Consider the following 57,671-nt stretch of genomic DNA (forward strand, 5'->3'; position numbering starts at 1 on the left):
TATTCTGTGGCATATTGTGCTAGGAGAAAAGGGAAAAGAGTATCCCCATCTCCTTTCTCATACACGGAGTTGGCTAGAGCACCTCATTGGAGCAAGTAAAGGATATACTCTTAATCTGCCTGACAATCCTCAAGATCGGGTTCGGGATGAAGCTTCATCCATCGAGGCTACTTTTCGGCGCCTCTGGCAAGAAGCTTTGCAAAAGGAGCAGAGTATACTCACCCAGTTGTGTCGCCACGCTCCCCAGGGAGCAGCGCTCTCTGAAACCGAGGGCATCGGTCATCTTTTTACTTTTGTAATGGCTGGATATGAAACAGTCGCCTCCTCCATCCTTTGGACACTCTTTCTCCTGGCAAGTCACCCTAACCAGATGGCTCAATTAACTGAGGAAATCGAAGGTCACCTTAATGGGGGGGATCCATCAGCGGAAACGATCAGACACATGACCTATCTGGATCATGTTATTAAAGAAAGCCTCCGTGTTCTCCCCGCTGCACCTATTTGCTGGAGAATCGCGCAACAAGGTGCTCACCTTGGTCCTTGGGAAATACCTGCTGGCACCGAGGTAATTTACAGCCCCTTTCATATCCATCACCTAGCAGGGTTCTACGATCAACCAAACACCTTTAGTCCGGACCGCTGGGCAACTCTGCGTCCATCGGCCTTTGAGTATCTACCCTTTTCAGCAGGACCTCGCAAGTGTATCGGTGCCTCCCTCGCTACTCACATTATTAAGGGAGTATTGATCTATCTCTTACCCCGCTACCACTTTCAACTCCCTGATCGAATCAAAGTCAATCTACAAGTAGGGATCACTCTCCAGCCTGCCGCAGAGCTACCCATGAAGATCATTCCCCGTCATCTCGCCTCTCCAACACCTAGTGAAATAGAAGGCAACATTCGTCATCATCTAAAGTTTCAATAGATACAACCCAAAAAGCAACCTTGGTCTGATTGTATAGACCAAGGTTGCTTTTTTTGATATTGCTTCAGTTAGCATGAAAAGGTCGTGTGTCTAGAATAGACTGAACCTGTTCACGAGCGGTTTCCGCTGCTACTTGCATCATCGTCCGTACTTCCACTTTCCCATGCTCGGAGACCAAATGCCTTGTCAATGCATCTGGAATCCGGTCGCACAAGGTAAGAATATGTTCCCGTAGCAAGCGAAGCATAGCCACTTCCCCATGGATGGGGCGAGAAGCATAATCTAATGCCTGCGCCCACTCCTCTACCTCATACAGTGGTAATGGATAAGAGCGACCAGGCTCAGCCAAGGCCCATTTAATCCGTTGAGCCATCTCCATATCGAAATCGACTAGCTGTAAAATTGTGTGGCGAATGGTCGTCCCCTCACGAGTAACCCTGTCAAGTTCTTCCTCTGTCATGCCAATGATCACACCATCAAGAAGATCAACGCCTTTTTCATACAGAGAAAATAATTCCTCTTGATCAAGACGACGATCTTCACAGAATGCTATCTCATATCCATCGGGATCCTTTAGGATTAGTAACTGCTCCACACCAGGGTACTCTTCCAAATAGAGATCTATCACACCTAAATGCGTCAATCGTTCTTGATGAAACAGTAGGTTTTCCCCTGGGAATACCATCCTCTCTCCCCGACTAACTTCTTCAATCTGAGGGGACTTTTCGGATATTGTAGCTTCCTCAGCAGGTCCATTTGGGGAATCCTCTGTGATTTCACCGATCAGATCCTCTGTATACATCTTTTCATCTAGCTCTTTTTCTAGCTGCGTCTCAGTTTCGGCTTGCTCTTCTTTTGGTTCCGATTCCACCTCTGGTGTAGCTTCCTCGGATTGCGTCTCTCCCTTATTATGCTCATCAGGAGGTGTTTGCTGAAATAGCTCTACTTCCTCAGAGCGAGTCTCTTCCTGGTCTTCCTGAAAGGAACCTCCAAAGGGTTGAGGCCGATTCTCGTTAACAAAAGCCTCAACGTCCAATTCCCGATTAGCCGTTACAATTAAACGGTCACCCGGAGTGCTAAAGAGCACGGTTTCTCTCTCTACATCATACCGCTCCATCGTAAAACCAATCTTGTCTCTGTAAAAGAGCAAAGATGTATGGAAATCGTTTACTCGTAATAGTTTAAAAGGAGTTTCCTCATTCACCCTAAAACCTCTCCTTATATCAAAATCGACGGTTCCGGGTGTTCACACGATTGGGGTCCCCACCCCGCCAATTCGTTCCGGACGCCGGAAATAAGCAAAAGCGCCATAACTTGACGCGTTTCAGAATTAATGTATCAGAGCCAATCCAACCCATCAACTAATATGATAAAGATTTAAAGAGTCCACCACAGGTAATTGATGGGAAAAGGCGCCGACTCTGATTACGGCGCCCTCAATCATTCTAGCCGTTCCCTACCCATCCATAACAGAACAGAAATGAGAACAAATGCGACCAATGCTAACAAGGGTATCGTGATAAATCCTAGCCAATTAATATAATCTTGGGAGCAAGGAACTCCCTCCGTACAAGGGGCCATAGCTGCTAATCCAGGAACTTTCTGCTCCAAATAATGGAAGAGGGAGACGAACCCACCGATGATACTCATGGGCAAAGTATAGGAGATAATCCCTCGATCTCCCCGATAGGATGCTATACCCAGAATCAGAGCAAGCGGATACATAAAAATTCGCTGGATCCAGCACAATTTACAAGGTACAAAACTAGCTACTTCGCTAAAGTACAAACTCCCACCAAGAGCGATCAACGCTACCAACCAAGCCAGGTAAAGGCAATATTGCCGCCACTCCTTCACTGGACGCGTTTCCCTTCTTTCTCGATCATTTTTTTCAGTTTAGGATAATCGAAAATCACCTTGATATCCACGGGTTTACCATTGATAAAGAGGGCAGGGGCACCTGTCACTTTAGCTTTATCCGCTATCTCCTTATCTGCCTGCACTTCATCTTCATATTTTCGTTCTTTAATATCCTTGGCCAATCGCTTATAATCCAGCCCGGGTACATTTTCCTTCGTCATTTCTACCATATATTCAGGAGTAGCCCATGTCTGACTTTCATCCCCCTGATTATCATAGATAGCATTGTAAAATTTCCAAAATTTATCCTTATCCTGTGCATACACCGCTTCTCCAGCGATCCCCGCTGTTACGGAATCTTCACCAATAAATTGATTGTTGATAAAGTACAGGGAGGCTTTGTCTGTATCTAAAAAATCTTTTTTCAATTGCGGATAAATTTCCTGCTTAAATCTTTTACATACTGGACATTTATAGTCCCCCAGTTCAGCAATCTTCACCTTCGCTTTAGGGTTTCCCTCTACAGGTTGCTTATCATAGCGAAAAGCGGAGGCAGCTACACGATTCGTATCTGCGTCACTGGAACTGGAACTAGACAGTACTAGAGATAAAATTCCCGCTCCTAAAGCAAGCACAATGACAGTAATTAATGTAAGATCACGTATCCGGCGAGATCGCTCTTGCTCACGTTTTTGAGCTACTTTTTTCTTGGAATTTTTGTTATTCTTACCCTTTCCCATTCTTCTCCCCCCATTCCGCAATATCAAAGAGTCCCCTACTATCCACCATCATACTCTTGTCTCCGATCCTTTTCAACGATGGGAAAACTTCTCTTAACTCCTTTGCATTGATTGACAAAAATCACCATGCTATTTACGAGTTTTTCTATTGATATAAATCCGATGAGAAGCTTTTACCTTCTCCTCTAGTTAAGATACCATGGAAGTATACTGAATACACGGAGGAAATACCAGATGAAATCCCACTCAAAATGGATCACGTATACTATTCCAACCGAATGGAACAATCACAGCGTTACCGATGTCTTAAAAGGCCCCCTTCTGCTATCTAATCGGATGATTAACCGATTAACCCATATGAAGGGGTTGCGTCTAAATGGTAAAAAAACATGGCTTAATAAGAAGTTAAAAGAAGGGGACCGACTCCAAGTAGCTGTACGTCCCCACGAAACAACAGAGCTAGTCGGAGAGCCTGTGCCCTTTACTACGGTTTGGGAAGATCCAGATCTCTTGATTGTAGATAAACCGGCAGGTATTCAAGTTCATCCAGTAAAAAAAGGGGAAACAGGTACTCTCGCCCACGGAATCACCCAGCGTTGGCAAGAAGAAGGTTTGGAGGCAAAAGTACGACCTGTCCACCGACTGGATCGGCACACCTCAGGCCTCTTACTTGTGGCAAAGTCAGCCTATGCCCATCAGCTCATGGATCGAGAATTACGTGAAAAACGGATAAAGCGCCACTATCTAGCCATTCTCTCTGAACGTTTTGACAAGGAAGTGGGCGAAAAAGGCACAATCCAAGCACCTATTGACCGAGAAGGAAATCATCCCTTACGTCGCTGTGTAAAAGATAGTGGTGAGCGAGCGGTTACCCATTATCAAATCATCGCCCATGCCGCTGATGCTACCCTTGTACACGCAGAGCTAGAGACAGGGCGAACTCATCAAATCCGGGTTCATTTTGCTCATCTTGGGCATCCCCTCTATGGTGATACCTTATATTATGGATCAAAAAACTATATTCGCCGCCAAGCTCTACATGCTTGTCAACTCTCCTTCACCCATCCCTTGACTCATGAAGATATCGCAGTAAGTACTCCTCTTCCTAAGGACCTTTCTCAACTGGCTAACACTCTTGGTCTACAAATACCTACAGAATTTCTTGATAAAGCAAATAAAGCCCATCCATAACATGGACGGGCTTTAGACGGGTTTTTATGTCATGGTTTATACTCGCCACTCGATTCCAACTAACGATCTTTTTTGTGCGTCGAGGACGAGTTTTCCTCCCATATCTCTTCCCGCGACATCCGCTACGTAGACAACCCTACCATCTCTAATCTCACGTTGTAGCTTTTTTATTTGACTTTTAGGGTGTAATTTCCCAACGATCACACGTTGGGCTTCCGACATGGTTATTTCCGAAGGAGCATCATGTTTTTTTGGGGTGGGAGCCATTGTTTTTGAACTGATCTGGCTTCGATCCATCTCTGAACGGCTTTCTTCCTGATCGGGGTCCAACCTACTATCTCTTGACTGAATTACATTATAAGTACCCATAATTGTGGATGAACTGAGTACTATGACAACAGCCATCCCCAGCCATTTTAGTATCATATCGTTCCTCCCCTCATCATTGTGACCAAGGGAATTCCCATCATCAGACGAGGTAATGGCAACCCTGTGAAGAAACATCCATGATTCCTCCAATCTCTGTTACTCTTACAACGAATACGAGGGCTCCTTCGTTTCATTTATTTTTTAAATAAAAAAAGGCACCTCTTCAGGTGTCCTCCACAAGGGTCTTCATCAATGATATCGTGCAGAATTGGACGAATCATCCCAATCCCTTAACTTTCCATCCTGGGCCATTTTCATCTTTAGCATCTCTACTAAATACATACCTACCATTTGTATTACTTCATCGTCTTCCATCTCTTTAATCAGCTTCATCATATCATTACGATACTGATCTTCAAGAATACTGATGACCACAGATATTGCGTTATCTTCATCTTCACCCAGTTGATCTCTATATAAAGAGTAAATGTCTTCAACGAATCGCATGGATAAGTACCCCCTTCTTCAGATATTGTAACGCAAACATCTTTCCCATGCGAGAATAACCTTGTGCGTTTGTTAAACTGTACTGGGGTAAGGAAAAGATTCCGGAACCCAGGTTATACTTATGAAGGAAGAGGAGGACTTCTATGCCCATCCGACACCTTACTGGGATCGCATTAATTGCTGCCATCTATGCAGCACTCACTTTAGCTGTAGCACCTTTCTCCTATAGCCTTGTCCAGTTCCGCATTTCAGAGTGCTTAACTGTACTCCCTTGGTTTACCCCGTTAGCCATCCCTGGCTTGTTTCTCGGGGCACTCATCGCCAACTTATTTAGTCCTGTGGGGTTTTATGATATGATCTTCGGCAGCCTTGCTACCTTCCTTGCTGCGTGGTTAACAGCGAAAATGCCTCGTCCCTGGCTAGCTCCCCTCCCCCCAGTACTCGTCAATGCATTGATCATTGGCATCCTTCTTGGCACAGTAAGCGGCCTCGGTGTAGTCATTCCCGCTGCCATGCTCTACGTAGGAGCGGGACAACTTGTCGTCTGTTATGGATTAGGTCTTCCCCTTTTGCATGTTCTTGAACGATACCGGGATAGAATCCCTGGAGCCGATCCTAGCGACAGAGCGGAAAAGTAGGTTAGACGGCCCTCATCATTTCATTGGATGCCAGCGACGCTTCCAGGAATGCTGTATCGCTCCTTTTTGTTGCAATTGATGCGCCAGCACATCTCGTAAGAACTCGGGGAGGAAATATTCGATTTCCTCCCCTTTTTCCATTTCTAAATACCCCACACCAAAGGTAAACATATCAATCGTCGCCACCTGATACCGCTTCTTATCCTCTAAGGGTACACCCTTGATCATCACCTCACGTAAACGCTCCATGGGTGGGGCTGATAAATCATAGGTCGCCTCGATTCCAGCCATATTGATCGTGCCTAATTGTTCGCCGCGAAAACCAAATCCCTTAATTCGCCGATTCTTAAACTCCTTTACCAGTGCTTGCTCCAATGTCAACCGAATGCTTTGCCCTGAGAGCCTCATCCGACACGGATTGATGGGGTGAGGACAAATTTCGTGCAACCGACCTCGCGAAACATCCCCCATCTCTAGTCCTCCGAGGAGTTGTCCCGCATTAACCAAGGAACAGTCTGCATCCATCCATGCTAAAAGACCATCTGCAAGTAAATTGCCTAAGGCAGACTCTTCATTCCAGTCAATCGGAAGGGGTTCTTGCAACTGTAGGATGGGCTTAGCTAAAGCATACTGAGCACTCTTACCATATTGAAGAATCTTTTGTTCAATCCCTCGATCCGCCTTGATCTTTTCAACAGGCAGGCACCGCGCCGACATGCCCATGATTCGTCTCGTTCCCTGCTCCATTTCAACAGTTACATGCCCCACATGTTCACCAAATTTCCCGGCTGCAGCGATCATTGTCGAACCTACCCATTCAGGGGTTTCCAAGAGATGATGGGTATGACTACCCAATATCACATCAATTTCCGGTACAAGCTCTGCTAACCGTCGATCATGACCCAGACCAAGGTGAGAGAGGACCACGATGAGATCCACTTCTTGGCGTAGTTTAACAACTTCCTTTGCCAATACCTCGAAGGGATCTTCCACATCCCAACCAAGTAATTCATAGACCGTTGGGAAGGAAATGGTCACCCCGAGAAAGCCGATACGACATCCCTCAACTTCTCGTACGGATTTCCTTTTGATCCATGAAGGGGTCTTGCCTCCTAAATCCTTTACATTGGTCGCTAATACTGTAAAGGGGGCATCCTGGTACAAGGAAGTTAGCTCTTCCTTAGAAAATGTAAGAAGTTCATTGTTCCCCAAAGTCACCATTTGATAACCAGTAGCACTCATGATTGCTCGGTTAGCCAATCCATTGGTACCTTCCGTCTCTATGCGAACCCGGTCCATATAATCCCCAACATCTATGGTGAAAAAGGGTTCATCCGAACCTTGGAGATATTTTCGCAACGTCTCCAAAACCGTATGAATGCGAGGCATCTGATCAAAATGACTGTGGATATCATTCGTATGTAGGATATGTACTCGGATTCGTCGGTGCAAAAAACTACCTCCCTTCATTTAGAAAATCCTTCTACAATCATTTTCAGTGCTACACAGACAATCATGATCCTTAAAGCAATTAGAATCCCCTGACTGCTCATTCGATTGGAAAGCCACGCTCCAAGATTCCCGCCCAAGTATGCACCTGGTGCGATCCAAAGCACAGCCCACCAATCCACATTTCCCTGGGTAAGATGAACACTGGAGCCAACCAATGACGACAAAAAGATAAGAAACATGGATGTAGCGGTAGCTACATGGGCTGGAAAACGAAACACGAGCAACATCACCGGCATCATCAATGCTCCGCCGCCGATTCCAAATAAACTAGAGATAATACCTACTACAAAAGAAACAGTAAGGGCAATAGGAAGATGGTATCCGTATCGGTTTATATTCCCGTCTGGGTCTATGAATTCCCGCTGTACACTCCATTGGATCTGTTTGAGATTCAGTCGATTGCGGAAAGTTAACAACCCGGCGACCACAATCATGAGAACTCCAAAGCCAATATTAAACTCCTTTGGGCTGAAAAAATTGGTTAAGTACGCACCTAGGATCGAACCTGGACCACTACCTAAAAAAAATATCCATCCACTTCGGAAGTCTACCCGATTTTGCCTAGCATACGAAAAAACAGAAGATAAGGCCGTAATAATGATCAGGACCAGTGATGTGCCGACAGCAATTTGTGGGGTAATCTCACTATAACTGGGGTAGATGGTTGCCAAAAACAAGAGTGCAGGGACTGTAATGATTCCACCACCCAGTCCCACTAAGCTACCAATCGTTCCCGAGATCAATCCGATCAGGACCAGGACCAACCATTCCATTCATATCGTTCCCTTCCATCATCGAGGCTGTTTCTTTTCTCTAGAGTAGTCTAACTAAGGGATCATGGTCTATACGGCTAATCCGATCCAGTTTGGCTATTTATTAACCATGATAACGATTTTCCCTGTTCCTCTGTTTTCAATCAAAAAGTGCCTAAGTAGAAAATCATTCACCCTTTGATTACAGCTCTTAATTGAAGAATACCACAAGAAAAGTCCGCCCCATAGTAGAAAGGGCGGACTCATCCATCGTTTTCTATCTGACCTGGGTCTCTTGGCTTTAACCAGGTCGATTCTCAAGTTTGATCCTCCGATAGATCGATTGTAATAAAGCTTGTTTTTTATCCCATAAACTGCCAGATAGATCTACATGATACTCCTCAGGATTGAGTAAACGAGTATGCTCTTCCCAAAATAGCTCACGTTGTTCACTATGATAGTTACGGATCTCTTCGACTGAGGGTAAGTCATACACACGTTTCCCATCTTTGAAGATGGGCCGAAGTAACTCCACTACCCGAAATTGATCAACCTCTTTTTTACGATAGGTATGAACTGGATGAAAAAGAGTAAGCGGTTGTTCCTCATCGATTGAATGCCCTTCTTCCATAATGAGGTCTCCCCTGGCCTTTTCCGTTTGACGATCAATCAAGCGAACCACTTTCTTTAATCCTGGTGTCGTCACTTTCTCAGGGTTGGATGATATCTTGATCCTCGGTTGCCATTCGCCATCCTTCTCTCGAGCAACTAGTTTATATACAGCTCCAAGTGCCGGCTGATCATAGGTGGTAATCAGCTTCGTTCCAATACCCCATGCATCAATCTCGGCTCCCTGATTTTTTAAACTTTGAATCGTATATTCATCAAGATCGCTGGATGCAACAATTTTGGTCTGCTTAAATCCTGCCTCATCCAGCATCTGGCGAGCGGCTTTGGAGAGAAAGGCTAAATCTCCACTATCTAGACGGACTCCCTTTAATTCATACCCTTGTTCACGTAACTCTTTCCCTACTTGAATAGCATGGGGAATCCCGCTCTTAAGCGTATCGTAGGTATCTACCAACAGGATACAATCATTTGGGAATGCATGCGCAAAGGTGCGAAAGGCCTCTAACTCACTATCAAAGTCCTGTACCCAAGAATGAGAGTGTGTTCCACTTGTCGGTATCCCAAACAACTGTCCTGCCCTTACATTACTCGTTGAATGAAAACCCGCCAGATAAGCCGCACGCGTTCCCCATAAAGCCGCATCTGACTCCTGTGCTCGACGGGTGCCAAATTCCATCAGGAAATTCTCCCTAGCAACAGTACGAATACGAGCCGCCTTCGTCGCAATTAACGTCTGATAACCAATAAAGTTAAGGAGAGCCGTCTCTACAAACTGTATCTCCATGGCACTGCCTTCCAGACGAAGGAGTGGCTCATTTGGGAAAACAATCGTCCCCTCTCGCATCCCATAGATATCTCCAGTAAAACGAAACTCGCGAAGCATCTCTAAAAATTCAGGTTCATAATTCTCTGGTTGTTGAGAGAGATAGTGAATCTCCTCATCGCTAAAGTGGAGGTTCTCTAGATAATCGACGGCTCGTTCTAATCCTGCAAACACAGTATATCCGTTTCCAAATGGAAGGGTACGAAAATATAGATCAAAGGCCTTTCGATCACGGTGGCTACCATTTTTCCAATGAGCATACATCATCGTCAGTTGATATTTATCAGTATGTAAAGCTGGGATCTTTGGTATATGCATATCGTTCACTCCAGTCAGCTACGGTGGATGATACCACCCTAAGGCACTATTTGATAAGACACTGGGGTAAACGTTCCCCCACGTATAAGAAAAGCAGACAACTTCGGATCTTCTTTAATAGAAAGAATCCAACACATTAACTCTGGATGATGCCATTCCTGGATATCCCTTGAGGATGGAACCGCTGCGGTATTTGGGTGAGAATGAACGATTCCCAACCAATCCAATTTAGAATCTCTCATCTCCTTCAGTGCATGGATGTAGGAACGAGGTTCAAAGGAGTAGGATTGACTACTTTCATCCTGGTTAACCACCGGATAAAATCGGCTGATTTCTGGCCCCATCCCCGCTAGGATTCCACAACCTTCCTGCGGTAGTTGTTGAGTGCAGTATTCTTGTAATGCCTGAACAACTCCACGCTTTATCGTTATCCTATCGAGCACACTAGTGATCGGAGGAAAATGCACGCTCATATTCATAGTAGGTTTATTCATTTCCCCATTGTATTCCATTAAAATCCCCTCAGCAAAATGCGCAAATTTGACACCAACTTTCGACACTTCCCTATGATACAATGACGGCACGAGCAAGAGGGGGACGACCTATGAACAATCCAATCCAAATCGGCCTTTGTGGTTGGGGGGATCATGATATCTATTCCCCTAAAACTACAAGTAAAGACAAATTATCGAGTTATGCGGGTCATTTCCCCGTTGTTGAAGTGGACAGCACCTACTATGCGATTCCAAGCCAAGAGCGAATGGCTCAATGGACGGCAGATACTCCCGCTAATTTTCGTTTTATAGTAAAGGCTTATCGTGAATTAACAGGCCATGGTCGCGGCAAAAATGCTCCGGAAAAAAGCAGTAAAGAATGGTTTGCTGATTTTCGCGACAGTCTTATGCCCATGGTGAAAGCCAATAAGTTGACGGCTGTCCTTATGCAATTTCCGCCATGGTTTGACTGTAAAAAAGAGCATGTCCATTATATTCGTCGCTGTCGGCAAGAGCTCTCTGATCTACCACTCGCGGTTGAGTTTAGAAACCGAACATGGTTTTTGCCTGAATACTATGATCGCACGCTGGAATTTCTCACAAAGGAACGAATGATCCATGTCATCTGTGATGAACCCCAGGCTGGCATCAGTAGCGTTCCCATCGTCCCAGCAGTCACTCATCCTGAGCAAGCCTTGCTACGATTTCATGGCCGCAATGCGGATGGTTGGAATCAATCCGGCCGCTCCAATGAAGAGTGGCGGGAGGTGCGTTACGCCTACCGTTACTCCGACGATGAATTGGCGGAATGGAAGGTAAGGATCGACCACTTAAAAAAAGAGGCGAAACAAATTACCCTCCTTTTTAACAATAACTCCCGTGGTGACGCGCAAACAGATGCCAAGCGTATGACCCAATTGTTAGACATCGAACCAGCAGGTCTCGCGCCGAGACAGCTGGATATGTTTTAAAGGATTGTAACAAAAAACGCCGACATCTGTAACCATCTTGTCGGCGGTTCTCCATTTATTATACCCCGGAATCAAGGCTTGTATGGACTGGATTTTCTTCATAACTGATCCAATCACTCCAACTACCGAGATAGAGGCGAGCATGATGAATCCCAGCTCGTTGCAAAGCTAACATATTCGCACAGGCAGTAACACCTGAACCACAATAGACAATGGGTGCATCTTGAGAAGAGATAAACGACCACTCTCTTTTTAAGGTTTGGGAAGATTTCCAGTGCTGTCCCTCAGTCAGATTCTCTTTCCAAAAACGATTCAAAGCTCCAGGAATATGCCCAGCTTTCTTGTCAATCGGCTCTACCTTTCCATGATAACGATCTGGCTCCCGGGAATCGATTAAGGGATTTTCTCCTTTTTGAATCTCTTCCATCTGTACAAGCTGCTTCGGCTTTCGGATGTGGATGTCAAATTGAGTTGGTAGGATCGTGGTTTTCTCACTCGTCACTGAATAACCTGCTTCTCGCCAACCCGTAAAACCACCATCCAGCACGGCTACTCGCTCATGACCAAGGTACTGAAGCATCCACCAAAGACGAGCCGCCATCGCACCCCCTTGATCATCATAGACAATGACGGTCTTCTCATGATCAATTCCCTTATCACCTAAAAGGGCCGCAAAGGTGGTTAGATCAGGGAGAGGGTGCCGCCCTCCATGCTTCTCTACAGGGCCTGATAACTCTTCATCTAAGTGAAAATAGACCGCACCTGGAATATGACTTTCCTCATAGGCATTTTTCCCTGCTGAAGGGTTTGTCAAATCAAAACGACAATCAGCAATGACAAGGGATGGATCGTTCAAATGTTCATTTAACCACATGGCTTTCACTAAAACATCCTGCATGAAAAAACCCCCTAGCATGATAGATATCCTGATTAGGACTGTGGATGAGAAACAGAGTTATATAACAATATTTGCTTATCCATAACCCTAATCATGATTGTATAGATCCTGAACAGTACCTAATTGTCTGATCACAACATTTTGGAGGTGCACATGTTGAAAACTCCACTCAGTCGCTTTCACGTAATTGGTTTGTTAGAGGGAATCTCTTATCTTCTCCTCCTCGCAATCGCTATGCCACTGAAGTATATTTTAGGATATGATCTTGCTGTTCTGATCGTTGGTTGGATTCATGGCATTTTATTTATCGCTTATTTTATCACTCTTGCCCATGTTTGGTATGTTCATCGTTGGCCTTTCGGTCGAGTATCCGGTGCCGCAATCGCATCGATTCTCCCCTTTGGTACCTTTGTCCTCTCAGCAAAGTTACGACTGAATGAAGAAATAAGTAAGACTAACAATCTTCCAGATTAAGCGAAGCGATCACCAATTTTTACTATTGGAATTCAACTAATCTTGGCCTTGATTCTTACAAGATATCCTGATATGATCGTACTACTCCATTGTGAGAAGCACTTATTTATCTACCACTAAGGAAGAGTCCGTTGGGAAAAACGTCCAGCGGGTTTTTTCTTTTTTATGGTCAAAATTAAGCGTATTGCTTAACCAGAAATATCCCTGGGAAAGCAAGTGAAGCCACAGAAGACAAGAAGAATCCCAGCTAATATCTTTAGACTGGAATTCTTCATTTTACTTATTCTTTTTGATATAGATCGATAGCGCTTTGATGCTAAAAATCAGAAAGCAAATGACTAATGTAATAATGCCTAATCCAAAGATACAAACTAAAATTTGAAGTAATACATTACCAAAGTTGATATCTATCATTTTAATAACCTACTATTAGCATATAATTTATTAGTCTCTTTTTTAAATACACTATTTCGGAGCGATCTCCTTCAACTTGCATAAAAAATAGCCCCTTTTATTTTTGGATGATCGGCCCATGTTCCAAAAACGTATCCAGTTGGTGACCCAGAGGGTCGCTTGTTTGAATTGTTTAGCAAAACCGAACGAAAAAAAGAGCTACTACGTTCGCAAATTGCGTTTTACCCTGAAAAGTGTTGGCCTGTTTTGCGACGTTCGTATTCGACATTTTGCGACCTTACACTCTAGTACGAAGGTCTTATTAAAAATAGTAGTACAGAGAATAGTTACAACATCCCTGATTTGGTATTATAATTGGCTACCCCGGCCGGGCTAAACACCATAAATAGGAGATGATCGCATTGGAACTAGTGTTAAAACTGGCAGGTCTAAATTCTCCTTTCCCATAATATAATCTACTTTATCAAGAGGTGTTGCCCTTAGCACCCTCTAAAAAGTGTAGCTCTTCATAATGGTTCACACTTACTTTTCACTTAATTAATTACCTCTTTCGTAGCGACTTCATTTTCAACATTAACATCCTTAATAGACTCTTCTCTCAAATGATCAGGAAGCTCTTTCTCTACATTGAGTAAGCGGGGGTTAAACATAGCGACAAATACGATGAGTAGCATACAAATACCTAAACAAATCATCAAAAAAGCGATCCCTCTTCCTGGACCAATTCCAATAAAGGCTCCCACACTCGTGGCTAATAATCCGTTATGAGAGAGCATCGGTTCAAACACCTTATCTGCAAATGGCCCAGCCAAACTATAAGAAATCGGTAAAGAGGCCCAGGCAATCGTTCCTCTAAAGGCAAATACCCTTCCCTGTACATCGGATGCTACTTTCACTTGCCAAATAGACTGACTACAACCCGCCATAATTGGTGAACAAAACAGTACCATAAAAAAAACAATAGTAATTGATATAACATTCGGGAATAAACCTTGCCAGATGATACAGATTCCCACTAGCACAGTAGATAAAAGAATTCCCCTAATCTTTTTTTGAGGACCGCCCCAAATACTTTGAACGATTCCGCCTAATAGCATGCCAATACCAGCCGTAGTCATGACGATTCCAAGTACATCCTTAGAATTTTCCAATTTCATTATTAAAGGAGTCATTAATACTTCATTCATGCCAAAAGCAATATTATAAAAAAAGAAAAATATCAGTAAATAAAACAAACCCAACCTAGAAGTAATATATTTCCATCCAAAAACTAATTCTTCCTTTACTGAGGTTTTTACCATTTGTTTTTTCTCCTGTGGCATTTTTACCACGCTTAGTGTCAACACTCCAATCAAATAAGTAATAAAGGTAATGGTAACGGTCCAAAACAAACCAAACTGACCATAGAAGGAAGCGCCTAAAATCGGTGAGAGAACTTTTGTTGCGGCTTCTGCCATAGATATCATCCCACTAGACCGGCCAATATGTTTTTTAGGAACCAAAACGGAAATAGAAGAATAATACGCTAACCATTGAAAAGCTTTAAAGATCGAGTGTAATGCCACAGCGATATAAATAAAAACCAGTTCCATCGATCCAAAATATATGGTAAGAGCTAATATCAGCGTGATTAATCCTCCGGCTAAATCGCTAGCAATCATTATATATTTTTTGTTCCAACGATCCACATATACACCTGCAATCGGTGATAAAACAAGATCGGGTAAAATAGAAAATAAGGCAATTAAAGAGAATAATGTAACAGATTTAGTTTCATTGTATACCCATACACCTATGGCAAAAGTAGAGATTCCGGCACCTACTAGTGATAGAATTTGTCCAAACCAAATTGTAAGAAATGCAGAAAACCCAGTAACTCGATTAAACAATTTCATAACCTCCACATAAAAGTTTCTAAACCCGTGGTGCTAGATTGATTCGTCGATAGCTATCGACGAATCAATCTAGCACCAGAGGCTTATGATATCTATTAAAATAGCTACATAAGTTGATAATCTTCAACTAAATGCTTAATTGAAAAATTCTTTTCTTTCCTAATGATCAACCTCAGTGTTTCTTCAAATTGCATCACTAAATGATTTATGAATGTGGGGCTCACTTTCGTCGTATTACTGACAATTTTCATACATAATTTCTCCCCTGAATTAACGTAGAGAGCAAGCGCTTCTGGATTAAAACCAACAGATGCCAATGTCTCATATTCTAAATCCAAACCACCAATATAATCAATTTTAGGGTAGTTTTGGAAATGAATAACGCTATCGAACAAACATTTATTATTATCTAATTTACACCATTTCTTAATACTTTCTTGAGAAACATATCCATAATATTGCATATCAATATTTTGTCTCTGTATATCAATAGCTAAAGATAATATATTATCATCTTCACTAAAGTTCACATATATGGGCAACGAATTGATAAACAAGCCAATTTTTCTCTCAACATGATCCAATTCAGCAGGTCGGCCAGAGAAAGTAACTCCAAAAGAGACTTTATTCTGCTGTGTAAGAAAACATAACGTAGATGCCCAAGCTACTTGAATGACTGAATTTAAGGTAATATGGTTTCTTTTAGCCCATGCTATTATCTTTGATGTTTCTTCTTCCTCCATTTCAATCAGTTGTGTGACATAATCTTTTTCATCATAAGATACTTTTTCTTCTAATTTTCTTTTTTCCCATTCGAAAGATCCTAGTATATTTTCCCAGTATCTTCTTGCTCTATCTCGGCTTTGTTCGTTTAACCAAGCAATATATTCCCGAAAATCGGAAACAGGAAGTAGGTAAGGCTTTTTATTCTCTACTTTAGATTTATATAACTCGAAAACTTCGTTTAGGATTACAGATATACACCATCCGTCAATCAACATCTGATGATACTCCCAGATAAACCGATATTCCTGTTTATTTGCACGTATCATGGCTATCCTCATAAGTGTAGGCTTTTTGAAATCATATTTCACTTTCCTTCTTTGTTGGAGATATTGATTAATCTTTGTTTCTAACCCTTCTGAAACCGTACCCGATAAGTCGCTATAACTCCAGTCTAACTGCCCTGACTTGTGAACGATTTGCAGAGGAATTTCTACTCCTATCCACTCAAAAGAGGTTTTTAAAATATCATGACGTTCAACCGTTCTCTCCCATGCTTCTTTAAACACTTCTACATCAAAATCACCAGTAATTTTTACATGAAATTGCTGTTGGAAAGCCATAGAGTCTGGATGATTTAAATGATGAGTTAGCATCGTTTGTTGCATTGGAGTCATGCCATAAATATCCTTGCTCTTTGAATATGTTTTGATGATTTTTTTCATAGAACTATAATCCCCAGAGACTAACGGAACCTTCGAAAACATAGTACTGTTACTTTTAACCACTAATTCTTGTTCTGCTCTCGTTTGATCGGTTTTATTAACATGTTTAGCCAACTCCCTAACATTTTGGAACTGGAATAATTGTTTTGCTGTGAAATATATATCTTTTTTTCGCGCTTTCGAAATCAATTGGATAATTAGGATAGAGTCTCCACCTAATTCAAAGAAATTATCTACTACGCTTATTTGCTCTAGTTGCAATACATCACACCAAACTTCAACTAATGCAGTTTCGATCTCATTTAGTGGAAGTTTAACCTTTTGGTTGAGTTTGATCGTAGACCAAGAAGGTTTTGGTAGTGCTTGAGAATCGACCTTTCCATTTGGTGTGGTTGGAAACTTCGATATAAAAATAAACTTACTTGGCACCATATAACTTGGTAGTTTATTGGAAAGATATGTTTTGCATTCACACTCATTGATTATAGAATCACAAATTACATACGCGACTAATTTTGTTTGCTGATCATGTTGACAAGTTAAAACCAAGCTCTCTTTAATATTTGGATGAGTATTAATCGCACTTTCAACCTCACCTATCTCAATACGAAAACCTCTAAGTTTTACTTGATCGTCATTCCTACCCAAAAAATCGATTTCTCCATTTGGGAGAAATCGAGCGATATCTCCCGTTTTATAAAGTTTATCATTATTCAAATCAAACGGGTTTTTTATAAAGCGTTCTTCACTCATTCCAGGGCGATTTAAGTAACCACGTGCTACACCTGCTCCACCGATATAAAGCTCGCCACGAACTCCTTTTGGAACCGGTTGTAATCGGTCATCTAATATATACACTTTCGTATTGGCTATCGGCTTTCCAATTGGAACGCGATGGTAATCAAAATCGACTGGCTTTAATTTGTATACAGTACAAGTAACTGTCGTTTCGGTCGGACCATACGCATTAAACCATTCAATCGAGGTGGTATTCAGTTGATGCCAACGTTCAAGTGCAGCAGGAGAAATTTTTTCCCCACCCACGATCATGGTTCTTACATGTTCAGGAAATTTTTCTCCTTCCTCTACAAGAGCATAAATCCATTCTTGCCAAAATGCAGTAGGAAGATTTAGTATTGTGATTTGGTGATGCTCAATCCAATCCCTAAAAACAACAGGATCAGTAATGACTTCTTCTTCTCGTAATATTAGAGTAGCACCCACTATCCACGTCGGAAAGATTTCTTCTACAGCGATGTCAAAGCTGATTGAAGAGAATTGCAAAATGCGATCTTCAGTGCATAGGCTAAATTCCTTGATCATAGCTAGATGGTGATGAAGCATATTCCCATGTTCAATTAGAACCCCTTTTGGTTTTCCAGTAGATCCTGACGTATAAATCACATACGCTAAATCAGATGCGACTATATTTGTATTTAGATTCTTATCAGAAACATGTCTGTATTGATCACTATCCACACATATCATATTTATCCCTTGATATGAAAGTCGATTTTTTAGACATTCTTGTGTCACTAAATACTCCATTTTAGAGTCTTCGATAATATAGTTAACTCGATCTTCAGGATATTTAGGATCAATAGGAACATAAGCAGCTCCAGCTTTTAAAATACCCAATACTCCTACTGCCATATCTAAAGACCTCTCAATAAAGATACCAACCAGGGCATTCTTTACTACACCTTTTTTTTGTAAAAAACGCGCAAATTGATTTGCTTTTAGATTTAGTTGTTCATACGTTAAATAGCTACCTTTAAACTTAACAGCTACTTTATTAGGAGTCTTATGAACCTGTTGTTCAATTCTATGTGGTACTAATTTACCCCAATTTACAGCCATATCAGTTTGATTCCAATTATTTAATAAATGTGTTTGTTCTTCTTGACCTAGAATCATCATTTCCTCAATCTTCTGCTCTGGAGCAATGATCATCGATTCCAAAATATTAATATAATGTCTCAACATTTGTTTAATTGTATTCCCGGTAAATAAATCCGTATTATATTCAAACATGCACGTTAATGTCTCTTTTTTCTCAATCAATGACAGGGAAATATCAAATTTAGAAGTTCCAGTTTCCATGTAACTATATTCCATCATTAAGTCTTCAGCAGTCAATTTCGGTTTTGGTGCATTCTGATAGGCAAACATAACTTGGAAAATAGGATTATAGCTTAAGTTTCTCTCTGGATTTAACTTTTCTACTAATTTATCAAATGGATATTCCTGATTAGAATAGGAATTTATAGAATTAAACTTCGTTTTATGCAATAGTTCTTCTACCGTCGGATTACCTGATAGATTTGTCCTCAATACAATCGTGTTAGCAAAGAAACCGATAATTTTTTCTAATTCTTTTTTATTCCTTCCTGCAATTGGCGTCCCAATCAAAATATCATCTTGATGAGAATATTTTTTAAGTAAAATGTTAAAACCAGTAAATAAACTCATAAACATAGTTACACCTAAACGATTGCTAAACTCTCTAATCCCACTTACCAACGAAGGATCTAGATCAATAATTTCTGTTGCTCCTTGGTAACTTTGTACAGCGGGTCTTGGAAAATCAGTAGGCAACTCTAAAACGGATGGAGCATGGTGCAATTGTTTTTCCCAATATTTAAGTTGTAGTTTCATCTCCTCTGAATCAAGCCATTCTGTTTGCCATTCAGCATAATCCGCGTATTGGATCGGAAGTTCCTCAAGTGATGGTTTCTCCCCATTTAAACATTTATCATAATAGTACAGTAATTCTTCAATAAAAATACCACTAGACCAAGCATCTGAAATAATATGATGCATATTTAAGATGAAGATATGTTCCTGCGAATTTAAAGTAATTAACCGAACTCTAAAGAGTGGAAGTGCGCTAATGGAAAAAGGGGCCAAGCTTTCTTCCTGAATCATGCACTTAAGCTTCTGATCTCTTTCAATACCTGTTAGTCCCTCTTCCAAAACTACTTGTTCTATATCCACCTCTACTTGTTCAGTGATGACCTGCACAGGAACACCATCCTTGCTTCTAAAAAAGGTTCTTAACGTTTCATGTCTTTCTACCAACTTACGTAATGCCTTCTTTAAAACATTTGTTTCAACTTTTCCATTGACTTTAAGTGTTTGTGGTATATTATAAAATGCCGTTCCAGGCTCCATTGCCTCCAAAAACCAAATTCTCTGTTGGGTAAAGGAGGCTGGAAAAACATAGAAGTTATCAGACATTTCAATCATCCTCTCTTTATATCTCGTCTAATTTCAAAGATGCTTGTCTTGTACTACGTGCAACTCTCTTGATGGAAGACACTTTTATTTCTTTGTTTTTAATTGAGTTCTTCTCAATTTCTTTCGCAATTTGCCTTACTGTCCGATGTTCAAATAAATGCTTCAATTCAAGATACATACTAAAATATTCTCTTATTCTAGATAAAACCTGAGTTGCCAATAACGAATGTCCCCCAAGAACAAAGAAATCATCATCACAGCTGAATGAATCGACTTGAAGAAGGTCGCTCCAAATTTCGTAGATTACTTTTTCTGTTTCTGTCTCTGGCTCCTTCATTAATACTTCCGTTCTTTTTTGCACTTCTGGTTCAGGTAGCGCCTTTTTATCTACCTTCCCGTTTTTTGTTGTCGGAATCTTGTTCATAAATATAATGATTGAAGGCACTACTGCAAACGGAAGACGCTCTTCTAGATAGATTCTTAGTTTTGTTTCAGCTAAATCTTCTTCTCTTTTGGGGACAACATAGGCAACTAAAACCAAGTCACCTCTTTCATTTTTCAAAGAAATAACAATCCCTGCCTCTACTTGACTATGCTTAGCTAATACAGACTCAATCTCATTTAAATGAACACGAACTCCGCGTACTTTTATTTGATCATCTCTCCGCCCCACCAATTCAATAAAACCCTTAGGATGGATTCGTCCTAAATCTCCTGTTAAATAAAGTAAATCTTGAACTTCATTTGTAAAAGGATTGGGTATAAATCGTTTATTCTGTTCTTCTGCATTATTAATATACCCAAGGGTGCGATAAGGAGTTCGAATTGCAATTTCTCCTACCTCATTATCTCCACATAAATGAGTTTGATTTTTAATCACAAGTGCCTGTGCTTGAGGTATTGCGTAACCAACAGGTTGAATTCCATCCACTACCTCATCGACTTTAAAGGATAACTTGGCCAATGTCGTTTCGGTTGGTCCATACAAATTAACAAATGAGCCTGTAAACTGAAGTTTTTCCTTCCAATCTTGAATAAGAGAGTCGGTCAATGGCTCCCCAGCAGAAAATACCCATTTCAGGAAAGAAAGCTGCTTTGATTGCTTTAGAGAACCTAGCCAGGATTTAGCCAAAGAAGGAACCACATGAATAACCGTCATTTCATTCTCGTGTAACCACTGAAATATGCTCTCTCCTGTAAAAAGCATCTCATCCTCTGGTAAGCACAAGGTAGCTCCACTTACCAAAGGTAAAAATAAATCTCTAAGTAATACATCAAACGAAAGCCCAGTTATTTGCGCACACTTATCATCACTGCTGATTTGAAATTCATCCCGTTGCCATGTCAAAAAGTGTGACAATCCTTTGTGTACACCCAATACACCTTTTGGCTTTCCCGTGGTTCCCGAAGTAAAAAAGATATAAGCCGGATCATTTCCGCCTACTTTAAAATCCTTAGGTTGATCCATCACAGCTTCTAACCCTACATTGTCTGAAAGCACATGTAGATAAGGAAGATCTACAAATGGATCCGCTGTGATTTTCTTATGTGTAACCTCAATGATACATTGAGCTTTTGCCTCTTTTATCATGACTTTTCTTCTGTTTTTGGGGAGGTCAGGGTCTAAGGTTAGGATCACACCCCCTTTTAACCAAACAGCGATAATACTAGCTATAAATCCGAAGCTTTTTGTTCCAGTTATCGCTACTACATCACTTTTACAAATATCCAATCGATTCGCAATCGCAGTAGAGTAATCTACCAAATGCTTATAAGTCCAACTCTTTTCTCCTTGTTTCAAAGCAATCTTAGTGGGATTTTCCTTGCCAATTCTTATGATTTGTTCAGTTACCAGTGGAAGTTTTTTCTCCTCAATTTGAGAGGATTTTTGCTTCGTATTTTTTTCAGAAAGTAGGGAATATTCATCGATTCTTTTGTCCGGACTTGCAACGATTTGTTGCAGCAAATAAATATACTGATTTAAAAAGCTACTAATTCGTTCTTCACTAAAGAAAGCCTTCTGATAAATAAATTGAAATAATAACTGATCATTTACCTCTTCAATATACATCGTGAGTAAATTTTTAGATTCCGGTTCTTTTAAATTTACTGTTTTGGCTACTAATCCCTCGAAAATTGGGCGTACAGATGGAGTATTAACGAAGTTAAAAAAGACATCAAAAAATGGATTGCGATTTAAATTACGCTCAGGTTGTACCACTTCGACAACCTTCTCAAACGGAATATCTTGATTTTCCAACGCCTCATAAATGGTTTCAGAAGCTCTAGTTAATAATTCTCTAAATGTAGGGTTTTCGGATAAGTCACTTCTAATCACCAAGGTATTGAGAAATAAACCAATCATCGATTCGAACTCTCTTTTTTTCCTATTTGCAATCGGAGTTCCTACTAATATATCTGTTTCATTAGTGTATTTATTTAAAAGAACATTGAAAGCTGATAATAGAACAGTATAAAGAGTTATCCCTTGATTTATGGTTAATTTCTTTAAATCGGAGGTAAGTTGGCTTGAGATAGTAATATTCTCATGACCACCTTCGAATCGATTTTTCACCTCTCCTTTTTTCTGATCTCGAGGGAGATTCAATATGGAGATATTTCCCGATAGCTTTTTTTTCCAATAACGGAGTTGTTGATCGTAAACACCTTTTTTTACCTGATTTCTTTGCCAAGCCGAGTAATCTTTATATTGAAATTCTAATTCCCCACCCGAAACCAAATTGTTTTTTAATAAAAGGTTATATTTTATAGATAATTCTTTGTAAAATATACCTAACGACCAACCATCTGAAATCATATGGTGCATATTAACCATTAACACGTATTTATGATCGGATATTTTCAATAATGAAGCCCTTAACAAAGGACCATCAGCAAGGGAAAACGGCTGCAATGCTTCTTCTTTGAACTTCGTTTGCACCACACTTTCCTCTTGATGTTTAAGGTCAACTATACGTAAAGGAATGTACAATTTGGAAAGCACTTTTTGGTAGGCTTCTCCATCTTTCATTACAATTACTGTACGCAACGTTTCATGCTTCTCAATCACTTTGTTTAAGGACTTCTCTAGCAAATGTGTCTGCAAATTTCCTTGTAGTTCAAGGGCAAAGGGCATATTATAAGCTGTTAAGTTTTCTTCAAATTGATCTAAAAACCATATTCTCTGTTGAGAAAAGGAGAGGGGAGCAAGCTCCCCCTTATATTTTGTAATGGAACATTCCTCTTTCTTCAAGCCTCTTTTCTTCATAATTTCTTCAATTAATTTTCTTTTTACATCGAAGTCATCTGAGCTCATTATATACCACCTTATCATTAGACTTGTTCTAAAAGAGCCATTAGTTCTTCTTCACTTAGACCATTTAACTGTATAACCGTATCTGATAACTCTTCCAGTGCCTCTTTGTCAACGATATCCTCTAATGCCTTAGCTAATTTAGCAACGGTTGGATTTTGGAAGATAATAGTAACAGAGCATTCGATTTGATATAAATGGTTTAGTTTCGCAATAAGTCGAGTGGCTAACAGGGAATGCCCTCCTAGTTCAAAAAAGTTTTGATAAATACCGATATTATCACTTTCTAAAACTTCATTCCAAACCGATAAAACCACTTTTTCAACAGATGTTCTAGCTGCTTGCATATGACTATTTTCTGTTTCCACTTTTGGAACAGGCAAAGCTTTACGGTCTACCTTACCGTTTGGTGTTAGAGGAATTTGATCTAAAATAACTATAAAACTCGGAGTCATATATTCTGGGAGTTCCTCAATCAGATAAGATCTTAGCGATTGAGCTGTTGTTTGACAAAATGCCTCTCTGAAAACTACATATCCAGAAAGATATGGCGCTTTCTTCTCCTCCCTTTTCACAACTACACATTCCGATACATCAGGATGTTTGCACAAAACAGATTCAATTTCTCCAAGTTCAATTCTATAGCCACGAATTTTAATCTGATTATCCACTCTTCCTAAAAACTCAATCTCTCCATCTACTCTATACCGAACAAGGTCACCTGTTTTGTAAATCAGATCCTTATTTTCTTTATCAAAAGGATTACGAATAAATTTTTCGGCTGTTAACTCAGGTTGGTTTACATACCCTCTAGCAAGCCCTTTACCTCCAATATAGAGTTCTCCAGGGACTCCTGATGGTACGAGCTGTAAATATTCGTCCAAAACGTAGGTTCTAGCATTATCTATCGACCTACCGATTGGAACTGTGTTCCCATACTCCTTTTCATTGCAAATATAATACGTAGTATCAATACACGCTTCCGTAGGACCATACAGGTTAATTAGCTTTGAACCCAAAGTGGAATGAAAACGTTTTTGCAGTTCAAGAGATAATGCCTCGCCACCGCAAAATACCTTCCTCAAACTCTTACATGTCTTAAATTCACGATGATCGAGAAGCATTTGTAGCAGTGTAGGAACTACTTGCAATGTTGTAATTTTCTTTTCATTAATTATTTCAATTAAATAATCCGGGTCAAAATGTCCTTGAGGACTCGCCATTACCAACTTTCCGCCAGAAAGCAGTGGCGCGTAAAACTCCCAAACAGATGCATCAAAACTAAAGGGTGTTTTTTGTAGAACTAAATCCTTTGGAGTTAACTCAAATGTACGTAGCATCCACTCCATATGGTTACTGATTGCTCTGTGTGGAATCGCTACTCCTTTTGGTTTTCCAGTAGTTCCCGATGTGTATATGATATATGCCAAATCCGATAGTGTTACAACTCTGTTTAGATTTTCGCTCTCTTTCTGTTCTCCTATCCATTGATCTAACCACAACGTAGTTAAATGATTGGGTAACAACTCTTTCTGAGCCTCTTCTGCTAACACCATTTTGGCTTGAGCGTCTTCTAGGATGAAACGCAAGCGCTCTTCCGGATAATGTGGATCGAGTGGAACATATGCACTTCCTACTTTAAGGACTGCCAGTAGACTAATAACTAAATTTGCACTTCGATTCATACAAATACCAACTCGATCTTCCCGACCAATGCCTTTTCTCTTTAATTCATGAGCAAGCTGATTAGCACGTTGATTCAATTGTCTATATGTCAGACACCCTGCTTCAGTGATAAGAGCTTCAGCATCAGGTTGTTGCTTAGCTTGTTCCTCGAACCATTGGTGAATACAAACCTTGCGATACCCCTCTTCTGTCCGATTCCATTTTGCCAACTGCTCCTTTTCATGAACAGATAAAAGCGGAATTCGACCTAGAGGTTGATCCAACTTTTCTACCACAGCTTGTAATATATTAAAGAAATGCTCATTCATTCGTTTGATCGTTTCTGGGTAAAAAAGATCTTTGCTATACTCCCATTTCATCTGTAAACCTTGAGATGTCTCTCGTATATTAAGCGATAGATCGAACTTGCTAGTACCGTTTGTCTCTTCTGTGACTTCTACTTCTAAGTCTGTTAAAGATACTTTTTCAGGATAGGTATTCTCATAATTAAACACAACTTGGAACAACGGATGATAACTTAAGTCTCGTTCTGGCTTTAACTCTTCTACAATCCTGTCAAATGGAACTTCACTATACTTCATCGCTTCAAATAGATGTTCTTTTACTTTTTGAATCATCTCTTGTAAGGTCATCGTTGCTGACACATGATTGCGAATAGGAAGGGTATTTACAAAAAAGCCAATCATCTTTTCTGTCTCAGTTTGATTTCGGTTAGCAAATGGTACGCCTACAACAAAATCTTCTTGACGAGTGTAACGATAAAGCAAAGTTTGAAATGAACCCAACAAGGTCATAAACAAAGTCGCTTGTTCTTTCTTGGAAACCTTTTTTAAACGATCTGTCAGCTCAGGCAAAGCAGTAGATGTATAGACATCACCGCGATAACTTAATTTCGCGGGTCGCGGAAAATCGGTCTGTATATTTAATAACTCTGGAGCTCCTTTCAATAATTCAGTCCAATAGAGAATTCCAGTACTTATATTATTTTCTAACCACTCTCTATGCCAATATGTGTAATCAATATACTGCAGAGTATTAGTCGTATCTTTATTCAACCTTTCATTCTGATAATAAGAAAGTAGATCGTTAACAAAAATCCCCATTGACCAACCATCAGAGATAATATGATGCATTGTGATAGCTAGCCAACATTCTATAGCAGACAACTGAATCAATTTAAAACGAATAAGCGGCCCTTCTGTTAAATAAAATGGTCTTTGATAATCTTCATTTAATACGGATTTAATTTTCGTTTTTTTATCTAAAATATCGGTGAAGTCTGTATACGAAAGATGGACATGCTCGAGATCAACTCGTTGATATACCTCGCCGTCAACTAATTTGAAGTATGTTCTTAAACTCTCGTGCTTCTGTACAACCGCATTAATGCTTTGATGAAGTCGCGGGAGATCCAACTTACCTTTTAGTTTTAATAAAAACGGGATATTATAAACAGCCGATTGCTTGTCCATCTGTTGAATAAACCAAAGTCTGTTTTGCGCAATTGAGGCTGACGCAGGCTTCAAACGGTCGTAACTTGAAATCTTGCCTGAATTGCTCTTTGTCTTGGCCAATTCGATTGCCTTTGCCATTAGTCTGATTGTTGGAAACTTAAACACATCTCTAACATGAAAATCTATATTAAATAATTCTTTAACTCTTAATACCAATCGATTTGCTAGGAGTGAATCTCCACCCAAATCAAAGAATGAAAAATCACGGCCTATACACGGAGCCTTAAATACATCAGTCCATATTTGGGCTAAAGATTTTTCGAATACTGTTTCTAGCTGACTTTTATCCTCTTCACTTTTTTCAGGTTTTGGCAACGCATTGCGATCCACCTTGCCATTAGGAGTGAGCGGTAAATTTTTCATCAGCACAAAAAAATGAGGTACCATATGTAATGGCAAATATTGTCCCAAGTAATCTTTAAAATTTAGTTTATCATTCTTAATTCCATCTTGCTGTGTTAAATAGGCTACCAAATGAGTATGTCCTTCATCCTCTCTTTTCACCACTACACATTCCGATACATCGGGATGACTGCGTAATCGTTCTTCAATCTCACCCAACTCCACACGGAATCCGCGTATTTTAATTTGATGATCTACTCTTCCTAAAAACACAAGTCTACCATCTGTCGCAACCTTCACCAGATCCCCAGTCTTATAGACACGGACTTGTTGTCCATCAATTTCACGGATTTGGAAGCGCTCTGCAGTTAATTCAGGTCGATTTAAATATTCTCTTGATACTCCGTCACCAGCTAGGTACAGCTCACCAACCACTCCAATTGGAACTTGTTGCCCTTCTTCATCAAGCACATAAATTTGCTTATTTGGAAGTGGACGCCCAATGAGCGGAGTTTCTTTTGCCCGTTCTTTCAGAATTTCCTCATAAGTAGAATAAGTTGTATCTTCTGACGGACCATATAAGTTCAATACACGCTTAACACTCGTTTCATTGTAAATCATTTGCACCAGCTGACTGGACAGTGGCTCTCCCGCCAAGTTTACCGTGTGAACGCTCGGAGGTACTGCCTGCATCCGCACTAGCTCAAACATAGCAGATGGGACAGTATTGATAAGAGTCACTTTTTCTTTAGCTACTAATTCTGGAAGTTGTAAAACATGTTCCGCTAAAATCATCCTTCCGCCTAGTGCAAGTGTGACAAAAATCTCATAAACCGATAAATCAAAACAGATCGATGTACTTATAAGCACTCCATTAAGCTCTGGATCTTTATATTGCTTTTGCGCCCAATGAATCAATACCGATACATTCCGATGCTCAATCGCTACTCCTTTTGGTTTTCCAGTAGTTCCCGATGTGTATATGATATATGCCAAATCCGATAGTGTTACAACTCTGTTTAGATTTTCGCTCTCTTTCTGTTCTCCTATCCATTGATCTAACCACAACGTAGTTAAATGATTGGGTAACAACTCTTTCTGAGCCTCTTCTGCTAACACCATTTTGGCTTGAGCGTCTTCTAGGATGAAACGCAAGCGCTCTTCCGGATAATGTGGATCGAGTGGAACATATGCACTTCCTACTTTAAGGACTGCCAGTAGACTAATAACTAAATTTGCACTTCGATTCATACAAATACCAACTCGATCTTCCCGACCAATGCCTTTTCTCTTTAATTCATGAGCAAGCTGATTAGCACGTTGATTCAATTGTCTATATGTCAGACACCCTGCTTCAGTGATAAGAGCTTCAGCATCAGGTTGTTGCTTAGCTTGTTCCTCGAACCATTGGTGAATACAAACCTTGCGATACCCCTCTTCTGTCCGATTCCATTTTGCCAACTGCTCCTTTTCATGAACAGATAAAAGCGGAATTCGACCTAGAGGTTGATCCAACTTTTCTACCACAGCTTGTAATATATTAAAGAAATGCTCATTCATTCGTTTGATCGTTTCTGGGTAAAAAAGATCTTTGCTATACTCCCATTTCATCTGTAAACCTTGAGATGTCTCTCGTATATTAAGCGATAGATCGAACTTGCTAGTACCGTTTGTCTCTTCTGTGACTTCTACTTCTAAGTCTGTTAAAGATACTTTTTCAGGATAGGTATTCTCATAATTAAACACAACTTGGAACAACGGATGATAACTTAAGTCTCGTTCTGGCTTTAACTCTTCTACAATCCTGTCAAATGGAACTTCACTATACTTCATCGCTTCAAATAGATGTTCTTTTACTTTTTGAATCATCTCTTGTAAGGTCATCGTTGCTGACACATGATTGCGAATAGGAAGGGTATTTACAAAAAAGCCAATCATCTTTTCTGTCTCAGTTTGATTTCGGTTAGCAAATGGTACGCCTACAACAAAATCTTCTTGACGAGTGTAACGATAAAGCAAAGTTTGAAATGAACCCAACAAGGTCATAAACAAAGTCGCTTGTTCTTTCTTGGAAACCTTTTTTAAACGATCTGTCAGCTCAGGCAAAGCAGTAGATGTATAGACATCACCGCGATAACTTAATTTCGCGGGTCGCGGAAAATCGGTCTGTATATTTAATAACTCTGGAGCTCCTTTCAATAATTCAGTCCAAAAACTTAAAGATTTTCTCATAATTTACTCCTTTCACTGTTTGACAGAATAAATGAACATATTGACAAAGTGAAGAAATCATTTTATGCATAACCCTAGTATGACAGGAATTAGTATATATGATATAGAGACGATATTAACTTTGCATAAAAAATCTACGATAATTCTCTTAATCAACATAACACAAAAGCATCCATTTGTGAATGGAATTACGGAAATTAAATTAAAAATATAGCAAGAGTGAGTGTTAGTCTAAAAAACAGACAGAGAGTATGGAGAATGAAACAATAAAAACAAATCCATTCGAGGTGTCTATCGATGAAAAGGTACGATCGGGAAATTTAAAAAGCAAACAGTAGAAATGATTCAAGGAGAAGGAAAGTCTGTGGGCCAAGTCCCGTGAACTAGGGATATCCGACAAAACGTTGTATTATTGGATACGGCAATACAACGATCAGGAGGAAGCGTTTCCTGGAAGGGGGATTTTGAAGCCATCCGATCAGAAATATCAAGCGCTAGAAAAGCAGCTTCGTGACCTGGAAGAGGAAAACGCCATCTTAAAAAAGGCTACCCACTTCTTTACAAAAAACCGGAAATGATCGACGCCTTCATCGAGCAAAACCGCTCGCAGTTCCGGGTAGAGAAGATGTGTTAGGTGATACAGGTATCCAAGAGCGGTTATTATCAGTGGAGGAATCGACCAGTTAGGTCTTCAAAAACAGCTGAAGAAAAAAGTAACGGAGCGTGTGGGCCATTTCTTTCTAGCTTCCCGCCGACTGTATGGAAGCCCAAAGATAACCAAAATCTTGCGGAAAGAAGGTCTGTGGGTATCCCAGAAAACGGTTGCTAGAGTCATGAAAGAAAACGACTACTTTTTACGCACTGTTATGAAATACAAACCCACGACGCAATCCAAGCATCATTCCCCCGTTCACCGCAATGTGCTGAATCAAACCTTTATCGCTCACCACCCTGATGAAGTGTGGATGGCCGATATTACGTTTATTTCTACGCAAGAAGGGTGGCTCTATCTGGCGAGTGTCATGGATCTTTACACACGAAAGATTGTCGGTTGGCACGTCGATCACCGGATGACCAAAGACCTTGTTTTGAAGGCATTAGATTGCACATATAGCGACAAAGCCTGAAGAAAACGGTTCTCCGTCACTCGGACCAAGGAAGCCTATATGCCTCGATTGAATACCAAGAACGGTTGCAACGATATTCTATTGCGAGAATAATAGTGCTCTAAGCAAAAGGCACCAACTCGATAGCCTTCGTTCTTACGCCGCTTATTGGTACCCAGACGCCAATGAGAAGTCATGGCAATTTATATAGATTGTCCCTACCCCGCTTCAATATCATTTCTCCATTTGTGATATAGAGGAATATCTTCTTGAGTCATCTTCCTAATCTTATTCTTTCAGCTATAAACAATTCAAATTCTCCTTTTAATAATATAGATCTACTTTATCAAAACGTGTTTCCTTTAGCATCCCCTGAAAAGTAGGGAATGACTAAAAGCCCACCTTTTATATAAGTGGGCTTTTAGTCAGCAAAAATCTGTAATATTTGTCATCACAGGGATCTTCAATATATAATCTTCTAATTATTCTTCCTCTATATGAGACTCTACCTTATCTTATCAACTCATTAACGAGATACCCCACAACCACTAATCCTCCTGTATACAACACCGTCACCCACCATAACAGCTGGATCGTGGTAATAATGTCTTCTTTCCTTTTCACCCGCAGATCATCCCCGAGGCGCGCACGTTCGGAGATGACCCCATCATATCGGTTGGTTCCTCCAAGTTGGATTCCCAGACCACCTGCTACTACCGCTTCTGCGATCCCGCTGTTGGGACTGGGATGGAGGGCAGCATCTCGTCGGATCATACGCCAAGCTTGAACAGGGGATTTTCGCATGAAGGCGAGTGCACAAAGGATGACAGGTAATGTAAGACGAGCCGGTATCCAGTTAGCTAAATCATCAAGGCGGGCGGATGCCCATCCGAGATATCGATATCGTTCATTTTTGTAACCGACCATGGAGTCCAGGGTGTTTACCGCTCGATAAGCTAAGGCCAGGGGCGCTCCACCTAAAGCTGCATAAAAGAGAGGAGAGGTGACCCCATCCACGATGTTTTCTGCAACGGTTTCTACTGCTCCGCGCACGATTTCTATCTCATCCAGATGTTCGGTATCTCGCCCGACTACCAGTGCTAACCTCCGGCGTGCTTCTACCAAATTCTGAGCGGCTAGAGCGTGATAGATTCCACTGCCTGCCTCAGCCAAGCCACGTGGAGCAATCGTCGTCGCGATTAGAAGTACCTCCACACCACCACCCACCCATGGTGAGTAGTAATAGGCTATCATCACGATGACAAGCCCAAGAAGATAGGTGCCCCCCACAATGAGAATAGGCAGGAAACAACCCAGTATCCGCCAGCCAAGTGCTCCAGTTATATGGAAAATGTTTGCTAGACGACGGAGCCAGCTCTCTACCGCGGTTATCGATTTTCCCATCGCGATCACGGGATGCGGTAACCAGCGGGGATCTCCAATGAGGAAATCGAGCAATAGGGCTAGAATCAGTAACCACTCCATCACGTTGGCCACACCTCGCCAGTCAAACTCTTTGAATGGCGAAGGGCTTCTATCATCGCTTGATATACCGTCATCCCAATTAAACGACCGAGTGGACTGGCCGCACCCGCGTATTCATGGAGAAAGTCCCCTTGTCTAATCTGTGTCGATGCAATAACCACGCTATCCGTCGTCGTCCCCGTAGCTACCCGGCCCTTAGCATCCTCTGCGCCTAGGTCCTGCAGGGCAGCGGCCTTCGCTTCAGTGGCCATGATTACTCCATTCACCATCGCAGCAGGGGTTACTTCGCCATCGATCAGGAGAATCGTATTGATCGTGCCTGCCCCTTTGCAATGCCGATAAACCGGACCATCCACACCCGCCCGGGCAGCATTGCTCATGCCCGCTGTAACTACCGCTGCTACCCTCCCTTCCGGTGCCCCCTCTTCGACGATGACTCCATGCTCCACCTGGGCCGCAGTTAATAGAGCCACCGTTTCCTCAGAGTCCCAACCTCGCCCTTTTAACCAAGTGGCGGTCTCTTGGATAGGATCTTCTTCATCGTAACCTTTTTTCACATGGCGATTAACGATGCGCATCCCCTCTCTCCAGCCCCCACCACTAAAGGCACTGGAAAGGATAAGGAGGGGAGGGTTTTTGGATTCAATGTGGAGACAGTCTGCCTCGCCTACCAGTGTCACTGCCCCACCAAGTAAAGGATGCTCCCCTATCGTCCGCTTCATCGATTTCCCTCCATAATCGCCCGTACTTTCTCTATATCTAAGTGGTCACGTACCCAGTCTGCTAATTCTGCGTAGGTCGCTTCCTTGGACTTACTCATAAACACTTCTTCATTGAGTGGAGGTAAATTCTTCTTTTCACGCAACTCATTGATCCATCGAGAGAGAAAAGCAGGCTGATCAAAAACGCCATGAAGATGCGTTCCCCAGATCCTTCCTTCCGCGGCAACGGCTCCATCCACTCCCCCTTCATCCAGATGCAAAAAGGGATGCGCATCCTCCTCTAAATAGGCTCGTCCACGATGAATCTCATAACCTTCCACTCTAACTCCCTGTGCCCATACGGAGGGTACGAAGCCCTTTGTCTGCACCGTTCGTTTTTTTGCTTCAAAATGGAAATGTACGGGCAACAACCCTAACCCCTTCGCACTCGGGATATGATCCTCGACTCCCTCTGGATCCTCCAGACGATGACCCATCATTTGAAAACCACCACATAAACCAACCACAGAACGATTGGATGAGGCAAATCCCTGAACCCGCTCCGCCAACCCCTGCTTCATTAACCACTGAAGATCGGCCATCGTGTTTTTCGTACCTGGTAACACCACCACATCCGGCTCTCCCCAGTCCTTTTCTTTTTCTATCCAACGAAGATCGACTCCCGGTATGCGCATCAAGGGACCCAGATCCGTGAAGTTGGAGATATGGGGAAAGCGAATTACTGCAATATCGATTTCTTTCTCTGGACTGCTAGTAACCATCCGATCCAGAGCCAGCGAATCCTCTGGATCGATCTCCACCTTTCGCCAAGGCAATACTCCTAGGACTGGAATTCCTGTCTCTTTTTCCAGCCAATCTAGCCCTGGTTGTAGTATCGCAAGATCCCCGCGAAACTTATTGATCACAATCCCTTTTACCCGCTTCCGCTCATGGGGATCGAGAATGGCCAAAGTACCCACGATCGAGGCAAACACCCCACCTCGGTCAATATCCGCAATCAAAAGGACCGGCACATCCGCTAGCATAGCCGTACGCATATTAACAATATCTCGTTCTTTCATATTGATCTCCGCAGGACTTCCTGCTCCTTCAATAACGAGAACATCCATCTCCTCAGCCAACCGATCTAAGGACTCCTGTACCGGTCCTAACATCTCGGAGATCGTCCGCCGCTGATACTCTCCCGCTTCCAAATCCGCATAGTGATAACCATGAACGATCACCTCAGCGATCCGCTCTCCCTTTGGTTTTAATAGAATCGGGTTCATGTCCACTGTAGGCTCCACTCCAGCCGCTTCTGCTTGTACTGCCTGGGAACGGCCAATCTCCCCACCCTTTACCGTTACAAAGGAATTGAGGGCCATATTTTGCGCTTTAAAGGGAGCAACGCGATACCCTTCTTCCGCAAATAATCGGCAAAAGGCAGTCGCTACTACGCTCTTTCCTACATCTGAGGCTGTTCCTTGAACCATGATCCCTTTCATAGACGCTCCCCCTTAATCTCTTCAATCTCCTGCCACACATCTCCATCCCCTGATACAAGAAGCCACCCACCGTGGGAGAGACCTCGCTCCCAAAAACCTCTGGGATCTCCTGCAACACAGTGGGACAAAAACCAACGAATGGGCCCCCCATGACTCACCAGTGCAATTGTTTCTCCACGATGCGCTTCCACCACAGTCGTCATCCATTGTGAGAGACGCCGATCCAGCTCCATCAGCGTCTCTCCTCCTGGTGGAGACACAGAAGTTGGATCATCGATCCATCGACTCAGCTGTTCAGGGCTTCGCTGATGAATCTCATCATAGGTAAACCCCTCCCACTCACCAAAGGAGAGTTCCCGCAACTCAGGAACGACCGTAATCGCCACCCCAGGCCAGCATCCTTTTAATCCTGCTACCGTTTGGCGACAACGAAGAAGATCACTACTGTATACATGGTCAACTGAGAGATTTTTTATAGTGTGAGACAGGCTGAGCACTTGACGATGACCCTCATCATTCAACGGTTCATCCAGATGACCACAATATTGCCGAAGACGATTGGCCTCGGTCTCTCCATGACGGATCCATAGCAGACGAACTTCACGCCGCTTCATACTCCCCACCCCGTTATGGCAACCCAGAGTAGAAGTACCCCAGTCTCCGTCACCTCCGCCAACGTTCCATAGCTATCTCCGGTCAATCCGCCTAACCGCTTCACCATATACTTTGCGAGGAGGAAAAAGAGAATCGTTGCCCCTGCCACTAAAAGAATCCCTCGTCCACCAGCACAAAGACCCACGGCTATGGCCCCAAACGCGAGGGAGAAAATCCATTTCTTCTGTGAGACCCCTTCGCCTAACCCATGACCTAGCCCCTTTTCTCGTAAATAAGGAAAGCACATGATACCAGCTAGTAGAGCCATTCGCCCGATAATCGGAGCGGTCATCAGTGGAACCCACGCCGCATCTGAAAAGGAAGCTATAGCAGATACCTTCATTCCTAATACTAGAATCGCCGCTAATACACCCATCGCTCCTGTGCGACTATCCTTCATAATCTCAAGCATCCGCTCTCTATCCCGGTGAGAGCCTAATCCATCCGCGGTATCCATCAAGCCATCCAAGTGAAGGCCCCCCGTCACTAACACCCACCCGGTTACCACTAGCATGCCGGTTACTTCTGGAGGAAAAATCAATGAGAACACACGATAGAGCACCACAAGCAGGATACCAATGACAAGTCCAACAGCTGGATACCATACTGGACTAGATTGCCACGCCTTTTTATCCACCTTCACCCTTACGGGAATCTGCGTTAAAAATGTAAGAGCCGCCAGAAAACTGTTCATCCTCCTCCCCCCTTGATCGGTACCGGGATTCCTGAGACCACCATCCACACCTGATCCGCCTCATTAGCTACCCGTTGATTCACTCGGCCCAGCAGATCCTGAAATAAGCGGGCCATCCGATTCATCGCCACTCCGCCATGGCCTACCTCAGAGGTGACCAGGATCACCTCTTTATCACCACAACAGGCGAGTAAACGATCTACCCGCGCAAGCATCTTCTCCTCGATAGACTCCCTATGGCTCTTCATCTCTTCCTCCGATAGGAGCATCACATCATTGGCTACCCAGGTAGCTAGATCATCGATCAGCCATGCGTCCCACTCTCCTACATCCTGTAATACTTCTGGAAGATCCCTCTCTTCTTCAACTAAGCCCCAGGAAAAAGGACGGCGATTGCGGTGGAGCTGGATTCGCTTCTCCATCTCTTCATCCAGCCCTGCCCCTGTAGCTACATATAACACGCGTTCACCTAATTCCTGCGCCATTTTTTCAGCAAAAGCGCTTTTCCCAGAACGAATGCCCCCCGTGATCAGCCGAATCATATTCTACCTCCCTTCTGACTTTCGGTTTCTTCGCGCACTTCTAATCCTTCCCGTACTTCCATCCAAACCCCCTGTAATTGGGTAAGCAAACACTCATTTTCTTCCCGGCTACGCACAGCTACTCGAACGTAGGAATCACCAAGCCCGGGATACCCAGAAGCATCTCTTAGTAAGATCCCTCGCTGCCCCATCTTTCGTTGCAACCAACGAGAGGGAGAGGTCTCTGTTGCCGGGAGATTTTTCAGTTTAATAAGCAAATAATTAACCTCGCCAAGCACCCATTCAATGAAAGGAAGGTGCACAAGACCATCCTTTAAAAAAACGCGCTCCTCCTGAAGCCATGCCCAAGTATCTTTTTCAAAGGCAGGGTTCGCTAAAGCAACCTCGCCAGCGCGTTGGGCCAGTCCATTCACACTCCAGGGTACTTGCAAAGCAGCGATTTCCTTCACTAACTCGGGCTGGGCTACTCCCCAGCCTAGTCGCAATCCTGGCAATGCATAAAATTTGGTCATCGAACGTAGTAAAACCGTCGTCGGATACTCCTTCAAACGGGGCAGTAAACTTTTCTCCTCCCCATCCGGGATAAAATCGAGGAATGCCTCATCTACCACCAGAACCGTCCCTGCCTCAGCCGCTTCCTCTGCTGCCGCTTCAAGGAGAGAAAGGGGTAGAAAAAGACCCGTTGGATTATTGGGGTGGCCCAGCCATGCCAGATCCACCGAGTTGATCCACTCTAGGAGCAACTCTCTTTTTGGTAGAAAATCTTCTTTTTCGCCCGCGGCTAAGTAGACTACCTCTGCTTTTTCTTTACGAGCACTTGCCTCATACTCTATAAAGGCAGGGGCGGTCACGCCTACTTTTCGGGGTTGCACATACCGCGTCACCCCATCGATCAGCTCCGCAGCTCCATTACCAATCAGGAGAGACTCCTCTGCTACGTCATATTTCTGGGCTAACGCTTTCCTCAATGCCCTGGAAGCTGGGTCGGGATAGCGAGCAATCCCTGGAACCCCCATCTCAGTTACCAATTCTCGTAAAACCTGAAGGACCTCAGCAGGAGGACCTAAGGGATTGATATTCGCACTAAAATCAATAAAATCCCCCACTTCTCGCTGAAAAAGCTCCCCCGCAGTCCAGGAATCCCCACCATGTCCATACCGTTCTACTACTTGTCCAGCCCCTTGTTCTCCGTCCACATCGATCCACCCTTTCCGTCAATAAAAAAGCCTACGCTTTTCACGTAGACAGTGCCCTAAGAAAACGAAGCTACCATGATAGGATAGACCTCCGGCTCCTAAGGACACCTAACCATCCACGTAGCCAAGCGGTGTCGTCGAGAAAGGTCGGTATCTGACTCAGGGAAAATTTCTCCCTTCACAGTGGCGGGACCGTGCTGGACTTGCACCAGCTTCCCGAAAGGGAGCCTATGCTCCCCACCTTTCTCCTACTCTTTTTTCTTACCGATCACTTTTATCTCACAAATACTTACCTCACAGACCTAGATCCGCAAAGGTAGCCATCTCACGTGCGATTGCCACTGCGCTATCAAACATAGGGAAGCTAAGAACCGCTCCGCTCCCTTCCCCTAAACGCATTTTGGCATCAATCAGTGATTCTAGCCCTATTCTATCAAGTAATATCCGATGGGCAGGTTCTACAGATAGATGCGAGGCGAACAAATACTGCCTTACATCAGAGGATAAATTCACCGCCGCAAATGCCGCCACTGTAGAAATCAATCCATCAATCACCACTGGCAGGCGCACCGAAGCTGCTCCCAACACAAAACCCGTCATCGCAGCTATCTCCAGACCTCCAACCTTCGCCAATACATCGATCGCATCCACTCTATCGGGCTGATTAACTGCTAGACTCTTACATACAATCTCCACTTTTTGTTGCCATGTCGCTTCATCGATCCCTGTCCCTCGACCGACCAACTCTTGTGCCGGAATCCCTGTCATAGCAGAAGCGACAGCGGAAGCAGCGGTGGTATTTCCAATCCCCATCTCACCCACACCAGCCAACTGCACTCCCTCAACCTTCAAATCCTTTGCTATCTCAATCCCGATCTGAATCGCCTTTTCAGCCTCTGCTCTCTTCATCGCAGGGCCAACCGCCATATTGGCAGTACCATAGCGCACCTTTCGATCCACTACACCATCAGGAAGCTCCCTCAAAGAACTCCCTACATCAACAACCTTTACTTGTGCACCAACGTTCCGAGATAGAACATTGACCGCCGCTCCACCCTTACAGAAGTTGTGGATCATCAGCCCGGTTACTTCCGGGGGATACGCGCTAACACCTTCTGCCGTCACCCCATGATCCCCACAAAAAACAACCATCGCCTTACGGCCAATATCCGGCACCACTTCCCCAGTAATTCCAGCTAAGCGAATCACCAGTTCCTCTAGACTCCCCAATGCTCCCAGGGGTTTCGTTAACTCATTCATATGGTTTCGCGCCGCCAACTCTATAACAGTGTCGATAGCGGGAATGGTAGGAAGTAACTTACGATCACTGATCTCTATGATGATAGCCTCCTCGATTGTCCGTTTCTCCTATTATACAAAATAGAGAGGGGGTGTTGTCCCCTCTCTATTTTTGCCATTATCGATAAAAGGAGTAACGATCTGAGATACGAAAGCGCGTGAAGTCCCAAATGAATGGAATAATCCGCTGTTAGGGGTATGTTCCGATGAACTTCTAAAGACCTGACAATCCATATGGTCAGAAGTACATCAGCTAGCCTCTCCCTCAATTGGCCACCTCCACAGGTAAATTGCTTTAACCTCTAATTAGCTTTATTGGGCATGCATCATGGACTTTGTTCGTCTTTGTTTATTTCGTCCTCATTCGTCTCTTTCAAGAAAATATTCGTTTCATGATATTGGTTATTATGATACGAAGGTCGACTAGTTCTGTACGGGGGATGAATGAGCTCATTAGGATTGTTAGTTTGTTCTAATTCATGTTTAATTAACAAGTGAATGGCTTCGTTTAAACTAAGACCGAGTCGGTCGCAATATTTTTTGAACTGGCGATAGACTCTCCATGATAAACGAACGGTAAATTTCTTATACTTTGGAGCTTTCGGTCTGCGGAACGATTCAAGGTATCCCAATGTCGCACCTCTCCTTGATATCAGGTTATTTGTAGACATGGATATTTGTACTTTTTTTAATATATGATGCGGATAGGGTGGGGGGGACTAGGGTTCTTGTGCGAAGTTGAGGAAAACAAAAAGTGGCTAGTTCCTCTCTTTGAAACGCTTATAATCAGCCAACGCGTGATGGAGTGCAACATGGAAAAGGTCGATGTTGAAAAAGACAGGGTGAAACTAAAACGCTAAAGGTGGTTCGCTCTGGACAAATAACAATGTAGCTACGCTCTTAAGTGTCAAGCTGTCTGTTACGCATTCATTTATAAGTATCGTCCCACAAACAATAGTAACCGTCCTATTTCCGTTACTTTTTCAATCACTAACACCATCCAGATCAACCACTGAGCACTTACCTCAGTAAGTCCTTGCTTCAGAAGAATCTTGAATCGCTGGTGCCCTCCCACTAAGCTCCCGGTTCTGCCGTTCAAAATCAAAGGCTCGATGTATCCGAAATGATCCATAGATCGTTTTCAGCATAGAGAAAAAGCACCCCTAGTGGGATGCTTAACACACGTTCCTTATCTTCACTCTCCAAGTACATAGTCAACTTTACTTTCAAATCGAACAGCATCTTCGTTTTTTATTTTATTCAATAGATCCTTGACAAGGCTCTTTGTTTGGTCATTAGAATCATCGAATAATATTTTATACACTTCCCTGGCCTCATCATCGTTCAACATTCTATAATGAATGGTCTCAGTCCAATATTCTGCATTATTCAGTAAATATTCTATTTTAAAAAGAATTTTTTTGTATAATAAATGAAGTGGCATTGTTTCAATATAATGTAGTAACGACCACATTACTTCTTCAGCTTCTACATCATCATCAAACACTTCCAATAAATCTTCCAAGTACTCCTTCGCATCATCTCTTTTATATAGTTCTGCAAATATCTCCTCGAACTTAATACACTGATCTTCTGTTTCTAGTAAACTTATATCTTTTAATTCCTTAATCAAATCCATTGAATCTATCATTTCATTACCCCTTTTGAAAAAATCCGGCCATCCTATCTCCAAATACATCTCTCTACTGTCGATACTCACACTCCATATTCTCGGTATAGAAAAAAACATCCCGTAGGATGCTCATTCTGCCCAAGGGTCATAAACATATAATTTATCCAAAAACTCTTGGAATGTATTGCTAATGAAGAATACAGATTTCACTCCACTTTCATCAAATAACTCATATATAGGTAGATCACGAGATGCAAAAAAGATTCCAGATGGATTTTCGTTTCCCTTTGGATAGAAAAAACAAAACTTATCATTAATTGAACTCACCGCAAAGGGGATAACAACGCCGTACTTACTATATTCTTCATCTTCATCAAAAAACTCCTGAGTTTCTTGTATGATGTAATTAGGAGGTAATAAATCTCCAGCATCGTGTCTCTCGCCTTTTATATCATCTACACAAATATCAGCATCAGGACCTTCATATTCTTGATACCATTCCATAAAATCTCGCGGAAGCTTTACTCCGACTTTACTCTCAATGTCAGTCATAACTTCATCAGAAATAGGTTCGTTCATTTTCTTCCATTTCATCTTTTAACCTCAATTATGTCGTAAAATCTACTTCTAAAGATAAAAGCACCCAGTGGATGCTTTTTTCGTTATTCTACCATTTAATCTTCGAAGGGATCATAATGGTACAATTGATCTAGGAACCCCTGAAATGTATTACTGATAAACAATTCACTTCTTATTCCATTCTCATCAAAAACTGCCGAATTATCTACATCACTAGATTTAAAATATATCCCAGAAGGACTTTCGCTCCCTTTTGGATAGAATAGAAAATATTTGCTAGCTATTGAATCTACAGCAAAAGGAACAGCTATGCCAAATTCTCTATATTTTTTATCTCCATCTTCAAAAAATAAATTAGCATCATAAATAATACTTTTAGGACCAAGAAACCCCTCTACATCTTGTGCTTCGTCATTAACATCAACCCATACATGATCGCTTTCAGGTCCTTCAAATTGTTGAGTCCATTCCACGAAATCCTGCGGAAGTTTTACTCCTAATTGTTTTTCAACTTCAGCCATTGCTTCATCTGAAATAGGTGTACTCATTTTCTTCCACTTCATCATTTGCACTACCTCCCCCTATATATTTGTTTTCCCCAATGAGAGTGTCCACCTGTATGAGGGAATGAATTGTTTAATTCATATGGAACTAATATCATCTTACCAGTGGCTTTATCATGGTGCCATGTTAATTGTTCATCAGGATTAGCTTTTACACCTGGCCCTATAGATCCTTTATTTTTCTCAATAGCCTCAATTTGCGATTCAGTAAAATCGAAATCTTCCTTCCAGTTTGGATACTGCTCTTTGAAAAGTTGGGTCGTGTAGCGCGTCTGCTCACCGCTTTTTCCTACTAATGAATCGGCAGGTAATGTAATTTCAACTAACTTACCGTCTTTAGCTTTTAATGCATAAGAAGTGAAATCAGGTGCTGCATCCTGATCATAAGGAACCCTATAGGTTTTTCCTGAAGGTGTGGTTTTCTCCAATACTAGATTTGCTTTATCAGCATGATAAACTTTATAGGTTCGTCCATCCGATCCGTATGCTTTCATTTCACCCGTCTCCGGATCAATTTCTGTCCTAAAAGTGTAATTAGGGTCCCCTGGCTTCAGACTTGGTGGTTTCTTCGCTTGAAAAGCAACTTCTGACCCAGACCCTCGACTTTCACGATAATCTGGTTCATTCCAATCATGCCGATCCCAATCTGCTCTCATCCGCATCCCAGTACCCGCATCTACTACGGATCTTCCTGGCATCCAGTTCCTCGCAGAGCGTTGAACGCGGGATTTCAGTGAATCCATCAGTTCATTGCCTGCACGGAGTGCGGGTACGCGGCGGAGCAGTTGATCAGCGGCTAAGGTAAAGACTGTGTTAACCGCCTCTTGGGGAGGCTTTTTCAGCAGTTCCCGTGTCCACTGCTTGGTTGCACCCATCGGATCGTTCATAAACGATTTCATTGGTATTGGGCTTTGCAGAACATCGTTTGCGGTCAATGCTGCACCGAGAGCTGTCATCCCTCCGGCAAGAAAACCTCCACCCGTTGCGACAGTGAGAACCCCACCAATCACTGCCGTCCCTGCGATGATCCCTCCTTTTTCCCAACCATTCAACCCCTGCCACCAATCCGATAGCTGGTCAAAAAGCCCTGCAAAATAGGCATCGGTTATCGTGAAATGGCTCAGTAGACTGCTAGATAGCCCAAGTACTAAGAGCGTGGCGAACACTCCACCTAAGAAGAGGAAACGTTGTTGAAGGGACACACGTAAATCACCTAAATTAGGGAATAGTTCGTCTTTTTCTTGTAGGAGCGTAAATCCGTAATGCCTTCGTTCCCGGGTGAACAACATCATATGTCCCCATGCCTGACGCCCTCGGAACAAAGATTGAATGATTGTTAACAATTCAAATATGGGTTCAATCACTTGTTCCTTTGGCAATAAGGGCAACTGATGACGCACTAGATTTAAACGACGGAAATCCATCCACACGGCTACAAGTAATACAATCACAAATGACCATAGGTAAAAGTGACCTTGCCCCAAAAGGGTATGGAGTAGGTCCTTCCATGGCCCTGGATTTTGATCATTCCAAGAACTATGATCAAAAGTCGCCCACAAGTAAACGAAAAGAGGAAAGAGAAACCCTTTTTTCCCCCAGCGATTTTTCATGCGGATACTGATCCCGATGGCTAACGTGACAAACGCTGTCCAAACTCCATGATCGACAGAGATGGCTCCCCCACTTTCATTGGTACCGGGGAAAAGGGTAAACACTTGCCAACTGTCATCCGATTCAGAAAACAATCGAAAAAAGTAGCCAATTAATCCTCCAGAGTCGGTAGCGACCCACCGACGTACCATCTCTTCCATAAAGTCAAAGCCGACACCAGTGGCTCCGCCCACCAGCATGTAATCGGTTAGACTAAATGTCTGTGATCTTCGTGTAAAACAGAAGATCAACAAAAAGGGCAACAGTTTAATCGTTTCTTCCGTGATGGGCCCTACTACCACACTGCTCCAATCTGCTTGGATCGTAGCAGACCCTTCAGCAAATAGCGTGTGCACTCCATATAAAAGAAGAGCGGATAATGGAGCAATGATCCATGCCCCGACAGCAAAAAATCGCGCCATTCCTGTCCATGTTAATGTCTTACTTCGGGAGAGAAACCAAAACTGCCATAACAAGTAATAACTCCATAAAAACTGCGTAAAGGCTTCTTTTACCTGGGGAAAGAAAATAGCTGCAAGGATAGCTAAGGGGATAAAAATCCACGCCAAAGTAATATAAACCTTCCGAAGGCGTCGGAGTAGATCAGTGTGACGAGTTACCCACCGTTCTCTTCGATCTTTCCAGTACATCAGGAAAGCCGTACCCAACTGCCTCATACTTTCTAACAAACACATCCCTCCTTGTCTAATTCAAGCGTATCAAACAAAAAGGGGTAGAACTATACAACTTTTGATCTATATTATCCATCTAATAACATAAAAAATTCTGATGCATCATCTTTTTAATCCTACAAGTTATATTACTCGGAGCATGAGATCTCCCCTATAGAAAAAGCACCCACTTGGGCACTTTTAAAAATACTCTTTTATTCACTTTCTGTTTTTCGATCTAATATACTCTAATTTTCTCTATCATAAATCACTTTTAGAATCAATACATAAGTATTCATAATCCCATATTAGTTTTCTTTCATGTGAATCTGATTCCATCAAGTCTTCATACCCATAATTAATTTTGAAATGATTAGAGGAATCGAAAGTAATCGTGAATGTAGACCAAGGCTCATGCTCACTTTGCTTAAATTCGTTCCATAGTTCCTCAACCAAATCATATAACTGATCATCTAGTTCGTCATAGTCATCTTCATCTACTTGGAACAAATCAGGTATATCTAAACTATAAATTGGCTTATTTTTGGTAATAGGGATGTAATAAAAAAACCAGACTGATACCCTTCCATAGCAGCACGATGAATATAAATTTTTTGCCATTCCTCAGGGATTATTTCAATTACTGTCTCAATTATTTTTGGGTAAAGAACACCTAATTTTTCTTCAATCATTTTTATTTCCCTCCTGGGATATTTTTAAATATATCTACCACCCATTGGCCATCTCCCGTTTTATGTCTTACTTCAATTCTATCAGGACGCTTTGAATCCCCTTTATATTTTGGGTTTATTTTCACATGTACCTCTTGCCCATCTTTGAGAGATGCAGCCCATGCATTCTCCATCTTCTTCCATGCACCTCTGTTTAAATTCGCATTCATTGGGACTAGATTATCAATATTACCTGATCCGCCAAAGATACTGGCCAATAAATGTCCTCCATCATCATCAGATAATCGACCTTCACCACCCACTTTAGTTTGAGCATAACCATTTCTTTTCCCGTTATTTAGCTGAATTTTAGCTTCAGAACTAGATATACGTAACGCATTTGGAAAGTGGCCAACGAATATATGGAAAGTCGGTGACTAAGCGGCCAGTGGGTCGCTTTTTAGTTTGAGTTGTTTCGCAAAAACATCCCCATTTTTACCCCATAAAAAGAGTGTGGAGATAATCGGCTTCTCCACACTCTAGTATTGAATCACTTATTTTTTCGCAACTACGTCCTCTTTTTTTATGGGGATGGTATAGCTATAGGAGTTTGTTCCCTTACTATCGTTCGATTTTGCTAACTTGGGTAGGTCCATTTTTGCTGACTTGGGTAGGGATTCTTTGATTTTATCGATATCTGATTGCTTGAGAAACCTGGGTTGTCCTGAATCTATATCATATAGTTTTGTCTCAACTTTATAATCAGAACCAAACTCTTGTTCTATTGTACCCTCACCTTTGATACGAATGTTCTCTCCCTCAAGTTTCATGGAATCTGGAAGTACCCAATTACTTTGACCAAATACTTGAGATACAGAACGTACCGAATAATATTTTGAAGGAAAGAAGGGCGGCTCATTAGGGTTCGTTAGAGTTATTTTATCGTAACCACGCCAAACCGACCTATCGGTAGACCAAACTTGAAGTAGCGATTCCAAAGTGGCTGGCACCTTATATTTTTCTCGTAGTAATTGGACCTTTACTTCCGCTCTAGTGCGTTTTGGAACAAAGGTGCGTTGGGCTGGTGATGTATAGGTTCTAGAGGTGGAGGTTGATTTCGTATCCGCCTGGCTCCAACTAAACTCTGCAGAAGTTTGAAACCCTATCCCAATCGAATCCTTTTTGATCGTCCAAGGAACTGAAATCCCCGATGACACTTTCCAACCCTTAGTGGTTGTCGTGCTTGTAGCGTCAGTAAAAGTTTCTGTAAACGATTGCGTGTCCATATTAGGCTGGTCTTGTGTATAGCTGTAGTTAGAAAGAGAAGCTGAACCCATATACGAAAGGGCGCTTGATATTTTCTCCACGTTTTCTGTTCCTGGAGTGACAATTGAATTTTTCTCTTCAAACTTGTTAATATCATTTCTTCCCGAAACGTCCCTCATAAATAATCTTGTAGACAGTTTACCTACATTTGGATCGCTAAAGCCATACTTTTCAATGTTTTGATTGACTACATCTTCGATATTATTTTCTGCCGCAAAGGCTTTTGAGTTCAAACCGATTCCACTACTCGCAATGAGGGCAAAGGTCGACACGAAAACTACTGATTTTTCCCATGCATTTTTCATGACTCTTTTTATCCTCCTTTAATGGGTCCCCTTTTTTAATGGTCCTCCTTTCTTAAGTCAATAATATAAGGGATTTATTTGTTTTTAGCAATAAAAATACTTTCTATTTATGTTAAAATATATGTAATTTAATTGTTATATATCATATTTAATAAAAATAATTCTGTATTATAACAAAATGTCCAACCCCGCTATATATCTTCCTTTTTCATTCAGTAAGTCGATAGAATTAATACGAGTAGCCAAAAACATTTTCTAAATAAATAACTTCACAATTATTATAGTTTCATAATTAAGTTATTAATGTATATTTTAACATAATAGATATATACAGGTCTTTCCCTGCTCTACGGTGATTGTACCCACTAGACCTTAGCCGGTTTTTTATAGATAACCCACAATAAACTAACGAACTGGAGCATGATTAATATGACGAGATGGTTTCCAATTGACATCATTGCCAAGAGTGAAACTGTTCCACTGATCACAATACTAATAATTAGGACAGTGACCTTTTTCTTTTAACCCCCCAAATACTTAGTGGTAGTGTTAACACATCCTAAAACCCGAAGTGCCAGAGTTCATTCCTGTGGATAACATATAGTTACTGGAATATATGTATATTAAAATATTCTAAGGAAATAATCGCTACACCAGCTATTAAGTTTAGGAATCCCCAAATCCAACTTCTTTCTATAAATCCTTGTATTGATGATAGTATTGGCGCAACTGTGACACCATACATAACAAAATGAGAATCTTTTCCTGTACAAAAATCAGCTATGATACCAACTATCACCGCTGCTACTCCAATATAGTAAATTATTTTCCATCTTTTCTTATTATCCAATCTACCTTCCTCCTCTCTACTAAAATTAATACCATATATATAAAATTAGCACAAGATAAAGACCATTATAGTCATCTTTTTCTTAATTCCATTCAGAAATTCCAATTTGCCCTTTAACGTTTTTTGAACCGGCCTTATTTAAAGGATTTTTTCCGATTAATAATCTACCCATCTTTATTCTTGATGGTGCATTTATATAGAGCCTCCTTTGATAGGATCCTATCAAAGGAGGCTCTATTTCCTACTATTTTAGCGATATATCATTTCCTCTAACAAATCTTCTATTTCAATATATTTCGTATGATCTCCACATTAGCCTTTGTATTATCCGCCAACAACATCTCATCGTGAATGCCAATGCCTTGATACTCCACATAAACCTGTGCCATATCTACCCTATTAATCTGACGGAACATGTCGAGACACAAGAAAACACACTTCAACAAAAAGGGAAATATAGGATCTATATAAAATAAATACCATAGTTTAAAATATATAAATACACGATATAGAAGAAATAGGTGCGTAAGTTAACCCACTCACAGATCACTTTATTTTATTATCCGTAAAAAATCAACTAGTCAAAACGCACAGAATATTGACAATATCGTGACATTCTTATTCTTACATGACAAAGCACTCCTAGCATGGCAGTCCTAAGAGTCATTTGTCGATTACAGAAACAATTAATAGATGAACGCCAATACCACGGTCCCCTATAAAAGCCCTGTCCAATTGTGAAACTGTACATATAAATGTAAATGGAGAAAGCTTGATCTCGATGTACTAGTGATGATATATAACGGATCACTTTTATTGTAAAATGGAGGCGTTTATTTTGAGCACCTATCTTCTTTGGTCAAAAACACCTTATGCTGGTCAAAAGAATCCCCCTAGGAATCCCGTAAATCCCTTAGCTGGCTCCTGGCCCACTTATTATCTAAAACGAGGAGCCGATGGAAGCTTTAAAACTCCCGGGGGTCGGCCAATTCAACTAGCCATTCGGCATCCCCGTACGATTGACTGGAACCGGCAATTAAAGATGGTTCAACACACCCTAAAGAATATCACCTCTAAACAAATCAAAATCGCAAAATTTTGGGGAGATGGACCCGCTACCAAACAATGGACACCCATTATTGATCGACTAATTGATACCTATGGTCTCACACCCCCGATGGCTGCTCGTGTGTTGACCACTACACAAGCCGCTATCAATGATACCTTTGTCGTCGTCTGGTACCTGAAATACAAATGGGATGTAGCGCGACCCGATCAGATGGATTCGACCCTGTCGACCATTCTTTGCACACCTCGTTTTCCATCCTATCCCTCTGGTCACTCAACGATATCTGGAACCGCCGCAGAAGTCTTGACCCACTTCTTCCCGCCCGAAGCTAAGCGGTTGGATCATATGGCTCGGGAAGATGCATTATCTAGGCGCTATGCTGGCGTTCATTTCAACGTAGACACTAATCAAGGACTTCGTCTGGGTAAACAAATCGGACGTATTGTCGTCAACGTATTAAAAAATCAACGAAATTCCGCTGATCGACTGATTGATCCCACTCATGTCTCCAAAAAACATGCTGTGATGGGACCTCCCCCATACAAACAAGCGATGCCTTTTCCTTTCCCTCAAAAATGTAAGTCTTTGGTTACACCCACGAAAAAGTGACACCCTGTCCTGACATAACAAAGGACTCCTAGGATGGCATTCCTAAGAGTCCTTTGCCGATTAAAGAACCGCTCCCTATAACTCTTTCAAAAAAACATAACTCTCCTTGTCATAACCCATTCGCTCCTCATAAAAGCGATGCGCATCCTTCCTAATAAAACGTGAGGTTAAAGAAACAAGTTCACAGCCTTGCTCTCTCCCCCACGCTTCAAGCTCTCCTAGTAAACGCTCCCCATATCCACAAGAGCGGCAATCACTGCGTGTCACAAGATCGTGAAGATACAAGTGCCGTCCATTGTAAAAATTAGTAGCCACTTCGATGCCTGCACAGGCAATCACTTCTCCGTCTTGCTCCAACACAAATAAACGATAGCCTGCTTCTTGCATCGGTTTCAATAGCCTAAAGTACGATTCTTCTGATAAATGGGGACGTAACTCATTGATTACAGGAAAAGCATTACGAAAATCAGCTTCGGTCTCACACTCTTTGATCGTTTTTATCTGTTCCATGGATTTCACTCCTTCTCCAAAAGCATACTAATGCAGTCTTGCTAATTCCACTACTAAAAAAATTTCAGCAGAAAAGATTGTGAGAAACTAGATGCCTCCCGCCTTAATCAGCTCACTCTTCAATCTCTTCTTAACAATGGATATTGGCAAGAAAAAAACATCATCTTCATGATCGCATAACTTCCCTATTCACAGGAGAATTTTCGTTAATCGTTCACAAATTCCATATTTTTCTGTAACCCTTTCCGGAAATTCTCCCCCATTCCAATGCTTTCGCTTCGATTTCCTTGATGAATCCATCTTTACTATCCATGTATGATTTGATATCGGTCGGAAATCGTTGGGCTGACTCCTTTTTTAGCTCTCCATAGATCCTAGCCACTTCTGGATGTTGAATTAAATAATCTCGAAAGACCAGATGACGATGGACATCTGGGTGACCTTGGGCAAAAACATGAACATGATGGGTGCGTTCATCTTCCCCCTTGTTAAAATATCTCCGACCTGGGATCCCATATTCTCCCCACCCTTGATAACCAATTGCTTTCAAGTTCCCCGCAAGGGAATCCACTCGCTCAATCTCTCTTACCTCGATCAGAAAATCGAGTATCGGTTTAGCCGCTAATCCAGGGACCGAAGTACTCCCGATATGATGTCCTTCTACCCATTCTGGACCAAAAGCCTCTCGTAATTGTTCGCGCTCTTCTTGAAAGCCTTCCTTCCACTGGGGATCATAATCCACCACACGTACTCTTCTCATCAGCTTCTCTCCTTTCTTTCTCATGATGTCTATTCAATGAAGTCTAGAGTTGCAGATTGTAAGCTTCATTGTAGCCTACAACCAATACAAAACACCAACCATCTTATCCAAAGATGGTTGGTGTTTTTCGCCTATCCTATTTATTTACAGGGACATCCATCCCCAACCCGTTCTCTTCCTTTTCACAATCGCACTGACAACACCCATATATCGTACCTGCTTTGTCCGATTCCAGGTAGTCGATTACTTCGTCACAGGTCTTGCAAACCAGAACCTCCATCGGTCCACCCTCCCTGTAAGCGTTTTCATTAGTATGTATTATTTATTTTAATGTGATATACCAATGTTGTCAATAGGCGTGGATTAGAGATCAATGGGTTATTTCAATGCCCACTCCAATGCGGCTTCTGCATGGATCCGTGTGGTATCGAAAATTGGAACATTGGCATCCTCTTCATTTACAAGCAAATTTATTTCAGTACAACCCAGGATGATCCCCTCTACGCCTTCATCCACCAATCCTTGCATCACCTTCAAGTAACACTGTCTTGACTCCTCTCGTATGATTCCTTGACAAAGTTCCTCAAAAATAATGCGATGGATCTCATTCTGTTGTTCACGTTCAGGAACGATGGTTTCAATCCTTCGATGATCCCATAGTCTCCCTCTATACGTCTCTCGTTCCATAGTGAATTGGGTACCGATCAATCCCACTTTGCGGATATCTGCTTGGTGAATGCAATCCGCTGTAGCTTCCGCAATATGGAGAAAGGGCAATGGACACCCTTGAATAATCTGATCAGCTACTTCATGCATGGTATTTGAACAAACAATGATTCCCTCCGCTCCACCTTGTCGCAATAACTCCGCCGCTTCCACTATTTTTCCGCCCATCTCTCTCCATCTACCTTGTCGTTGCAGACTTTCTATTTCTGCAAAGTCCACGGAATAGAGTATACATTCTGCGGAATGAAAACCACCTAGACGCTTCTTCACCCCTTCATTCAGCAGTCGATAATATGTGGCCGTGGACTCCCAACTCATCCCACCAATTATCCCGATCCTTTTCATCGGTAACATCTCCCCTATTTTTTATAAGTGGATCCATTGTAATTGACTATGACTGGATTAATCAAAGAGGAGCGTAGATGATACCCTCCAAACCACATAAATTATCACTTTCTTCTTACCTACCTTCTCATATTACATCTATAAAAAAGAAGACTCCCATGAAGGAGCCCTCTTTTTTCCTCTCAGTATTCCTTACACTGTACTCTCTTTCCCACTCTCTATCTGCTTCTCCTTCTTCACCTGTTTCCAGAAGAAGAGCTCATACATCACTGGAATGATAATCAGGGTGAGGAGAGTGGAACTAGTTAATCCTCCGATAACAACAACCGCGAGGCCCTTGGAGATGAGTGTCCCTGTAGATGCGCTCAATGCCAGGGGTATCAAGGCAGCTATTGTAGCAAAGGCGGTCATCAGGATGGGACGAAGGCGTGTTTTCCCTGCTTCCATCAAGGATTCGTGAATACTCATTCCCCGTGCCTGGTTTTGCCCGACACGATCCACCATCACAATCGCATTGGTCGTCACAATACCGATCAGCATCAGTACACCGATCATCGCACTGATGGAGAGAGGCTCCCCAGTTAGATACAAGCCTAAGATTCCTCCGACAGGTACAAAGATGAGCGACGACAAAATGATGAAGGGAATTCTTGCTTTCCCAAAGGTGACCAACATGGTGAGGTAGACTAAGCCAATCGCAATCAGCATGGCGAGCCCCAACTCTTTAAAGGTTTTGGTCGTCTCCTCACTTCCGCTTCCTGCATTAAGTGAGACACCCTTGGGTAAATCCACCTTCGCTTTAACATCACTAATTACCTGTTGCGCCGCTTGTTGAACGTTCTTCCCTTCCACCTGTCCCGTTACCCGGGCATATACGTTGCCATCTAGCTTTTGGATAGCAGTCACACGATCAACTGCTTTTACATCAGCTACCTTCGACAGCTTAATCATACCGCTCTTACTTGGAACTTCTAGATCTGCTAAGTCTGATCGGGAATCCAAGGCTTTGTCATAGGTTAATTCCACATTGCGCTCTTTACCTGAGAGTTTCATGTCCTCAATGGTAACTGGGCGTGTGCGATCCGAGATTAGACCCATAACCGTAGATCCTGAAATTCCTTCTTTTGCAGCTTTTTCAGAATCAATCTGTACGACCCATTGCCGCTGTTTATCCTGGAGGTTATTGGTTACATTTTTCAAATCATCTCGATCATCCATCAACTTCTGTACATCTGAAGCAGCCTTTTGTAGCTTATCTGTATTATTGGAATAAAGGTCAATATCCACATTGGTGTTACTAGGCGGGCCACCGGATTGGAGTTCTTGCAAGGAGACGATTCCCTTTGGTGACTCCCCATGTACAATGCGATTGATCTCTTTTTCAAGTGTCTTCATCTCTTGATTAACATTGGCATTCTTTTTTAAGGTGATAAAGTAGTTTGCCTGGTTTTTCTTCTCCAGACCTGTCTGGAAATCTTGGCTGCCTACCCCCGTTGATACTGCCTGGATGGTATCCTTCCGCTCTGCTAATGCCTTCTCAATATCGAGGGAGACTCGGTTTGTCTTCTTTAAATCAGTCGATGCTGGCAGTTCCACCTTACCAATGATCGTTTTTTGTGTATCATCTGGTAAAAAGGTAAAGCCAAGACTTGGAATCAACGACAGCGTACCGCCCAAGATGAGGATCGAGAGAGCGATCACCCATCCCTTACGATTGAGGGAAGTACGAATCACTTTTGCATAATTCCTTTGCAACCAGGTTTCCTTCTTCTCCTCCTTCACTTTTGAAAAGGAGAAGCGACCCAAAATCGGTACGATGGTTACCGCAACCAACAACGATGCCAGCAGAGCGGATACGACGGTCAGAGCAAAGGGTTGGAAAAATTCACCCGTGACACCACCCACAAAACCAAGTGGGAGGAAAACCACAGCGGTGGTTAATGTAGAGGAAACGATGGCCTTTAACACTTCTCGAGTGGATTGTGCCACTAACTCTGTCCGATCCTCTTTTCCCTTGCCCTGTCGAATCCGGCGGAATATATTTTCGATCACAACAATCGAGTCATCGACCACCCGCCCCACAGCGACAGCCATACCGCCTAGGGTCATCATATTAAGGGTGATATCCTGCTGATTGAGGAAGATCGCCGACATTAGAAGGGATAGAGGGATGGAGACGATCGCGATAATCGTCGCCCGCACATTACGCAGGAAGAGCAATACAGCTAAGGAAGCAAACAATGCCCCATATAACCCTTCTCGGATCAGAGTATTGACAGAATCCGTAATCCCCTTGGCCTGTTCAAAACCGATTTCATACTTCACCCGGTCTTTATAATCATTGAGGACTTTTATTACTTTATCTGCCGTAGATACGGTATTGGCATCTTGCTTTTTAGTAATAGCAATCGACAGAGCATCTTTTTGATTAAACCGGGTATATTCTTCCCGATTCTTTACTACCTTCACCGATGCTATATCCGCTAACTTTACAGCACTCGCCTGGGAAGGTGCAGCTCCTCCACCTCCTTGGGGCATTCCCTGTGAACTACCCTGTGGACTACTTCCAGGTGCTCCCCCACTCCCATTGGCATTACCTGGAGAAGTATTTGGCGCCCCTGTTGTACCTTGTCCTCCAGATGGATCAATCCTTAGTTTTTTCAGATCAGACAGGGTATCTAGCTTCTCCTCTACTCGGACAGGTATGTTCAATTCATCTGCGGTTACTTCGCCAGCAGGCAAGGAGAAGCCCTTTGCCTCGATAGCATCCTTCACCTGAGCGAGGGTGATACCGCGTTTCGCCGCTTTCTTACGATCCAAGGTAACTTGGACCTTCTCCGACTTTGATCCACCAGCAGAGACTTCATTTACACCAGGAATCTTCTCTAGCTTTGGCTTGATCTCATCCGTAAAAATCTTTTCACCATTATGATTCCCTTTGCCATAGAGGGCGATGTTATAGATGGGAATCGAACCAAAGGAGAAACGATTCACCTCTGTCGATGCATCCTTTGGCAAATTTGCTTTTTGAACCAAGGTATTGATCTGGCGTTCCACATCATCCATATCCGTATCAAAGGGGAATTCCAGATTGATCACCGCAGTACTATCATGGGATGAGCTATCGATCTTCCGTAGCCCCTCCAATTTCTCCAGTTCCTTTTCTAGCGGTGTCGTTACTTGATCCTCCATATCCTGTGGAGATGTACCCGGATCAGTCGCTTGCACACTGATCTGAGGAAACTCGACATCGGGTAGTAAATCTACCTTCAATTCTTGAAAAGAAAAGATTCCAGCCACGATGAATAACGTAGCAAGTATTCCAATTGCGATCGGGTTCTTCAGACTAAATCGTGTCAGGAAATTCATCTCATTCGTCCCTTCTAAAAAGATCTCTTCACTATTTTAACGAAAGTAAAGAAAGAATCGCTCCGCCCCAAGGCGGAACAAACTTCCTTCCCTCGATTGAATAGCCCATCAATGCCCCTGAAAACGATTAGGCACTACGTATCCATCTCCATCATAACGGAAGTTGCGAGAAGAAATCCAAGTTTAATAAAAATAAAAAGACGGGACTCTTCTGAGTCCGCCTCACTTTATAATGATAGATGATTCCATCACTAGTGGTCTCTTTTTTAATCAGTCCAATTAATTAAAGGGTTAAGCCACTACCTTCTTCACCCGAATCCTTGATGCGGTTTGCCCAATCTTCTTTATCTGCGTCATCCATCAACCCTCTATCATTCAGATAGATGAGCACATACACTCCTTCTTTCGCCTCTATAAAACGGGTGTACCCATACGCTTTTTTTGATATAGAATCCACTTCAGCAAAAACATCATCTCCTGTCCCTTCGATAATTTCCCAATCATTCGCTTCCCAAAGGCCATCCTTAACTAATTTCGACATATACTTCTTAGCAAAAACTCCCAAATTACCATTAGTATCTAATTTTTCGAAGTTGGTGACTACAATAATTTCGTCCGTCTGTTCCTCTGCTACTCCCTCAGGTGTAATTAAAGTGGAATTGATTTGCATTCCGTCTTGAGCAGTAGTGCTATCCTGATCAGCCTGCTTCCAATTCTGATCATCCGTTTTCACCATAAAATTATTAACGGATACTTCCTTGTCATCTAATGCTGCTCCCTCTCCATCTTGAGCATTTTCAGGTAATTGACCATCCTGCTCAGGGTCTTCCTCCTTGGATGCTTCAGATTTCTTTTCCTTCTCCGATGTCTTTGTTGACTTGCTATCCGCTACTTTCTTTTTTTGCTCTGCTTGTACATCGGCCAATTTTTCAAGTACAAGGGAACAGCCACTCGAAAAAACCAATGCTAATATTGACAGCCCTGCTAACCAACTTCGCAACTGCAAAAAGAAACATCCCCTTTCCATTGGAAATAATTGCACTCTCCTTTTATCCTATTGTATTTAATTCGTATCGTCACTAGGTTAAAAGAACTAATTCGTAGGAAGATTTCCCTTCCACAAAAAGTAGGAGCTGGAATCCAGCTCCTACTTCCGATTTCTATCCAAAAATTTATGCGCTGAACTGTTCTTCCTCAGTAGAGCCTTTAAGAGCCGTGGTGGAGGAAGTACCACCGGTGATTGCCATAGAGACAGAGTCAAAGTATCCAGTACCCACTTCACGTTGGTGACGAGTAGCGGAGTATCCATGAACTTCATTAGAGAATTCTTTCTCCTGGAGTTCAGAGTAAGCAGCCATTCCACGATCTTTGTAACCAAGAGCCAGTTCAAACATGCTGTTGTTTAGAGCGTGGAAACCAGCCAAGGTAACAAATTGGAACTTGTAGCCCATTTCGCCCAGTTCATATTGGAACTTAGCGATGGTCTCATCATCCAACTTTTTCTTCCAGTTGAAGGAAGGCGAGCAGTTGTAAGCGAGCAGTTTACCTGGGAACTTCGCATGGATCGCTTCAGCGAAACGGCGAGCTTCATCCAAATCCGGAGTTGAAGTTTCACACCAGATGAGATCCGCATAGGGTGCGTAAGCCAAACCACGAGCAATTGCAGTATCAAGTCCTGCTTTCTGACGGAAGAATCCTTCTGCTGTCCGTTCACCGGTTAAGAACTCATGATCCCGCTCATCGATATCACTGGTGATTAGTTCCGCTGCGTTAGCATCTGTACGCGCAACTACAATCGTCGGTGTGCCCATCACGTCTGCTGCAAGACGAGCAGAAATCAGGTTCCGTACGGCTTGGGCGGTTGGGATCAACACTTTCCCACCGAGGTGACCACACTTTTTCTCAGATGCGAGCTGATCTTCAAAGTGAACACCAGCAGCACCTGCTTCGATCATTCCTTTCATCAATTCAAATACGTTGAGAGGACCACCGAAACCAGCTTCAGCATCGGCTACGATCGGAGCGAACCAGTCACGCTGTGCACCGCCCTCAGCATGTTCGACCTGATCGGCTCGTTGCAGGGCTTGATTGATCCTCTTTACTACGTGAGGAACACTGTTTGCAGGGTAGAGGCTTTGGTCTGGGTACATATGACCAGAGAGGTTAGCATCTGCCGCTACTTGCCAGCCGGAGAGATAGATCGCTTTTAGGCCTGCTTTTACTTGTTGTACTGCTTGGTTACCAGTCAAAGCACCGAGTGCATGTACATGATGCTCATCATGAAGGGAGTTCCAGAGACGCTTGGCTCCCCGATCAGCTAAGGTGTACTCGATAGGGAAGGAACCACGTAGTTTGATGACTTCTGTCGCGGTGTAGCCACGTTCAATTCCTTTCCAACGCGGGTTGGTTTCCCATTCTTTTTGCATTTGTGCAGCTTCTTGTTGAACAGTCATTTTATATCTCTCCTTATGTTATCCTGCGCAACTTGCGCAATGATTTCTGGGATACGCTATTGATGACGCTTTCATTCAGGCCCTGAGCCTTTCATAACCCGGCAAAGTCAGAAATTCGACGAATTCATCCGCCAAGGTAAGTTCCGTAAATAATTCCTTCGCCTCAGCGAAACGCCCTTTCACAAAGTTTTCTTCCCCAAGTCGTTCTTTGATGCGGGTTAACTCTTCCTCCACAGTGAGAAGGAATAGCTCCTTAGTTACGTCACGTCCATCATCCAAGATGCCCTTAGGATGACGAATCCATTGCCATACTTGGGCTCGGGAGATTTCCGCGGTAGCCGCATCCTCCATCAAATTATTAATTCCCACTGCGCCAAATCCACGCAGCCATGCTTCGATGTACTGAATCCCGACATTGATGTTATCCCGTAAACCTTGTTCAGTAATCGAACCTTCTGGTACCCGACACAGATCCTCAGCGGTTACTTTCACATCTCCCCGCTTTTTATCGATCTGGTTAGGGTAGAGCATATGTTTATCAAAAATCTCTCTTGCTACAGGCACAAGTGCCGGATGAGCAACCCATGTACCATCATGGCCATCAAGGGCTTCTCGTTCTTTATCCACACGGACTTTGTTCAAAGCCTCTTCATTTGCCTTCTCATCTCCCTTGACGGGGATCTGAGCAGCCATTCCACCGATACATGGTGCGTTTCGCTTATGACAGGTTTTCACTGCCAAGAGTGTATAGGCTCTCATAAATGGAACCGTCATCGTCACCTGGGAACGGTCTGGCATGATCACCTCTGGGCGATTGCGGAGGCGTTTGATGTAGCTAAAGATATAATCCCAGCGACCACAATTGAGTCCTGCAGAATGCTCCTTCAGTTCAAAAAGTATCTCGTTCATCTCAAAGGAAGCCATAATCGTTTCGATCAATACCGTCGCTTTGATAGTACCCTGAGCAATTTTCAATGTATCCTGGGCAAAGGTGAACACATCGTTCCAGAGGCGTGCCTCTAGGTGACTCTCTAACTTCGGAAGATAAAAATAAGGTCCAGAACCCTTATGAAGAAGAGTTTTTGCATTATGGAAGAAATAAAGCCCAAAATCAAACAGTCCAGCCGGAACTGGCTTACCATCCACTTCTACGTGCTTTTCATCTAAATGCCATCCCCGGGGACGAATCAAGAGGACAGCTGGATTCTCTTTTA

Annotated in this window: 45 protein-coding genes, 1 pseudogene and 1 riboswitch (2 of these 47 cut by a window edge); of the genes and pseudogenes, 8 read left to right on the top strand and 38 right to left on the bottom strand. The window is 42.4% G+C overall.

Annotated elements, in window-relative coordinates:
* Window positions 1–925: the 3' portion of a cytochrome P450 gene (locus tag BLV90_RS09820; RefSeq protein ID WP_091740029.1), read on the top strand. The gene continues 503 nt to the left of window position 1, outside the view; 925 of the gene's 1,428 nt are visible here — the last part of the coding sequence; its start codon lies off the left edge, out of view; it ends in the stop codon at window positions 923–925.
* 64 nt (window positions 926–989) lie between these two features.
* On the opposite strand, the gene BLV90_RS09825 is transcribed toward BLV90_RS09820, so the two are convergent.
* From BLV90_RS09825 to BLV90_RS09835, 3 genes are all read right to left on the bottom strand, one after another.
* Entirely contained in the window at window positions 990–2,129 is a 1,140-nt protein-coding gene (locus BLV90_RS09825) for a DinB family protein (protein WP_091740032.1), read from the bottom strand.
* 236 nt (window positions 2,130–2,365) lie between these two features.
* Entirely contained in the window at window positions 2,366–2,782 is a 417-nt protein-coding gene (locus tag BLV90_RS09830) for a disulfide oxidoreductase (protein WP_091740035.1), read from the bottom strand.
* The gene (locus BLV90_RS09835) at window positions 2,779–3,525 is read right to left on the bottom strand and encodes a DsbA family protein (RefSeq protein ID WP_091740037.1); all 747 of its coding nucleotides are present in this window, start codon (window positions 3,523–3,525) and stop codon (window positions 2,779–2,781) included. The genes BLV90_RS09830 and BLV90_RS09835 overlap by 4 nt, the downstream gene beginning before the upstream one ends.
* Before the next feature lie 234 nt (window positions 3,526–3,759).
* Here BLV90_RS09835 and BLV90_RS09840 point away from each other — a divergent pair, with 234 nt between their 5' ends.
* On the top strand, window positions 3,760–4,716 hold the full coding sequence (locus BLV90_RS09840) for an RluA family pseudouridine synthase (RefSeq protein ID WP_091740040.1): 957 nt from the start codon (window positions 3,760–3,762) through the stop codon (window positions 4,714–4,716).
* 36 nt (window positions 4,717–4,752) lie between these two features.
* Here BLV90_RS09840 and BLV90_RS09845 read toward each other — a convergent pair whose 3' ends face one another.
* Window positions 4,753–5,142 carry a hypothetical protein gene (locus BLV90_RS09845; RefSeq protein WP_143035033.1) on the bottom strand — a complete coding sequence of 130 codons (390 nt, stop codon included), beginning with the start codon at window positions 5,140–5,142 and terminating at the stop codon, window positions 4,753–4,755.
* Window positions 5,143–5,334: 192 nt separating this feature from the next.
* The gene (locus BLV90_RS09850) at window positions 5,335–5,592 is read right to left on the bottom strand and encodes a DUF6154 family protein (protein ID WP_091740047.1); all 258 of its coding nucleotides are present in this window, start codon (window positions 5,590–5,592) and stop codon (window positions 5,335–5,337) included.
* A gap of 143 nt (window positions 5,593–5,735) precedes the next feature.
* Between BLV90_RS09850 and BLV90_RS09855 the strand changes: the two genes are divergently transcribed.
* On the top strand, window positions 5,736–6,230 hold the full coding sequence (locus BLV90_RS09855) for a QueT transporter family protein (protein WP_091740050.1): 495 nt from the start codon (window positions 5,736–5,738) through the stop codon (window positions 6,228–6,230).
* Between the two features lie 15 nt (window positions 6,231–6,245).
* Here BLV90_RS09855 and BLV90_RS09860 read toward each other — a convergent pair whose 3' ends face one another.
* The 4 genes from BLV90_RS09860 to BLV90_RS09880 form a co-directional block, all read right to left on the bottom strand.
* On the bottom strand, window positions 6,246–7,682 hold the full coding sequence (locus tag BLV90_RS09860; RefSeq protein ID WP_177167991.1) for a bifunctional metallophosphatase/5'-nucleotidase: 1,437 nt from the start codon (window positions 7,680–7,682) through the stop codon (window positions 6,246–6,248).
* Window positions 7,683–7,696: 14 nt separating this feature from the next.
* A complete protein-coding gene (locus BLV90_RS09865) occupies window positions 7,697–8,515 on the bottom strand; it encodes a sulfite exporter TauE/SafE family protein (RefSeq protein WP_091740056.1) in 819 nt (272 codons plus the stop codon).
* 280 nt (window positions 8,516–8,795) lie between these two features.
* Window positions 8,796–10,265: a nicotinate phosphoribosyltransferase gene (locus BLV90_RS09875; RefSeq protein WP_091740062.1), complete on the bottom strand. Its 1,470-nt coding sequence runs from the start codon at window positions 10,263–10,265 to the stop codon at window positions 8,796–8,798.
* A 38-nt stretch (window positions 10,266–10,303) separates the two neighbouring features.
* Window positions 10,304–10,777 (bottom strand): M67 family metallopeptidase, encoded by a 474-nt coding sequence (locus BLV90_RS09880; protein ID WP_091740065.1) that lies wholly within the window; start codon window positions 10,775–10,777, stop codon window positions 10,304–10,306.
* Window positions 10,778–10,869: 92 nt separating this feature from the next.
* Here BLV90_RS09880 and BLV90_RS09885 point away from each other — a divergent pair, with 92 nt between their 5' ends.
* On the top strand, window positions 10,870–11,730 hold the full coding sequence (locus BLV90_RS09885) for a DUF72 domain-containing protein (RefSeq protein WP_091740067.1): 861 nt from the start codon (window positions 10,870–10,872) through the stop codon (window positions 11,728–11,730).
* A gap of 58 nt (window positions 11,731–11,788) precedes the next feature.
* On the opposite strand, the gene BLV90_RS09890 is transcribed toward BLV90_RS09885, so the two are convergent.
* Window positions 11,789–12,628 (bottom strand): sulfurtransferase, encoded by an 840-nt coding sequence (locus BLV90_RS09890; protein WP_177167992.1) that lies wholly within the window; start codon window positions 12,626–12,628, stop codon window positions 11,789–11,791.
* A gap of 153 nt (window positions 12,629–12,781) precedes the next feature.
* On the opposite strand from BLV90_RS09890, the gene BLV90_RS09895 reads away from it, so the two are divergent.
* Window positions 12,782–13,102 (top strand): DUF3817 domain-containing protein, encoded by a 321-nt coding sequence (locus BLV90_RS09895; protein WP_091740070.1) that lies wholly within the window; start codon window positions 12,782–12,784, stop codon window positions 13,100–13,102.
* 947 nt (window positions 13,103–14,049) lie between these two features.
* On the opposite strand, the gene BLV90_RS09900 is transcribed toward BLV90_RS09895, so the two are convergent.
* From BLV90_RS09900 to BLV90_RS09915, 4 genes are all read right to left on the bottom strand, one after another.
* Window positions 14,050–15,405 carry an MFS transporter gene (locus BLV90_RS09900; RefSeq protein ID WP_177167993.1) on the bottom strand — a complete coding sequence of 452 codons (1,356 nt, stop codon included), beginning with the start codon at window positions 15,403–15,405 and terminating at the stop codon, window positions 14,050–14,052.
* Between the two features lie 110 nt (window positions 15,406–15,515).
* On the bottom strand, window positions 15,516–20,099 hold the full coding sequence (locus tag BLV90_RS09905) for a non-ribosomal peptide synthetase (RefSeq protein WP_177167994.1): 4,584 nt from the start codon (window positions 20,097–20,099) through the stop codon (window positions 15,516–15,518).
* A gap of 16 nt (window positions 20,100–20,115) precedes the next feature.
* Complete coding sequence (locus BLV90_RS09910) at window positions 20,116–23,415, bottom strand: non-ribosomal peptide synthetase (RefSeq protein ID WP_177167995.1); 3,300 nt, start codon at window positions 23,413–23,415, stop codon at window positions 20,116–20,118.
* A gap of 17 nt (window positions 23,416–23,432) precedes the next feature.
* On the bottom strand, window positions 23,433–29,186 hold the full coding sequence (locus tag BLV90_RS09915) for a non-ribosomal peptide synthetase (RefSeq protein WP_091740079.1): 5,754 nt from the start codon (window positions 29,184–29,186) through the stop codon (window positions 23,433–23,435).
* Between the two features lie 362 nt (window positions 29,187–29,548).
* Here BLV90_RS09915 and BLV90_RS16845 point away from each other — a divergent pair, with 362 nt between their 5' ends.
* Together BLV90_RS16845 and BLV90_RS09925 are read left to right on the top strand one after the other, a co-directional pair.
* A complete protein-coding gene (locus tag BLV90_RS16845) occupies window positions 29,549–29,764 on the top strand; it encodes a transposase (RefSeq protein WP_091740081.1) in 216 nt (71 codons plus the stop codon).
* Between the two features lie 123 nt (window positions 29,765–29,887).
* Window positions 29,888–30,313: a DDE-type integrase/transposase/recombinase gene (locus tag BLV90_RS09925; protein ID WP_281242017.1), complete on the top strand. Its 426-nt coding sequence runs from the start codon at window positions 29,888–29,890 to the stop codon at window positions 30,311–30,313.
* Window positions 30,314–30,802: 489 nt separating this feature from the next.
* Here BLV90_RS09925 and cbiB read toward each other — a convergent pair whose 3' ends face one another.
* The 16 genes and pseudogenes from cbiB to BLV90_RS10020 all read right to left on the bottom strand — a co-directional run bounded on the left by cbiB (window position 30,803) and on the right by BLV90_RS10020 (window position 46,616).
* On the bottom strand, window positions 30,803–31,777 hold the full coding sequence (cbiB, locus tag BLV90_RS09930; protein WP_091740085.1) for an adenosylcobinamide-phosphate synthase CbiB: 975 nt from the start codon (window positions 31,775–31,777) through the stop codon (window positions 30,803–30,805).
* Window positions 31,777–32,499: an adenosylcobinamide amidohydrolase gene (locus BLV90_RS09935; protein WP_091740087.1), complete on the bottom strand. Its 723-nt coding sequence runs from the start codon at window positions 32,497–32,499 to the stop codon at window positions 31,777–31,779. Before BLV90_RS09935 ends, cbiB begins: the two co-directional genes overlap by 1 nt.
* Entirely contained in the window at window positions 32,496–33,983 is a 1,488-nt protein-coding gene (locus tag BLV90_RS09940) for a cobyric acid synthase (RefSeq protein ID WP_091740090.1), read from the bottom strand. Before BLV90_RS09940 ends, BLV90_RS09935 begins: the two co-directional genes overlap by 4 nt.
* Window positions 33,980–34,597 carry a histidine phosphatase family protein gene (locus tag BLV90_RS09945; protein WP_091740093.1) on the bottom strand — a complete coding sequence of 206 codons (618 nt, stop codon included), beginning with the start codon at window positions 34,595–34,597 and terminating at the stop codon, window positions 33,980–33,982. The genes BLV90_RS09940 and BLV90_RS09945 overlap by 4 nt, the downstream gene beginning before the upstream one ends.
* A complete protein-coding gene (cobS, locus tag BLV90_RS09950) occupies window positions 34,594–35,331 on the bottom strand; it encodes an adenosylcobinamide-GDP ribazoletransferase (RefSeq protein WP_091740096.1) in 738 nt (245 codons plus the stop codon). Before cobS ends, BLV90_RS09945 begins: the two co-directional genes overlap by 4 nt.
* A complete protein-coding gene (cobU, locus tag BLV90_RS09955) occupies window positions 35,328–35,873 on the bottom strand; it encodes a bifunctional adenosylcobinamide kinase/adenosylcobinamide-phosphate guanylyltransferase (protein WP_091740098.1) in 546 nt (181 codons plus the stop codon). Before cobU ends, cobS begins: the two co-directional genes overlap by 4 nt.
* Window positions 35,870–37,069: a threonine-phosphate decarboxylase CobD gene (gene cobD / locus BLV90_RS09960; protein WP_177167996.1), complete on the bottom strand. Its 1,200-nt coding sequence runs from the start codon at window positions 37,067–37,069 to the stop codon at window positions 35,870–35,872. Before cobD ends, cobU begins: the two co-directional genes overlap by 4 nt.
* Before the next feature lie 128 nt (window positions 37,070–37,197).
* Window positions 37,198–37,329, bottom strand: a riboswitch (cobalamin riboswitch).
* Between the two features lie 34 nt (window positions 37,330–37,363).
* The gene (cobT, locus tag BLV90_RS09965) at window positions 37,364–38,425 is read right to left on the bottom strand and encodes a nicotinate-nucleotide--dimethylbenzimidazole phosphoribosyltransferase (RefSeq protein ID WP_342707317.1); all 1,062 of its coding nucleotides are present in this window, start codon (window positions 38,423–38,425) and stop codon (window positions 37,364–37,366) included.
* A 1,138-nt stretch (window positions 38,426–39,563) separates the two neighbouring features.
* A complete protein-coding gene (locus BLV90_RS09980; protein WP_177167997.1) occupies window positions 39,564–40,019 on the bottom strand; it encodes an Imm30 family immunity protein in 456 nt (151 codons plus the stop codon).
* A 111-nt stretch (window positions 40,020–40,130) separates the two neighbouring features.
* Window positions 40,131–40,595: an SMI1/KNR4 family protein gene (locus tag BLV90_RS09985; RefSeq protein ID WP_091740116.1), complete on the bottom strand. Its 465-nt coding sequence runs from the start codon at window positions 40,593–40,595 to the stop codon at window positions 40,131–40,133.
* A gap of 80 nt (window positions 40,596–40,675) precedes the next feature.
* On the bottom strand, window positions 40,676–41,146 hold the full coding sequence (locus BLV90_RS09990; RefSeq protein WP_091740120.1) for an SMI1/KNR4 family protein: 471 nt from the start codon (window positions 41,144–41,146) through the stop codon (window positions 40,676–40,678).
* Between the two features lie 5 nt (window positions 41,147–41,151).
* Complete coding sequence (locus BLV90_RS09995; protein ID WP_177167998.1) at window positions 41,152–43,482, bottom strand: PrsW family glutamic-type intramembrane protease; 2,331 nt, start codon at window positions 43,480–43,482, stop codon at window positions 41,152–41,154.
* 243 nt (window positions 43,483–43,725) lie between these two features.
* Window positions 43,726–44,156, bottom strand: a pseudogene (locus BLV90_RS16850) (immunity protein YezG family protein).
* A 2-nt stretch (window positions 44,157–44,158) separates the two neighbouring features.
* Window positions 44,159–44,557, bottom strand: a complete 399-nt coding sequence (locus BLV90_RS10010) for a DNA/RNA non-specific endonuclease (protein WP_091740132.1) — start codon at window positions 44,555–44,557, stop codon at window positions 44,159–44,161.
* 132 nt (window positions 44,558–44,689) lie between these two features.
* The gene (locus tag BLV90_RS10015; protein WP_091740135.1) at window positions 44,690–45,766 is read right to left on the bottom strand and encodes an ETX/MTX2 family pore-forming toxin; all 1,077 of its coding nucleotides are present in this window, start codon (window positions 45,764–45,766) and stop codon (window positions 44,690–44,692) included.
* A gap of 604 nt (window positions 45,767–46,370) precedes the next feature.
* The gene (locus BLV90_RS10020) at window positions 46,371–46,616 is read right to left on the bottom strand and encodes a hypothetical protein (protein ID WP_091740139.1); all 246 of its coding nucleotides are present in this window, start codon (window positions 46,614–46,616) and stop codon (window positions 46,371–46,373) included.
* An 838-nt stretch (window positions 46,617–47,454) separates the two neighbouring features.
* Here BLV90_RS10020 and BLV90_RS10025 point away from each other — a divergent pair.
* Complete coding sequence (locus BLV90_RS10025; RefSeq protein ID WP_245726314.1) at window positions 47,455–48,294, top strand: vanadium-dependent haloperoxidase; 840 nt, start codon at window positions 47,455–47,457, stop codon at window positions 48,292–48,294.
* Between the two features lie 75 nt (window positions 48,295–48,369).
* Here the strand turns inward: BLV90_RS10025 and BLV90_RS10030 are convergent, their stop codons facing one another.
* The 8 genes from BLV90_RS10030 to aceB form a co-directional block, all read right to left on the bottom strand.
* Window positions 48,370–48,804, bottom strand: a complete 435-nt coding sequence (locus BLV90_RS10030) for a GNAT family N-acetyltransferase (protein ID WP_091740142.1) — start codon at window positions 48,802–48,804, stop codon at window positions 48,370–48,372.
* A gap of 214 nt (window positions 48,805–49,018) precedes the next feature.
* Entirely contained in the window at window positions 49,019–49,564 is a 546-nt protein-coding gene (locus BLV90_RS10035) for a GrpB family protein (RefSeq protein WP_091740145.1), read from the bottom strand.
* Window positions 49,565–49,700: 136 nt separating this feature from the next.
* Entirely contained in the window at window positions 49,701–49,844 is a 144-nt protein-coding gene (locus BLV90_RS15970; protein ID WP_143035035.1) for a GapA-binding peptide SR1P, read from the bottom strand.
* Window positions 49,845–49,942: 98 nt separating this feature from the next.
* Window positions 49,943–50,635: an aspartate/glutamate racemase family protein gene (locus BLV90_RS10040; protein WP_091740148.1), complete on the bottom strand. Its 693-nt coding sequence runs from the start codon at window positions 50,633–50,635 to the stop codon at window positions 49,943–49,945.
* Window positions 50,636–50,827: 192 nt separating this feature from the next.
* A complete protein-coding gene (locus BLV90_RS10045) occupies window positions 50,828–54,004 on the bottom strand; it encodes an efflux RND transporter permease subunit (RefSeq protein WP_091740151.1) in 3,177 nt (1,058 codons plus the stop codon).
* Window positions 54,005–54,287: 283 nt separating this feature from the next.
* Entirely contained in the window at window positions 54,288–55,010 is a 723-nt protein-coding gene (locus tag BLV90_RS10050) for a hypothetical protein (RefSeq protein WP_091740154.1), read from the bottom strand.
* 166 nt (window positions 55,011–55,176) lie between these two features.
* Entirely contained in the window at window positions 55,177–56,457 is a 1,281-nt protein-coding gene (aceA, locus tag BLV90_RS10055; RefSeq protein ID WP_091740157.1) for an isocitrate lyase, read from the bottom strand.
* 75 nt (window positions 56,458–56,532) lie between these two features.
* Window positions 56,533–57,671: the 3' portion of a malate synthase A gene (aceB, locus tag BLV90_RS10060; protein WP_245726315.1), read on the bottom strand. The gene runs 472 nt beyond the window's last position; 1,139 of the gene's 1,611 nt are visible here — the last part of the coding sequence; the start codon falls outside the window, past its right edge — the gene reads right to left on this strand; it ends in the stop codon at window positions 56,533–56,535.

The sequence above is a fragment of the Marininema mesophilum genome (genome assembly GCF_900106775.1).
GTDB lineage: Bacteria > Bacillota > Bacilli > Thermoactinomycetales > DSM-45169 > Marininema > Marininema mesophilum.

Coding starts and splice junctions, on each gene's coding strand:
- BLV90_RS09840 (WP_091740040.1), top strand. CDS start 3,760: ATGAAATCCCACTCAAAATGGATCACGTATACTATTCCAACCGAATGG.
- BLV90_RS09890 (WP_177167992.1), bottom strand. CDS start 12,628: ATGCAGGATGTTTTAGTGAAAGCCATGTGGTTAAATGAACATTTGAAC.
- BLV90_RS09845 (WP_143035033.1), bottom strand. CDS start 5,142: ATGATACTAAAATGGCTGGGGATGGCTGTTGTCATAGTACTCAGTTCA.
- BLV90_RS10015 (WP_091740135.1), bottom strand. CDS start 45,766: ATGAAAAATGCATGGGAAAAATCAGTAGTTTTCGTGTCGACCTTTGCC.
- BLV90_RS09880 (WP_091740065.1), bottom strand. CDS start 10,777: ATGGAATACAATGGGGAAATGAATAAACCTACTATGAATATGAGCGTG.
- BLV90_RS09915 (WP_091740079.1), bottom strand. CDS start 29,186: ATGAGAAAATCTTTAAGTTTTTGGACTGAATTATTGAAAGGAGCTCCA.
- BLV90_RS10035 (WP_091740145.1), bottom strand. CDS start 49,564: ATGAGAAGAGTACGTGTGGTGGATTATGATCCCCAGTGGAAGGAAGGC.
- BLV90_RS10030 (WP_091740142.1), bottom strand. CDS start 48,804: ATGGAACAGATAAAAACGATCAAAGAGTGTGAGACCGAAGCTGATTTT.
- BLV90_RS10040 (WP_091740148.1), bottom strand. CDS start 50,635: ATGAAAAGGATCGGGATAATTGGTGGGATGAGTTGGGAGTCCACGGCC.
- BLV90_RS09875 (WP_091740062.1), bottom strand. CDS start 10,265: ATGCATATACCAAAGATCCCAGCTTTACATACTGATAAATATCAACTG.
- cobU (WP_091740098.1), bottom strand. CDS start 35,873: ATGATTCGGCTGATCACGGGGGGCATTCGTTCTGGGAAAAGCGCTTTT.
- BLV90_RS09910 (WP_177167995.1), bottom strand. CDS start 23,415: ATGAGCTCAGATGACTTCGATGTAAAAAGAAAATTAATTGAAGAAATT.
- BLV90_RS09865 (WP_091740056.1), bottom strand. CDS start 8,515: ATGGAATGGTTGGTCCTGGTCCTGATCGGATTGATCTCGGGAACGATT.
- aceA (WP_091740157.1), bottom strand. CDS start 56,457: ATGACTGTTCAACAAGAAGCTGCACAAATGCAAAAAGAATGGGAAACC.
- cobS (WP_091740096.1), bottom strand. CDS start 35,331: ATGAACAGTTTTCTGGCGGCTCTTACATTTTTAACGCAGATTCCCGTA.
- BLV90_RS09935 (WP_091740087.1), bottom strand. CDS start 32,499: ATGAAGCGGACGATAGGGGAGCATCCTTTACTTGGTGGGGCAGTGACA.
- cbiB (WP_091740085.1), bottom strand. CDS start 31,777: ATGGAGTGGTTACTGATTCTAGCCCTATTGCTCGATTTCCTCATTGGA.
- BLV90_RS15970 (WP_143035035.1), bottom strand. CDS start 49,844: ATGGAGGTTCTGGTTTGCAAGACCTGTGACGAAGTAATCGACTACCTG.
- BLV90_RS09985 (WP_091740116.1), bottom strand. CDS start 40,595: ATGAAATGGAAGAAAATGAACGAACCTATTTCTGATGAAGTTATGACT.
- BLV90_RS09945 (WP_091740093.1), bottom strand. CDS start 34,597: ATGAAGCGGCGTGAAGTTCGTCTGCTATGGATCCGTCATGGAGAGACC.
- BLV90_RS09855 (WP_091740050.1), top strand. CDS start 5,736: ATGCCCATCCGACACCTTACTGGGATCGCATTAATTGCTGCCATCTAT.
- BLV90_RS09905 (WP_177167994.1), bottom strand. CDS start 20,099: ATGTCTGATAACTTCTATGTTTTTCCAGCCTCCTTTACCCAACAGAGA.
- BLV90_RS10045 (WP_091740151.1), bottom strand. CDS start 54,004: ATGAATTTCCTGACACGATTTAGTCTGAAGAACCCGATCGCAATTGGA.
- BLV90_RS09990 (WP_091740120.1), bottom strand. CDS start 41,146: ATGATGAAGTGGAAGAAAATGAGTACACCTATTTCAGATGAAGCAATG.
- BLV90_RS09980 (WP_177167997.1), bottom strand. CDS start 40,019: ATGATAGATTCAATGGATTTGATTAAGGAATTAAAAGATATAAGTTTA.
- BLV90_RS09895 (WP_091740070.1), top strand. CDS start 12,782: ATGTTGAAAACTCCACTCAGTCGCTTTCACGTAATTGGTTTGTTAGAG.
- BLV90_RS09885 (WP_091740067.1), top strand. CDS start 10,870: ATGAACAATCCAATCCAAATCGGCCTTTGTGGTTGGGGGGATCATGAT.
- BLV90_RS09940 (WP_091740090.1), bottom strand. CDS start 33,983: ATGAAAGGGATCATGGTTCAAGGAACAGCCTCAGATGTAGGAAAGAGC.
- BLV90_RS09835 (WP_091740037.1), bottom strand. CDS start 3,525: ATGGGAAAGGGTAAGAATAACAAAAATTCCAAGAAAAAAGTAGCTCAA.
- BLV90_RS09850 (WP_091740047.1), bottom strand. CDS start 5,592: ATGCGATTCGTTGAAGACATTTACTCTTTATATAGAGATCAACTGGGT.